Consider the following 53024-nt stretch of genomic DNA (forward strand, 5'->3'; position numbering starts at 1 on the left):
CCAATCCCGGCAAGCTCAACATGGCCTCGAGCGGCAGCGGCACCTCGATCCACCTGGCGGGCGAGCTTTTCAAGAGCATGACCGGCACCTTCATGGCCCACATCCCGTACAAGGGCTCGGGCCCGGCGCTGCTGGACATGGTGGGCGGCAATGCCGACGTGATGTTCGACAACCTGCCCTCGTCGATGGCGCAGATCAAGGGCGGCAAGCTCACGGCCCTGGCCGTGACCAGCGCCAAGCGTTCGCCGGCGCTGCCCGACATTCCGACGGTCGAGGAAGCGGGCGGTCCGTCGCTCAAGGGCTTCGAGGCGAGCTCGTGGTTCGGCCTGCTGGCGCCGGCCGGCACCTCGCCCGAGATCGTGAACCGGATCCAGCAGGAGGTGGCCAAGTCGCTCGGCACCCCCGCCATCAAGGAAAAGATGCTCGCCCAGGGCGCCATCCCGAGCGGCAATTCGCCAGCCGACTTCGCCAAGCTGATTGCCAGCGAGCACGTGAAGTGGGCGAAGGTGGTGAAGGACTCCGGCGCGAAAGTGGACTAACCCCCAGGCTTCGCGCACTTCGTGTCGCTTCTCCCTCCCCCTTGCAGGGGGCAGCGCCTGCGGCCCGGCGAAGCCGGTTCCGCGGCGCTCCTCGAAACAAAAAGACAGGCGCTCAGGTCTTCCAGGTCACGTCTTTTTTCTCGGCCAGGGAGTCCCTGAGCATGTGGAGCAGCGGGGCTGCGCGCTGGTGCAGGCCCACGTGCTGCTTCTCGGCCTCGTTGGCGTGGCCTTCGACGGCGTAGTCGTCGTGGTTGTGCGGGTTGCTGGCCTCGCGCGCCAGCGCGGACTCGAGCGCCGCAATGGCGCCCGGGATCTGCTCGACCGTGACGATGCCTTGCGGCGCGGGTGCCTTGCCGATGATGTCGAACAGCTGGCGGGCATGCACCTCCAGCATCACGAAGTCAGGGGAGGCCCGGGACTGGAATCGGTACAGCATGGTTGTTCTCACTCACTTGTAGATGTAGTCACGGGCAAAAGGGTACACCGATTGCGAACCGCGCAAAACACCATGCTCGACCCGGCCGTCGGGCTTGGTCGAAAGCATCTGGTGCAGTGAGATCCAGCCCTGCTCGAAGCTCATGGCCGAGCCCGCCAGGTAGAGGCGGTAGGCGCGCAGGATGCGCTCGGCATTCTCGCCCTGCCGCCCGCCCGCGCGCGCGAGCACCTCGCGCGCCGTGTCCAGCTGCGACTCCAGCGCGTCCGACCAGGCCCACAGCGTGCGCGCATAGTGCGGGCGCAGGCTTTCGGTATCGACCATCTCCAGGCCCGCGGCCGCCGTCTCGCGCAGCACATGCGTCACGTGCAGCAGCTCGCCGCCCGGAAAGATGTACTTCTCGATGAAGTCGCCCATGCCCGCGCCCAGCTGGCGGTAGTCGAGCTGGCCCGAGGTGATGCCGTGGTTCAGCACCAGCCCACCGGGCTTGAGCAGCGAATGGATCTTGCGGAAATAGGTGGGCATGTTGGCCGCGCCCACATGCTCGAACATGCCCACCGATGCGATCTTGTCGAAGGGCGCGTCAGCGGAAAGTTCGCGGTAGTCGCGCAGCTCCACCCGCACGCGGCCCTGCAGTCCCTTTTCCTGGATCAGGCGCTGCACGTGCGCATGCTGGTTCTTCGACAGCGTGATGCCGGTGGCGTCGACGCCGTAGTGCTCCGCCGCCCACAGCAGCAGCCCGCCCCAGCCGGAGCCGATGTCGAGAAAACGCTCGCCGGGCTGCAGCATGAGCTTGCGGCAGATGTGGTCCAGCTTGGCCTCCTGGGCCTCTGCCAGCGTCAGCCCGGGGGTGCGAAAGTACGCACACGAATACACCCGGCGCGGATCGAGCCACAGCGCGTAGAAGTCGTCGGAAACGTCGTAGTGGAACTGGATCTGCTCGGCATCCTTGTGCAGCGAATGCGAGCTGTGGGACTTGGCCAGCCGCATCAGGCGGGTCCACCAGGTGGTGTTGGTCTCCGCCGGGTTACCCGGCAGCATGCCGACGGTGGCGTCGATCAGGTCGCGCATCGCGCCTTCGATCTGCACCCGGCCTTCGACGTAGGCCTCGCCGATGGCCCCCACCTGGTGCGCCGCCAGCTTGGCCAGCGCCGACCACTCGCTGAACGCCAGGGTGACACGCGACCCCGGCTTGGCAACTCTTCGGCCATCAGGCAATTCCAGCGCGATGGGCACGGGCAGCGACGCAAGCTGCGACTCGATCTTGGGTATCAAGCTTTGCATGGTGAGGTGATGGTATTGATTTTTTCGATTTTTTGCATGACACCCGCCGCGCCCCGGGTACCCCGCTGGGGATGGCCCCGTTGACACCAGATTGTTTATGCTTAAACTATTCAACCATGAACAGCCTAACCACCGGCTCCCCTGCCGCACCCGCCATGGACCTTCAACGCATCCTGTGCATCGGCGGCGGCCCCGCGGGCCTGTACTTCGCGCTGCTGATGAAGGCGCGCAATCCCGCGCTCGAGATCACCGTGGTGGAGCGCAACCGCCCCTTCGACACCTTCGGCTGGGGCGTGGTGCTCAGCGACCAGACGCTCGCCAACCTGCGCGCGGCCGACGCCGAGACCGCGGCGCTGATCGGCAGCGAGTTCCACCACTGGGACGACATCCAGGTGTTCTTCAAGGGCCGGCAGGTGCGCTCGGGCGGCCATGGCTTCTGCGGCATCGGCCGCAAGCGCCTCCTGAACATCCTGCAGGAGCGCTGTCTCGCGCTCGGCGTGAAGCTGGTCTTCGAGACCGACGCCACCGACGACCAGGCGATCGCCGCCCAGTACAACGCCGACCTGGTGATTGCGAGCGACGGCCTGAACAGCCGCATCCGCCAGCGCTATGCCGACGTGTTCAAGCCCGACGTCGACCTTCGCAACTGCCGCTTCGTGTGGCTGGGCACGCACCAGACCTTCGACGCCTTCACCTTCGCCTTCGAACAGACCGAGCACGGCTGGTTCCAGGCCCACGCCTACCAGTTCGACGACAAGACCTCGACCTTCATCGTCGAGACGCCCGAGGCCGTGTGGAAAGCCCACGGCCTCGACCAGATGGAGCAGCCCGAGGCCATCGCCTTCTGCGAGAAGCTGTTCGCCAAGTACCTGGGCGGCCATTCGCTCATCAGCAATGCCACGCACCTGCGCGGCTCGGCCAACTGGATCCGATTTCCGCGCGTGGTGTGCGAGCGCTGGACCCACCGCATCGATGTCGAGGGCCGCTCGGTGCCCGTGGTGCTGATGGGCGACGCGGCGCACACGGCGCACTTCTCGATCGGCTCGGGCACCAAGCTCGCGCTGGAAGACGCGATCGACCTGGCCAACGAATTCGCGCAGGGCGGCACCGTCGACCACGTGCTCGAGGGCTACGAGGCGCGCCGCAGCGTCGAGGTGCTCAAGATCCAGAACGCCGCGCGCAACTCCACCGAATGGTTCGAGAACGTACCGCGCTACACCGGCATGCAGATCGAGCAGTTCGCTTATTCGCTGCTCACGCGCTCCCAGCGCATCAGCCACGAGAACCTGCGTGTGCGCGACACGCAATGGCTCGGCGGCTACGAGCAGTGGCTCGCCGGCGGCAAGCCCGTTGCGCCCATGCTGATGCCGCTGCAGGTGCGCGGCCTCACGCTGAAGAACCGCATCCTGGTGTCGCCGATGGCCACCTACAGCGCGGTCGACGGCGTGCCGCAGGACTTTTTGCTGGTGCACCTGGGCGCCCGCGCGCTCGGCGGCGCCGCCATGGTGTTCGTCGAGATGACGAGCCCGACGGCCGAAGGCCGCATCACCCCCGGCTGCACGGGCCTGTACAACGACGCGCAGCAGGCCGCGTTCAAGCGCATCGTCGACTTCGTGCACACGCAGTCGAGCGCCAAGATCGCCATGCAGCTCGGCCACAGCGGCCCCAAGGGCTCGACCCGCGTGGGCTGGGAAGGCACCGACGAGCCGCTCGAAAGCGGCAACTGGCCGCTGCTGGCCGCCAGCGCGGTGGCCTACGGCGAACAGAACCAGCTGCCGGCCGCGATGACGCGCGAGCAGATGGACGCCATGCGCGACCAGTTCGTGGCGTCCACGCGCCGCGCCGCCGAATGCGGCTTCGACTGGCTCGAGCTGCACTGCGCGCACGGCTACCTGCTGTCGGCCTTCATCAGCCCGCTCACCAACCTGCGCACCGACGAATACGGCGGCGACATCGAAGCGCGCTGCCGCTATCCGCTCGAGGTGTTCCGCGCGATGCGCGCCGCCTGGCCGCAAGACAAGCCGATGAGCGTGCGCATCTCGGCGCACGACTGGGCCCCTGGCGGCAACACCGATGCCGATGCCGTGGTGGTGGCGCGCCTCTTCAAGGAAGCCGGCGCCGATTTCATCGACGTGTCCTCCGGCCAGACCACGCGCACCGCCAAGCCGGTGTACGGCCGCATGTACCAGACGCCGTTCTCGGACCGCATCCGCAACGAGGTCGGCATCTCGACCATTGCGGTCGGCGCCATCACCGACGCCGACCAGGCCAACAGCATCATCGCGGCCGGCCGCGCCGACCTCTGCGCCATCGCCCGCCCGCACCTTGCCGATCCCGCATGGACCCTGCACGAGGCCGCCAAGCTGCAAAGCCGCGACGTCGACTGGCCGAAGCAGTACCTGAGCGGGCGCGACCAGATGTACCGCGAGATCGCCAAGCAGCAGCAGATCGCTGCCGCTGCGAACGCCGCATTGGCTGCCTCCAACAACGAGGAGACGCACTGACATGGACCTCGAAGCACGCGCCCACAGCGAGCACCCCGAGGCCCTGCGCCTCTGGCTGCGGCTGCTCACCTGCACCCAGCTGATCGAGAAGCAGGTGCGCAACGAACTGCGCTCGCAGTTCGCCACCACGCTGCCGCGCTTCGACCTGATGTCGCAGCTCGAGCGCTCGCCCGACGGCCTGAAGATGAACGAGCTGTCGCGCCGCATGATGGTGACGGGCGGCAACGTCACCGGCATCACCGACCAGCTCGTGACCGAAGGGCTGGTCGAGCGCATCAACGTCGAGGGCGACCGCCGCGCCTGGCGCGTGCGGCTCACGGCGCGCGGCCGCAAGCTCTTCAACGAGATGGCGCAGCAGCACGAAGACTGGATCGTCGATGCCTTCGCGGCGCTCAGCGCCAAGGAGATCGCGCAGCTGCACAAGCTGCTCGGCAAGGTCAAGCAACACTCACACAGCCAGATGGCGGAGGCCGAATGAAGCACTACATCGGCGCGGGCAATCCCATGCACGCGCAATTCGAGGCCAAGGCGCCTTACGCGGCGAAGCACTTCGCATGGCACTACGAAGCGGGCGTCGGCACCATCACGCTGAACCGCCCCGAGCGCAAGAACCCGCTGACCTTCGATTCGTACGCCGAGCTGCGCGACCTGTTCCGCGCCTTGACCTATGCAACCGACGTGAAGGCCATCGTGGTCACCGGCGCCGGCGGCAACTTCTGCTCGGGCGGCGACGTGCACGAGATCATCGGCCCGCTCACCGGCATGCGCATGCCCGAGCTGCTCGAGTTCACACGCATGACCGGCGACCTGGTCAAGGCCATCCGCCATTGCCCGCAGCCGATCGTCGGCGCGATCGACGGCGTGTGCGCCGGCGCCGGCGCGATGATCGCGCTGGCCTGCGACCTGCGCTACGGCTCGCCCGCCACGCGCACCGCTTTCCTGTTCACGCGCGTCGGCCTGGCCGGTGCCGACATGGGTGCCTGCGCCTTGCTGCCGCGCGTGATCGGCCAGGGCCGCGCCTCGGAACTGCTCTTCACCGGCCGCGCGATGACGGCACAGGAAGGCCAGGCCTGGGGCTTCTTCAATGCGCTGCACGAAAGCGATGCACTGCTCGAAGCGGCCACCAAGGTAGCGCGCGAGCTGGCCGAAGGCCCGAGCTTCGCGCACGGCATGACCAAGACCATGCTGTCGCAGGAGTGGTCGATGACCATCGACCAGGCCATCGAGGCCGAGGCACAGGCACAGGCCATCTGCATGCAGACCGAGGATTTCAAGCGCGCCTACGAAGCGTTTGCGGCCAAGCGCAAGCCCGTGTTCGGCGGAGACTGAAGTCATGATGGCCAAGATCCCCGCACCGCCCTCGACAACGCACCTCGCGCTGCCGTTCTTCGATGACGCGCATCGCGCGCTCGCAAGCGAGCTGCTGCCCTGGTGCGCCGCGCAGGAAGTCGACGAGCGCGACGACCGCGCGGCCTGCCGCGAATGGGTGCGCCGCCTCGGCGACGGCGGCTGGCTGCGCTATGCCGTGCCCGGCAGCGCAGGCGGCGCGCTGGAGCGCCTCGACTCACGCGCGCTCGTGCTGCTGCGCGAGACGCTCGGCTACCACTCGCCGCTGGCGGACTTCGCGTTTGCGATGCAGGGGCTGGGCAGCGGCGCGATCACGCTCGCGGGCACGCCCGAGCAGCAGTCGCACTACCTCACAGCTGTGGGCAAGGGCGAGAAGATCGCGGCCTTTGCTCTCAGCGAACCCGATGCGGGCTCCGACGTGGCGGCCATGGCCATGCGCGCCGAAGCCATGCCCGACGGCTGGCGCCTCAACGGCGAGAAGACCTGGATCAGCAATGGCGGCATCGCCGACTTCTACTGCCTGTTCGCCAAGACCGATTCCGCGGGCGGCACGCGCGGCATCACGGCGTTCATCGTCGATGCAACCGCCGCCGGCCTCGACACCTCCGGGCACATCGACGTGATGGCGCCGCACCCGCTCGCCACGCTGCGCTTCCAGGACTGCATCGTGCCGCGCGCGGCGCAGCTCGGCGAACTCAACGGTGGTTTCAAGCTCGCGATGCGCACGCTCGACATCTTCCGTGCCTCCGTTGCAGCGGCGGCATTGGGCATGGGACGCCGCGCACTCGCCGAAGCCATCGCGCATGCGAAAGGCCGGCGCATGTTCGGCCAGACGCTCGCCGATTTCCAGCTCACGCAGGCCAAGCTCGGCGAGATGGCCGCGCTGATCGACAGCGCCGCATTGCTCACCTACCGCGCCGCATGGATGCGCGACGACGCCGAACAGCGCGGCGCCCCCGCGGTGGGCGACGTGTCGGCCGCCGCGGCCATGGCCAAGATGTGCGCCACCGAGAACGCGAGCCGCGTGATCGACATGGCGCTGCAGATGCACGGCGGCCTTGGCGTGAAGGTTGGCACGAAGATTGAAAGTCTCTACCGCGACATCCGCTCGCTGCGCATCTACGAAGGCGCGACGGAGGTTCAGCAACTGATCATCGGCAAATCCGTTTTGCGGGGATAAACATCGTGTCAGCCCAAGTCGACCGCTTCGTTCACGACCGCCTGCCGCCCGCCGAGCAGCTGCCGGTCTTCCGCTACGACCTTCCGGAGCTGCAGCTGCCCGATCAGCTGAATCTGGTCGAGGAGCTCCTGGACAAGGCGCCCGCCAAGGGCTTCGGCGACAAGCCGATGCTGCGTTCGCCCGCCGGCACGCTGACCTATTCGCAGGCCGCTGTCGAGGTCAACCGCATCGCGCAGGTGCTGGTCGAAGACCTCGGCCTCGTGCCCGGCAACCGCGTGCTGCTGCGCGGCGGCAACTCGGTAGCCATGGCGCTGTCGTGGCTCGCGGTGGTCAAGGCCGGCCTGATCGCGGTGGCCACCATGCCGCTGCTGCGCGCCAAGGAACTGGGCGAGATCATCGAGAAGGCGCGCCCCGTGGCGGCGCTGTGCGACGGGCGCCTGCTCGACGAGCTCGTGCTGGCACAGCGGGAGCATCCCGTGCTCGCATCGGTGATCGCGTTCAACAAACCCGCTGCGCCCGATTCGCTGTCGGCACGCGCGGCCGGCAAGAGCGGCGTGTTCACCGCCTGCCCCACGGCGTCGGACGACATCGCCCTGCTTGCGTTCACCTCCGGCACCACGGGCAAGCCGAAGGCACCAGTCACCACGCACCGCGACGTGCTCGCGATGTGCCAAACCTGGCCGCGCCATGTGCTGCAGGCACGCAGCGACGACATCGTGATCGGCTCGCCGCCGCTGGCCTTCACCTTCGGGCTCGGCGGGCTGCTGGTGTTCCCGATGTGGGCCGGCGCCTCGGTGTACTTCGCCGATGCGCCGTTCACGCCCGAAGGCCTCGTGAAGCTCATCAACGAGGTCGGCGCGACCATCTGCTACACGGCCCCCACCTTCTATCGCCAGATGGCGCCGTTCGTGCGGCAGCACGGCGCGCCGAGCCTGCGCATCTGCGTGAGCGCGGGCGAGGCACTGCCCGACGCCACGCGCCAGCTGTGGAAGGAAGCCACCGGCATCGAGATGCTCGACGGCATCGGCGGCACCGAGGTGTTCCACATCTACATCTCGGCCGCCGGCGATCAGGTGCGCCGCGGCGCGGTCGGCAAGGTGGTGCCCGGTTTCACCGCCAGGGTGGTGGATGACCAGGGCAACGAAGTGCCGCGCGGCACGGTCGGCAAGCTGGCGCTGCAGGGTCCCGTGGGCTGCCGCTACCTGGACGACCCGCGCCAGGCCGACTACGTGAAGAACGGCTGGAACTACCCCGGCGATTCCTTCGTGCAGGACGACGACGGCTACTTCTTCTACCAGGCGCGCGCCGACGACATGATCATCACGGCCGGCTACAACGTCGGCGGACCCGAGGTCGAGGATGCGCTCCTCAAGCACCCGGCCGTGGCCGAGTGCGGCGTGATCGGCAAGCCCGACGCCGACCGCGGCATGATCGTGAAGGCCTTCTGCGTGCTCAAGCCCGGCCATGAAGGCAATGCCGCGCTCGTCAAGGCGCTGCAGGACCATGTGAAGGCCACCATCGCGCCCTTCAAATACCCGCGGGAGATCGAGTTCGTGCCGGTGCTGCCGCGCACCGAGACCGGCAAGCTCCAGCGGTTCAAACTGAGACAACTCAACGAGACCACCCCATCATGATGAACAAACTCTTGCAGCCCCCGGGCTGGTTGCCCCCCAAGGGCTATGCGAATGGCGTGGCCGCACGCGGCACCATGGTGTTCGTCGGCGGCCAGATCGGTTGGAATGCGCAGCAGCAGTTCGAGTCGGACGACTTCATCGAGCAATGCGGCCTGGCGCTGCGCAACATCGCCGAAGTGCTGCGCGAAGCCGGCGCCGGCCCCGAGCACATGGTGCGCATGACCTGGTACGTGACCGACCGCGACGAATACAGCCGCCGCCTCGGCGAGCTCGGCCCGGTCTACCGCGACGCAATGGGCCGCAACTTCCCGGCCATGACCTGCGTGCAGGTGGCGGCGCTGGTCGAGCACCGCGCCAAGGTCGAGATCGAGGTCACGGCGGTCATTCCGGTCTGACGGAACACCCGCGGGGAGCCGCCCCGTGCGACGCAAACAAGAATGCCCTCTTCGCGAGGGCATTTTTCATGGGTGCATGGACCTGCCGACCCGAAGATCGGCGGCCAAAGAAAAAGGCCCTTTGAAATTCAAAGGGCCTTTTAAATTGGTTGCGCGAGCAAGATTTGAACTTGCGACCTTTGGGTTATGAGCCCAACGAGCTACCAGGCTGCTCCATCGCGCGGCAAGATGGAATTATACCTTATTCAGCAGCGCCTTGCTCGGCGGCTTCTTCTTTAATTTCAGGACGGTCGACCAGTTCGACCAGTGCCATGGGTGCATTGTCGCCAACGCGGAAACCCATCTTCAGGATGCGGGTGTAGCCGCCCGGACGCGCTGCGAAGCGCGGGCCGAGTTCGCCGAAGAGCTTGACGACGCTGTCGCGGTCGCGCAGGCGGTCGAAGGCCAGGCGCTTGTTGGCAACCGTGGGCTTCTTGGCGAGCGTGATCATCGGTTCGATGACGCGGCGCAGTTCCTTGGCCTTGGGGACCGTGGTCTTGATGACTTCGTGCTCGATGAGCGAATTCATCATGTTCTGCAGCATCGCAAGGCGGTGCGAGCTGGTGCGGTTGAGTTTGCGGAGTCCGTGTCCGTGACGCATGGTGCTTTCCTTTACTTTATTAAACAGGCAGCCGTATCAGGTACTGCCCGGGCACGAGCCCTCATGGGCTCAATTTTCAAAAATCAACGCTTGTCGAGGCCGGCCGGCGGCCAGCTTTCAAGCTTCATACCCAAGGTCAGGCCGCGCGAGGCAAGCACTTCCTTGATTTCGTTGAGCGACTTGCGACCCAGGTTCGGGGTCTTGAGCAACTCGTTCTCGGTGCGCTGGATCAGGTCGCCGATGTAGTAGATGTTTTCGGCCTTCAGGCAGTTGGCCGAACGCACGGTGAGCTCGAGCTCGTCGACAGGGCGCAGCAGGATCGGATCGAATTGCTGTGCGCTGCGCGGTGCCGGCGCATCGAATGCAGCCAGTTCGCCGCCTTCGAGCTGCGCGAACACGGCCAGCTGCTCGACCAGGATTTTAGCCGAGGCGCGCACGGCGTCTTCGGCCGTGATCGCACCGTTGGTTTCGATCTCGACCAGCAGCTTGTCCAGGTCGGTGCGCTGTTCGACACGGGCGCTTTCGACCGTGTAGCTCACGCGCTTGACGGGCGAGAACGAGGCGTCCAGGACGATGCGGCCGATCGACTTGGTCGGCTCGTCGGCATAGCGGCGCATCGTGCCGGGCACGTAGCCGCGGCCCTTTTCGACCTTGATCTGCATGTCGAGCTTGCCGCCTTGCGACAGGTGCGCGATCACGTGGTCGGGGTTGATGATCTCGACGTCGTGCGGGGTCTGGATGTCCGACGCCAGCACCGGGCCTTCGCCGTCCTTGCGCAGGCTCAGCGTGACTTCGTCGCGGTTGTGGAGCTTGAACACCACGCCCTTGAGATTCAGCAGGATGTTGACGACATCTTCCTGCACGCCGTCGATCGACGAGTACTCGTGCAGCACGCCGGCGATCGTGACTTCAGTGGCCGAATAACCGACCATCGACGACAGCAGGACGCGGCGCAGCGCGTTGCCGAGCGTGTGGCCGTAGCCGCGCTCGAAAGGCTCGAGCGTCACCTTGGCCTTGTTGGCGGCAAGTTGCTCGACCTGGATGGTCTTGGGTTTCAGCAGGGTGGTTTGCATGCAGACTTCCTCTCAATACCCCCGGCTCGTTACACCGGTAAGGCTGGTGAAGCACCCGTCGGGAGTGCCTCCCGATGGGAACAAAAAAATCAAAAGCGGACCGCAAAGCGCGGCCCGTTGTCGCCCGCTTAGCGCGAGTACAGTTCGACGATCAGCGATTCGTTGATGTCGGCTGCGAATTCGTCGCGATCGGGCACCTTCTTGAAGGTACCTTCGGCCTTGTCGGCGTTCACTTCGACCCAGGCCGGGATACCGACCTGCTGGGCGAGCTGGAGCGCTTCGGCAATGCGGGTCTGCTTCTTCGACTTGTCGCGAACGGCGATCACGTCGCCGGTCTTCACCAGGTACGACGGGATGTTGACCGACTGGCCATTCACCGTGATCGCCTTGTGCGACACGAGCTGGCGCGCTTCGGCGCGCGTCGAGCCGAAGCCCATGCGGTAGACGACGTTGTCCAGGCGCGATTCGAGGATGAACAGCAGGTTGGCGCCGGTGTTGCCACGGCGGCGGTCGGCTTCTTCGAAGTAGCGGCGGAACTGCTTCTCGAGCACGCCGTACATGCGCTTGACCTTCTGCTTTTCGCGCAGCTGCAGGCCGTAGTCGGAGGTACGCTGACCCGAAGTGCGGCCATGCTGGCCGGGCTTGGAATCGAACTTGGCCTTGTCCTGGATGGAGCGGCGGGCGCTCTTGAGGAACAAGTCGGTGCCTTCACGGCGGGAGAGTTTGGCCTTGGGGCCGAGGTAGCGTGCCACGATTTTTCCTTTGTGTCATCTGCCGCAGTTGCCTGCGGGAGCCATCGGCGAAGACGCGGATGGCGGTGGGCTTAGTAAAAAAACAAATGCGCAGCCGCTCAAAAGCCGGCTGCGCCTTGCGGACTGACGATCAGATGCGGCGACGCTTCTGGGGACGGCAGCCGTTGTGCGGAACGGGCGTCACGTCGGCAATGGAATTGATCCGGATGCCGAGCGCAGCCAGTGCGCGCACCGACGATTCGCGACCGGGGCCGGGGCCCTTGATCTCGACGTCGAGGTTCTTGATGCCTTGTTCGACAGCAGCACGGCCGGCCACTTCGGAAGCCACCTGCGCAGCGAACGGGGTCGACTTGCGCGAGCCCTTGAAGCCCTGGCCACCCGACGAAGCCCACGACAGGGCGTTGCCCTGGCGATCGGTGATCGTGATGATGGTGTTGTTGAACGAGGCATGCACGTGGGCGATGCCGTCCGCAACGTTCTTGCGAACCTTCTTGCGAACGCGCTGTGCGGCGTTGTTTGCAGGTGCTTTAGCCATGCTGGTCTATCCTTATTTCTTCAGGGACTGCGCAGCCTTGCGCGGACCCTTGCGGGTGCGGGCATTGGTGCGCGTGCGCTGGCCGCGCATCGGCAGGCCGCGACGGTGACGGAAGCCGCGATAGCAGCCGATGTCCATCAAACGCTTGATGTTCATCGTCGTCTCGCGACGCAGATCGCCTTCGATGGTGAACAAGGCGATCTGGTCGCGGATCTTTTCGAGATCGGCGTCAGTCAGGTCCTTGATCTTCTTCGAATATTCGATGCCGCTCGCTTCGCAGATCTGACGGGCGCGGGTGCGACCGATGCCGAAGATGGCGGTCAGGCCGATTTCAGCGTGCTTGTGCGGCGGAATGTTGATGCCAGCAATACGTGCCATGTGCGTCCTCTAATACTCTTCAATCAACCCTGGCGCTGCTTGTGGCGCGGGTCGGTGCAAATCACACGCACCACACCTTTACGGCGGATGACCTTGCAATTACGGCAGATGGTTTTGACCGAAGCCGAAACTCTCATTTCATTCTCCTAAAACTGTTTAACGTGGCGGTACACCGCCCACACCCAAATTCTCAATACTGAAACTCACAGCCCTACGATGTCTTGAAGTTGGCCTTCTTCAGCAGCGATTCGTACTGCTGGGACATCATGTAGTTTTGCACCTGGGCCATGAAGTCCATCGTGACGACCACGATGATCAGCAGGGAGGTACCACCGAAGTAGAACGGGACGTTGTACTTCAGGATCAGGAACTCGGGCAGCAGGCAGACGAAGGTGATGTACACCGCGCCAGCCAACGTCAGGCGAACCAGAATCTTGTCGATATAGCGAGCGGTCTGGTCACCCGGACGGATGCCCGGAATGAATGCACCGCTCTTCTTCAGGTTGTCGGCCGTTTCCTTGCTGTTGAACACGAGTGCCGTGTAGAAGAAGCAGAAGAAAACGATCGCGGCAGCGTACAGCAGCACGTAGATCGGCTCGCCCGGACGCAGTGCGCCGGCCACGTCCTTGATCCAGCCGAAACCACCTTCGCCGGTGCTGAACCAGCCGACCACCGTTGCGGGCAGCAGGATGATCGAGGAGGCGAAGATTGGCGGAATCACACCGGCCATGTTCAGCTTCAAGGGCAGGTGCGACGACTGGCCGCCATAGACCTTGTTGCCGACCTGGCGCCGCGCATAGTTCACGAGGATCTTGCGCTGGCCGCGTTCGACGAACACCACGAAGTAGGTGACCAGCACCACGATCGCGATGATGAACAGCGCAATGATCGGGTTCATCGCACCGGTGGTCACCAGCGAAGCCAGGCCGCCGATGGCGTTGGGCAGACCGGCCGCGATACCTGCAAAGATCAGGATCGAGATGCCGTTGCCCAGGCCCCGTTCGGTGATCTGCTCGCCGAGCCACATCAGGAACATCGAACCTGCCGTGAGGCTCACCATGGCGGTCAGGCGGAAGCCGAAACCGGGCGAGATGACCAGGCCGGCCGAAGACTCGAGCGCCACTGCAATGCTGAACGACTGGAACAGGGCCAGGCCGAGCGCGCCATAGCGCGTGTACTGCGTGATCTTGCGGCGGCCGGCCTCGCCTTCCTTCTTCAATTGCTCGAAGGTCGGAAGCACGTAGGTCATCAGCTGCATGATGATCGACGCCGAGATGTACGGCATGATCCCCAACGCGAACACGGTGAAGCGCGACAGCGCCCCGCCCGAGAACATGTTGAACAGGCTCAGGATGCCGCCCTGCTGGCCCTGGAACAACGCCGCCAGCTGGTCCGGGTTGATGCCCGGCACAGGAATGTGCGCGCCGATCCGATAGACCACGAGCGCGAGCAGCAAGAAGACGAGCCGGCGACGCAGGTCGCCGAACTTGCCTGTCTTTGCGATCGTTGCCGCGTTAGTTGCCACGAAGAACTTCTTTCAGTCCAGTGTGATCAGGCGACGCTGCCGCCGGCTGCTTCGATCGCAGCCTTGGCACCAGCGGTTGCACCCACGCCCGTCAGCTTGACGGCCTTGGTGAGTTCACCGGTCTTGACGATCTTGACGACCTTGGCGAGCTGGCCCACGAGGCCGGCTTGCTTGAGCGCCAGGATGTCCACTTCGGCCAGGCCGAGCTGCTCGAGGGCAGTCAGCGTGACTTCGGCGTTGAACTTCAGCAGGTGCGACTTGAAGCCGCGCTTGGGCAGGCGGCGCTGCAGCGGCATTTGACCGCCTTCGAAGCCGACCTTGTGGAAGCCGCCTGCGCGCGACTTCTGACCCTTGTGACCACGGCCTGCGGTCTTGCCGATACCGGAGCCGATACCGCGGCCGACGCGGCGCTTGGCGTGCTTGGCGCCAGCTGCCGGCTTGATGCCATTGAGTTCCATATCAGTCTCTCTTACAGAACTTTGACCAGATAACTGATCTTGTTGATCATGCCGCGCACCGCCGGGGTGTCCTGCAGCTCGCTCACGCTGTTGAGCTTGCGCAGGCCGAGGCCACGCACGGTCGCGCGATGCGATTCCTTGGTGCCAATCGGGCTCTTGACCAATTGCACCTTGAGGGTTTGTTGTTGCGTCGTCATTTGAATGCTTCCTTCAGCCTTGCGAGAGCTTGCGCTCAGGCGAAGATTTCTTCGACGGTCAGGCCGCGCTTGGCAGCCACTTCGGACGCGGTCGTCGAGTTCTTCAACCCGTCGAGCGTGGCGCGAACCATGTTGTAGGGGTTCGACGAACCATGGCTCTTGGCCACGATGTCGGTGATGCCCATGACTTCGAACACGGCGCGCATCGGGCCGCCGGCGATGATGCCGGTACCCTTCGGGGCCGGGATCATGACCACCGAGGCAGCGCCCCAATGGCCCGTCACGCGGTGATGCAGCGTGCCGTTCTTGATCGAGATCTTGGCCAGGTTGCGACGGGCTTCTTCCATCGCCTTCTGCACGGCAGCAGGCACTTCCTTGGACTTGCCCTTGCCCATGCCGACGCGGCCGTCGCCGTCGCCCACGACGGTGAGTGCTGCGAAACCGAGGATACGACCACCCTTCACCACCTTGGTGACGCGGTTGATCGCGATCATCTTCTCGCGCAAACCGTCTTCAGGGCCTTCGTTCTGCGTTCTTGCTTGAATCTTTGCCATTTTGAATCTCGTGTCCGTTTAGAACTGCAGGCCGGCTTCGCGGGCAGCGTCGGCCAGCGCCTTGACGCGGCCGTGGTACGCGAAACCAGCGCGGTCGAAGGCGACCTTCTCGACGCCGGCAGCCTTCGCCTTTTCAGCGATGCGCTTGCCGATGGCCGTTGCAGCGGCGGCATTGCCGCCCTTGCCCGAACCGCCGAGTGCAGCGCGCACTTCGGCTTCGGCCGTCGATGCGGTGGCGATCACCTTGGTGCCGTCGTCGGAGATGACGGTGGCATAGATGTGCAGGTTGGTGCGGTTCACCGTCAGACGGGCCACGCCCTGCGTCGCGATGCGGATGCGGGTCTGGCGCGAGCGGCGAAGACGCTGTGCTTTTTTGGTCAACATCATTTTGCTGCCCCTTACTTCTTCTTGGTCTCTTTGATCACGATCTTCTCGTCCGAATAACGGATGCCCTTGCCCTTGTAGGGCTCAGGCGGACGAACAGCGCGGATCTCAGCGGCGATTTGACCAACGCGCTGACGGTCAGCACCCTTGATCACGATTTCGGTCGGCGTTGCAGTGGCCACCGTGATGCCTTGGGGCATGTCGATGTTGACCGGGTGCGAATAGCCGACTTGCAGGTTCAACTTGTTGTTGGACGCTGCAGCCTTGTAGCCGACGCCGACCAGGTTGAGCTTCTTCTCGAAGCCCTTGGTCACGCCAACCACCATGTTGTTCACCAGCTGGCGGATCGTGCCGCTCATCGCGTTCGCTTCACGCGACTCGTTGGCGGGCTCGAAATTCAGCTTGCCGTCGTTGCTGACGACCTTGACCAGGGGATTGCGTGCAAGGTTGAGCGTGCCGCCCGTGCCCTTGACGCTGATCTGGTCTTCCTTGATCGACACATCCACGCCTGCGGGGATGGTGATCGGCATTTTTCCTACTCGGGACATTTCAGTTACTCCTCGATGTCTCGGTTAGGCGACGTAGCACAGCACTTCGCCACCGACACCGGTAGCGCGCGCCTTGCGGTCGGTCATCACGCCCTTGGGGGTCGTGACGATCGCGACGCCCAGGCCGTTCTGGACTTGCGGAATGGAAGCACTGGCCTTGTAGACGCGCAGGCCGGGACGGCTCACGCGCTCGATGCGCTCGATGACCGGACGGCCAGCGTAGTACTTCAGGGTAATGACGAGTTCGGTCTTGCCGTCTTCGGTCTTGACCTGGAAACCGTCGATATAGCCTTCGTCCTTCAGGACCTGCGAGATCGCGATCTTCACCTTGGAAGACGGGACCGACACAGTGGGCTTCGCCACCATCTGCGCGTTACGGATACGCGTCAGCAGGTCGGCAATGGGATCACTCATGCTCATGTTGTTTGCTCCTGCCTGGCTTACCAGCTGGCCTTGGTGACACCGGGGATGTCGCCATTGAAGGCCAGTTCGCGGATCTTGGCGCGGGCCAGACCGAATTGACGGAAGGTGCCACGGGGGCGACCGGTGATTTCGCAACGGTTGCGCTGGCGCGTGGGGTTCGCGTTGCGCGGAAGCTTCTGCAGGCCCAGGCGGGCAGCAGCGCGCTCTTCGTCGCTCTTCTTCAGGTCGTTGGAGATTGCCTTCAGTTCCGCGTGCTTCGCAGCGTACTTGGCGACCAGCTTGTCGCGCTTGAGTTCGCGTTGGATCAGGGATTGTTTAGCCACGGTGCGCCTCAGTTCTTGAACGGGAAACGGAAACCAGCGAGAAGCGCCTTGGCTTCTTCGTCGGTCTTGGCCGTCGTCGTGATGCTGATGTTGAGACCGCGCAGGGCATCGACCTTGTCGTATTCGATCTCGGGGAAAATGATCTGTTCCTTGACGCCGATGTTGTAGTTGCCACGGCCGTCGAACGCACGGCCGGAAATGCCGCGGAAGTCGCGAACACGCGGCAGCGCGATGGTCACGAAACGGTCCAGGAACTCATACATCTGCACGCCACGCAGCGTGACCATGCAGCCGATCGGCTGGTTTTCGCGGATCTTGAAACCGGCGATGGCCTTCTTCGACTTGGTGACCACGGGCTTCTGGCCGGCGATCTTGGTCAGGTCGGCAACTGCGTTGTCCAGGACCTTCTTGTCGGCGACAGCTTCACCCACGCCCATGTTGAGCGTGATCTTGGTGAGACGGGGGACCTGCATCGGCGACTTGTAGCCGAACTTTTCCGTCAGGTCTTTCGCGATCTTTTCGCGATAGTGTTGTTGGAGACGTGCCATGTGAGTACCTCTTAGGCGAACTTGATTTCGTCGCCGCTGGACTTGAAGACGCGAACAGCCACGCGCTTGCCGTCAGCACCCTGGGTGATCTTGATGCCCACGCGATCGGCCTTGCCGGTCGCGGCATTGAAGATCGCCACGTTGGATTGGTGGATGGGCATGGTCTTCTCGACGATGCCGCCGGTCGTACCCTTGAGGGGGTTCGGCTTGGCGTGCTTCTTGACGATGTTCACGCCCTCGACGACGAGGTGCGAATCATCCTTGCGCAGCGAGACGGTGCCGCGCTTGCCTTTGTCGCGCCCGGCCAACACGATGACCTGGTCGCCTTTGCGAATCTTGTTCATGGCGTTGTTGTCCTTAGAGAACTTCGGGGGCCAGCGACACGATCTTCATGAACTTTTCGGTGCGCAGCTCGCGCGTCACCGGTCCGAAGATGCGGGTGCCGATCGGCTCCAGCTTGGCGTTGAGCAACACGGCTGCGTTGCCATCGAATTTGACGAGCGAACCGTCGGCGCGACGGATGCCCTTGGCGGTGCGGACCACCACTGCGCTGTAGATCTCGCCCTTTTTGACGCGACCACGCGGAGCGGCTTCCTTGATGCTCACCTTGATGACGTCGCCCACGCTGGCATAACGCCGCTTGGAGCCACCGAGCACCTTGATACACAGGACGGACTTCGCGCCTGTGTTGTCGGCCACTTCGAGCCGGGATTCAGTTTGGATCATTGCTAGTAGTTCCCAACTTGTACCGATGCGCCTCCGGGAGGGAAACGCTGCGGTCAGTCTTGGGCCCGTCGTCCGCACCTCGAACCACTCGAGGCACTTCCGCTTTGGGCTGAAAGCTTCGCCTTTTGAAGCGAAGCCTGCGATTGTTGCACGCAGGCCAAGGCATGTCAACTGCCTTCTGAGATCGAATCGAACTGGAACTAGACTCGGCGGCGTGCGCACCTTCGATCCAGGCCCCATATCGCCCATGCGCCGCCGGCTGCTGGCGGGCGCGGGCGCCATGGCGGCGGGGCTCGCAGGGCTGGGATTGGCCGGCTGCCGCAGTCCGGCCATTCCGCCGGCGGGGTCACAACGGCTGCGCCGCCTTGCCGAGGCGCACTGGCCGTACCGGCTGAATATACAGGGCACGACCGCCGGCGGCCTCTCGGGCATCGACTACGACGCAGAAAGAAGTGAGTACCTGCTGCTCAGCGACGATCGGTCAGACCTCGATCCTGCGCGTTTCTATGTGGCGCAATGGGCGCCTCCCTGGGCGCTGCCACCCGAACCGAAAGGTGTCGTGCAGCTGCAACGCCCGGGCGGCGGTCCCTGGCCTGCGCGGCGCCGCGCCGAGCCCGGCACCCCGGTTCCGGACCCCGAATCGCTGCGCCTGCGCCCAGGCGCCGGAACCCTGCTCTGGACGAGCGAAGGCGATGTGGGCCGGGGATTCGGCCCGGCCTTGTACGAGTCGGCGCGCGACGGCCGCCTGCTGCGCGAGTTCGCGCTGCCGGCCATGTTCAACCCCGATCCGGCCCGGCGCCGGGGCCCGCGCGACAACCTGCGCCTCGAGGGCCTGGCGCTGGCGCCCGACGGCCGCCACGCCTGGCTTGGCATGGAAAACGCGCTGATCCAGGACGGCCCGGTTCCCACCACGAAGGCGCCGGGCGGTCCCTGCCGGCTGACCCGGATCGACCTGGAGACCGGCCAGGCCACGCGCCAGATCGCCTATGTGCCCGATGCGATCCCGCTGCGGCCGCTCATTCCCGGCAGCCATGCGGACAACGGCATCAGCGAGATCCTGATGCTCGACGCCGACCGCATGCTGGTGCTGGAACGCGCCTATGCCACCGGCGCCGGAAACTCGCTGCGCCTGTACGAGATCGATACCCGCAACGCCACCGACGTGCTGGCCATCGACGCGCTCGCCGCGGACAACCACCGCGCCGCGCCGAAGACCCTGGTCGCTGACTTCGCCTGGCTCGGCCTTTCGCGCCTCGACAACACCGAGGGCATGTGCTGGGGACCGCCGCTTTCGGACGGCAAGCGCATGCTGGTGGTCGTGAGCGACGACAATTTCAACCCGCTGCAGACAACCCAGTTTGCGGCATTCGAATACACCGACCGACCATGACCATCGCCGTCACCTTCCTGCCCCGCACCGCACCGCCGCCGCTGCCTCCGATCGCCTTCATCGGCGGCGGCAACATGGCCAGTGCCATCATCGGCGGCCTCATCAAGCAGGGTACGCCCGCCGGCAGCTTCGAGGTGGTCGAGCCCTTCGAGGAGGCCCGCACCAAGCTCGCGCAATCCTTCGGCATTGCCGCTCACGCCGAGGCCGGCGACGCCCTTTCGCGCTGCTCGGTGGTGGTGTGGGCGGTCAAGCCGCAGACTTTCGCGGACGCGGCGGTCCCGGTGCGCGCATTCGCGGCCAACGCACTGCACCTGAGCGTGGCGGCCGGCATTCCGTCGGGCAGCATCGCGCGCTGGCTCGGCAGCGAACGCGTGGTGCGCGCCATGCCCAACACGCCGGCGCTGGTGGGCCAGGGCATGACCGGCCTTTTTGCGCGGGCCGCGGTGGAGGCCGCCGACCGCTCCCTGGTCGGGCAGCTGCTGGCGCCGACCGGCGAGCTGCTCTGGGTCGACGACGAAGCCGCGCTCGATGCGGTGACGGCCATGTCGGGCTCCGGCCCGGCCTACGTCTTCTATTTCATCGAAGCGATGACCGAAGCCGGCGTCGAGATGGGCCTGCCGCTCGAGCAGGCCCAGCGGCTGGCCATCGGCACCTTCACCGGCGCTTCGGCACTTGCGCACAGCGCCACCGAGCCGCCGTCGGTGCTGCGCGAACGCGTGACCTCCAAGGGCGGCACCACCCACGCGGCAATCAGCGCGCTCGAGGGCGCCGACGTCAAGGCGAAGTTCAAGGCCGCCATCCGTGCGGCGCAGAAGCGCGCCGCCGAGCTGGGCGACGAATTCGGCCGCGCCTGAGCCTCGTCAGGCCGCCAGTGCGCGCGGCCCGAGGAAGACCAGCCACTCGGCCGCCAGCGTGACGGTGCCGTCCTCGAGCTCCAGCAGCACCGCCTCCTTCAGCAGGAAGCTCTCTCCGGGCTTGGGCGTCGCCTCGAGAATGCGCACACGCGCCCGGAAGCGCGCGCCGACGGGCATCGGCCTGACGAAGCGCAAGCGGTCGAATCCATAGTTCAGCGCGTGGTTCGCATCGAAGGGCAGCAGCGTCCGCATGGCCTCGCCGGTCAGCCGGATCAGGTGCGACACCTGGAAGAAGCCCGGCACGATCGTTCCGCCGTAGTTCGCCTCGCGGACGGCGCGCTCCGGATCGAGGTGGATCCATTCGCCCTCGCCGTCGCCCGAGAGCGCCGCGTACCGGTCGACCATCTCCTGCGTGATGAGGTGCCATCCGGACAGGCCTTCCTGGCCGATCTTCTGCGTCAGGCGATCGAGCATGTGCGTCCTGTCTTTCTAGCTAGCGAAGGGCGTAGCCGGCCGCGATGCCGGCAAACACGGTGAAGCCGAGCCAGTGGTTCAGCCGGAAGGCCTTGAAGCAGCCGTCGCGCGTGCGCTCGCGGATCAGCCGCCAGTGCCAGGCGGCCTGTCCCGCGGCCACGGCGATCCCCGCGAAGAACGGGGCCCCCAGCGACCGGCTCGCGCCGGCCCAGGTCCAGACCGCCAGGAAGACCGCGTAGCTCAGCATCACCGCCGCCACGTCGAAGCGGCCGAAGGTGATGGCCGAGGTCTTCATGCCGATCTTGAGGTCGTCGTCGCGGTCGACCATCGCGTACTCGGTGTCGTAGGCCAGCACCCAGAACAGGTTGCCGGCCAGCAGCCAGGCGGCGAACACGGGCACGCTGGCTTGCACCGCCGCAAAAGCCATCGGGATGCCGAAGCTGAAGGCGATGCCGAGCACCGCCTGCGGGACCGACACGAAGCGCTTGGCGAAGGGATAGGCCAGCGTGATGGCCAGCGCCGCGAACGACCACAGGATGGTGAGCCGGTTGGTCGTGAGCACCAGCCCGAAAGCCAGGAGTGCCAGCACCGCGCCCAGCGCGAGCGCCTCCCTGACCGAGACCGCGCCGCTGGTCACCGGCCGCTGGGCGGTCCGCTTCACGTGGCGGTCGAAGTCGCGGTCGGCCACGTCGTTGACGCAGCAGCCTGCGCTGCGCATCAGGATGGTGCCCAGCACGAACACGGCCAGCAGGTGCCAGCCCGGCCAGCCTTCGGCCGCGAACCAGAGCGCGCCCAGCGTGGGCCACAGCAGCAGCAGCCAGCCGGCGGGGCGGTTCCAGCGGATCAGGTCGAGATAGAGCGCAAAACGGCGGGCAAGCATGCGGCGGGCAAAAAAAGAGCGGCCATTGTGCCGCTCCTGGGTTCGCGGGCTCGGAGGGTCAGTCCTCGAGCAGCGAACGCAGCATCCATGCGGTCTGGTCGTGCACGGTGCAGCGCGCGGTCAGCATGTCGGCCGTCGGGTCGTCGCCGGCTTCCTCGGCCACGGGGATGAATTCGCGTGCGATGCGCGACACGGTTTCGTGGCCCTTGACCAGGATGCGCACCATCTCCATCGCCTTGGGCGGGGTCTGGGGCACGTCGGGCACGGTGGCGATCTTGCTGAACTCGGCGTAGGAGCCCGGTGCGTAGTGGCCCAGCGCGCGGATGCGCTCGGCAATGATGTCGGTGGCGCCCCAGAGCTCTGTGTACTGGCCCATGAACATCGCATGCAGCGAGTTGAAGTGCGGCCCCGTCACGTTCCAGTGGAAGTTGTGGGTCGTGAGGTAGAGCGTGTAGGTGTCGGCCAGCACGCGGCTCAGGCCCTCGGCAATCGCGGCGCGGTCCTGGCGCTCGATGCCGATGTTGATGAGGGGCGCATTGCGGCTGCCCGATTCCTGCGCCACCACGGCGGCGCCCTTCTTGGGCACCTTGCCGGACGACGATGCTTTCTTCGATGCTTTGGCCATGGCTGGAAATTCTTTCTTCAGGTTTTGCGGAACACGCCGTTATTCTGAAAGCCGACCCGCGGCTTCGCAACAGCGCCACTCTATCCCGGCGATCAACGAATTCGAACGGCCGCCGCGTAGGCCAAATTCTCGTCTTTGCCTCTACGACAGCCGCTTGACGCCCGGCAGCTCGCAGGCATAGATCGCGTTGCGCAAGGCCGCGATTGCCTCGTAGCGCGTGAAGGTGCGGCGCCAGGCCAGCACCACGCGCCGCGTCGGCGGATCGCGGTCCTGCGCGTCGCGCACCGGCAGGTAGCGCACCATCTGCTCGGGCTCCTTGCGTCCCTTGACCTTGGGCTTGAGGGCTTCGGCCGGCACCGACAGGCGCGGCACCAGCGTCACGCCCATGCCCGATGCCACCATGTGCTTGATGGTCTCGAGCGACGAGCCCTCGAAGCTCTTGCGGATGCCCTCGGCGTTGCTCGAGAAGCGCGCGAACTCGGGGCAGACCTCGAGCACGTGGTCGCGAAAGCAGTGGCCGGTGCCCAGCAGCAGCATGGTCTCGTTCTGCAGCTCTTCCGAAGTGACCGATTCGCGGTCGGCGAACTTGTGCTTCGTGGGCAGCGCCGCCATGAAGGGCTCGTCGTACAGCGGCGCCATGGCCAGGCCGGTGTCGGGGAAGGGCTCGGCCATGATCGCGCAGTCGATCTCGCCGGCACGCAGCATCTCGAGCAGCTTGGCGGTGAAGTTCTCCTGCAGCACCAGCGGCATCTGCGGCGTGCGCGCAATCACCTGGCGCACCAGGTCGGGCAGCAGGTAGGGCCCGATGGTGTAGATCACGCCGAGGTTCAGCGGGCCGGCCAGCGGGTCTTTTCCGCGCTTGGCGATTTCCTTGATGCTGGCGGCCTGGTCGAGCACGCTCTGCGCCTGCTGCACGATCTGCTCGCCGAGCGGCGTGACGGTGACTTCGCCGGCACTGCGCTCGAAGAGCTTGACCTCGAGTTCGTCCTCGAGCTTCTTGATGGCCACCGAGAGGGTGGGTTGGGAGACGTAGCAGGCCTCGGCCGCCTTGCCGAAGTGCCGTTCGCGGGCCACTGCGACGATGTATTTGAGTTCGGTGAGAGTCATAGCTTGCTTCAATTATGCGCAAGCGTCCGTGACCGAGCGTTCTCTGGGGTCGGCCTGCGGATAATGGTGGCCCCATCGACACCGGTGCAGCCATGACCTTGTCCACCTATCTGCTGTTCCTGCCGGCCTGCTTCGCCATCAACATGGCTTTCGGCCCCAACAACCTGCTGTCGGTCACCAACGGCGCGCGCCACGGCGTTTCGCCGGCGGTCATCGCGGCCGGCGGGCGCCTCGCGGCCTTCGCCATCATGATCGCCATCGCGGGCCTGGGCATGGGCGCGGTGCTGGTCGCGTCGGAGCTGGCCTTCGACGTCATCAAGTACATCGGCGCCGCCTACCTTGTGTGGATCGGCGTCCGCCTGCTGCGCGCCCCGGCGCCGGCGGCCGAAGCGCAGGCAGCGGACGCGGCCGCGCCGCCCTCGATGCGCGCGCTGGTGCGCCAGGAGTTCACCGTGGCGGCGGGCAATCCCAAGGCGATCCTGGTGTTCACGGCCTTCTTTCCGCAGTTCGTGGTGCCGGGGGCCTATGCCACCAGCTACCTGCTGCTGGGCACCACCTTCCTGCTGCTCGAAGTGGTTGCGATCGCGCTCTACGCGATGCTCGGCGCCCGCATGCGCCGGCTCGCCAACGGCAGCCGCGCGATGCGCTGGTTCAACAAGGTGAGCGGCAGCATGATGGTCGGCTTCGGGCTGCTGCTGGCCTTCACGCGCCGCCCCGCCGCCTGAGCGAGGCCTTCAGGCCTTCAGGTACTCGGCCTTGGTGCCGAGCCAGCGGTCGATGTGGCGCTGGGCCAGGTCGGGGTGCTTGTCGAGCATCAGCGGCGCGAGTTCGCGCGCCCAGTCGAGCAGCATCGTGTCGGTGCTGAGGTCGGCAAAGCGCAGCAGCGGCGCGCCCGACTGGCGCGCACCCAGGAATTCGCCGGGGCCGCGGATCTCGAGGTCGCGCCGCGCGATCTCGAAACCATCGCTGGTTTCGGCCATGGCCTTGAGCCGGGCGCGGGCCGCTTCGCCGACACGGCCGCTGTCGCCCGGCGCGTAGAGCAGCACGCAGGCCGAGGCCGCGGCGCCGCGGCCCACGCGGCCGCGCAGCTGGTGCAGCTGCGAGAGCCCGAAGCGCTCGGCATGCTCGATCACCATCAGCGAGGCGTTCGGCACGTCCACGCCCACCTCGATCACCGTGGTGCTCACCAGCACCTGGATCTCGTTGGCCGTGAAGGCGGCCATCACCGCCTGCTTCTCGGCCGTGGGCATGCGCGAATGCAGCAGCCCGACGTTGACGGCCGCGCCGAGCGCATCGGCGAGCTCGTCGCGCGTCTCGGTGGCGTTGCGCAGGTCGACCGCTTCGCTCTCCTCGATCAGCGGGCAGACCCAGTAGACCTGCCGGCCCTGCGCGATCTGCGCCTGGATGCGGTCGATCACCTCCTCGCGCCGGTGGTCGGCCACCAGCTTGGTGACGATGGGCGTGCGGCCCGGCGGCAGCTCGTCGAGCGTGGAAACGTCCAGGTCGGCGTAGTAGCTCATCGCCAGCGTGCGCGGGATCGGGGTGGCGCTCATCATCAGCAGGTGCGGCTCGAGATGGCCCACGGCCTTGCCGCGCAGCGCGAGCCGCTGCGCCACGCCGAAGCGGTGCTGCTCGTCGATGATCGCCAATGCGAGGTTCTTGAAGCGCACCTTCTCCGAAATGACGGCATGGGTGCCGATGACCAGCGCCGCCTCGCCGCTCTCGACCGCGGCCGACATTGCGTCGCGCTCCTTCTTCTTCTGGCTGCCGGTGAGCCAGGCCACGCGCAGGCCGCGCTCGGCCAGCAGTGGATCGAGCCAGCCGACCAGCTTGCCGAAGTGCTGGGCCGCGAGGATCTCGGTCGGCGCCATCAGCGCGCACTGGAAGCCCGCATCGATGCAGCGCGCCGCCGCGAGCGCCGCCACCACGGTCTTGCCCGAGCCCACGTCACCCTGCAGCAGCCGGTGCATCGGGATCTCGCGGCCGAGGTCGCGCGTGATTTCCTCGCCCACGCGCTGCTGCGCGCCGGTCAGGCCGAAGGGCAGCACCGCGAGCAGTTGCGCATGCAGCGAGCTCGCCTGCGGCTCGGCCGAGGAAGGCAGCATCGGCGCCCGCTGCGCCGCGCGCTCCAGCCGCGCCTGCAATTGCGAGAGCTGCTGCGCGAGCAGCTCTTCCGCCTTGATGCGCTGCCATGCCGGATGGCTGTGGTCTTCCAGCGTGGCCATGGCCACATCGGGTGTCGGGTAGTGCAGGAAGGTCAGCGAACTGCGCAGGTCCCAGGCGCCGCGCCATCCGATCTGCACGGGGATCGTCTCGTCGAGCACCGCGCGAGCCAGGCCCGAGCGCACCTCGCGCCGGAGCACCGGCTGCGGCAGCCCGGCAATGGTCGAGTAGACCGGCGTCAGTGCCTGCGGCAATGCCGTGCCGGCCGCCTTGACGGTGGGATGCATCATCTGCCGCCCGACGAAGCCGCCGCGCATCTCGCCCCGCACGCGCACGCGCGCGCCGACGGCCAGCTGCTTCTGCTGCGAGGGGTAGAAATTGAAGAAGCGCAGCTGGCAGGTGTCGCTGCCGTCGTCGATGGTGGCGATCAGCTGCCGGCGCGGGCGGAACACCACCTCGCATTCGGTCACCACGCCCTCGACCTGCGCCATGTCGCCGTCGCGCGTGTCGGCCAGGCGCACGATGCGCGTCTCGTCTTCGTAGCGCATCGGCAGGTAGAGCGCGAAGTCGATGTCGCGCACCAGGCCGAGCTTGCGCAGCGCGCGCTGCACGGCGCTCAGCCCGGCCCCGGGCGCGGCCGGAGCGGCAGCGGGCGGGCTTGTGGTCTTTTCGGGCGGCACGGACTTCGCGGAAGCGGGCATGGGACAATTCTGCCCGGCTCCGGCCACGTCTCGCTCATCTTCCACGCCTCCTTGGCACGGGCCCGTCCGGCCCTCAAGCACCATGCGCGCCTTCACGCTTTCCGATTTCGATTTCGACTTGCCGCCCGAGCTGGTGGCACAACACCCGGCCTCCGAACGCACCGCCTCCCGTCTGCTCGACGGCACCGGCAGCACCCCGGCCGACCGCATCTTCAAGAGCCTGCCCTCGCTGCTGCGCGCGGGCGACCTGCTGGTCTTCAACGACACGCGCGTGGTCAAGGCGCGCCTGTTCGGCGAGAAGCCGACCGGCGGCAAGCTCGAACTGCTGGTCGAGCGCGTGCTGCAGGGGCAAGAAGTGGTGGCGCACATGAAGGTCAGCAAGAAGCCGCCCGTGGGCACGATGCTGCAGATGGTCGGCGGCTTTCGCGCCACGCTGCTGGGCCGCTGGCCGGAGGAAGACGGCGCGCTGTTCCGCTTCGCTTTCGAGAGCGATGCCGGCGAGGACCCGTACGCATTGATGGCCCGCTGCGGCCACGTGCCGCTGCCGCCCTACATCACGCACAGCGATTCGGCCGACGACGAGCGTCGCTACCAGACCGTGTTCGCGCGCGTGCCCGGCGCCGTGGCTGCGCCGACCGCCGCACTGCATTTCGACGAGGCGCTGCTGGCCGAACTCGAAGCGCGGGGCGTGCAGCGCGCCAGCGTCACGCTGCACGTGGGCGCCGGCACCTTCCAGCCGGTCAAGACCGAGAACATTGCAGAGCACACGATGCACGCCGAGCGCTACGAAGTGCCCGAGGCCACACAGCGCGCGATTGCCGAGTGCAAGGCGCGCGGCGGCCGCGTGGTCGCGGTCGGCACCACCACCGTGCGCACGCTCGAATCGTGGGCCAAGAGCGGCGAGGCCGCGGGCGACACGCGCATCTTCATCACGCCGGGCTTCGTGTTCGAGCATGTCGACCTGCTGGTCACCAACTTCCACTTGCCCAAGAGCACGCTGATGATGCTGGTCTCGGCCTTTGCGGGCTATGAACGCGTGATGGCGCTCTATGCCCACGCCATCGCGCAGCACTACCGCTTCTTCAGCTACGGCGACGCCATGCTGCTGGCGCGCGCTGCTCCCGCATGAAACCCCTCAACACCATCCGCTCCTCGCTGGCCGCGATCGCATTCGGATGCGCGCTGCTGCTGCCCGTGGCCGTCCAAGCACGCGGCTACACGCCGCAGGGTCTGTGCGGCGGCTATGCGCGGCTGGACATCGGCAGCCCCGCGGGCACCTGCGTCGCGCTGCTGGCCGACGAGGCCCAGGGCCTGCGTGCGCCCCGGCGCATCCTCGAGGTGGCGCCGGGCCGCTACTGGGTCGTCGACATGGGCTCGTGGGAGCCGCGCCGCGGCCGCCTGCTCGAGATGGTGCTGCCCACCGAGGGCCCGGCGCCGCGGCGCGCGCGCTTCAGCGTGCTGGCCGAGCAGCTCGACCGGCCGCTCGGCCTTGCCGCCGGACCCGACGGCAGGATCTACATCGGCGAGTCGGGCATGATCTGGCGCACACCCATCCCTTCTTCGCCCGGCGGCGCGCTGCAGCGCGAAACGGTGATCGACGGCTTGCCGGGCGACGGCACGCATCCGCTCAAGGAACTGGCCTTCGGCCCGGACGGACGGCTCTACGTCAACGTCGGCTCCGACTCCGATGCCTGCCGCGATGCCTCGTCGAAGCAATACCCGCTGCCCTGCCCCGACCTGGCCGGACCGAAGCCGCGCGCCGCGGTGTACGAGGCCGTGCTCGCCGGGCCGGACCACAAGCTGCAGAGCTTCAAGCCCTTTGCCACCGGCCTGCGCAACTCGGTCGCCTTGACCGTGCTGCCGGACGGCCCCGCCAAGGGCACCGTGCTGCAGGGCGAGAACTCCATCGACTACGAAGACGTGGGCCAGCCGCCCGAAGAGCTGAACCGGCTGCAGGCCGGGCGCGACTACGGCTGGCCCTATTGCGTGGGCAACCGCCAGCCCGCGCGCGGCTACGAGAACCGGCAGGGCTGCAAGGCCACCGAGGCGCCGCTGATGCTCTGGCCCGCGCACGCCGCGCCGCTGCAGATGATCACCGGGCCCGCGGGCAGCCGCTTCGCGGGCCAGCTGCTGGTTGCCTGGCGCGGCCACCAGCCGCCCGGCCACCGCGTGGTGGGCTACAAGCTCGATGCGCGCGGCCTGCCGTCGGGCAAGCCGATCGAATGGCTCGCCGGCTGGAGCCCCAAGGCGGGCGTGCGGCCCATGGGCCGGCCCACCGGCATCACCGTCGACCGGCAGGGCCGCCTGCTCGCCGTCGAAGACTTCAACCGTACCATCCTGATGCTGCTGCCGGACACCGGCGCCGCCCCCCAGAAATGACCGACACCACGTCCTCCCTGCCGCGCCTGAAGTTCGAACTTCTCAAGACCGATCCCGCGAGCCACGCGCGCCGCGGCACGCTCACGCTCAACCATGGCGTGGTGCAGACGCCGATCTTCATGCCCGTGGGCACCTACGGCACCGTCAAGGGCGTGATGCCGCGCAGCCTCGAGGAAATGGGCGCGCAGATCATCCTGGGCAACACCTTCCACCTGTGGATGCGCCCCGGCCTCGACGTGATGGCCAGCTTCGGCGGGCTGCATTCGTTCGAGAAATGGAACAAGCCCATCCTCACCGACTCGGGCGGCTTCCAGGTCTGGTCGCTGGGCGCGATGCGCAAGATCAGCGAGGAAGGCGTGAAGTTCGCCTCGCCCGTCAACGGCGACAAGCTGTTCCTCACGCCCGAGGTCTCGATGCAGATCCAGACTATCCTCAACAGCGACATCGTGATGCAGTTCGACGAGTGCACGCCCTACGACACCAAGGGCCACATCACGACCGAGGCCGAGGCGCGCATCTCGATGGAGCTGAGCCTGCGCTGGGCCAAGCGCTGCCAGCACGAGTTCGCGCGGCTCCAGAATCCGAACGCGCTGTTCGGCATCGTGCAGGGCGGCATGTTCGAGAACCTGCGCGAGGAATCGCTCGCGGCGCTGGTGGAGATGGACTTTCCGGGCTACGCCATCGGCGGCGTGAGCGTGGGCGAGCCCAAGGAAGAGATGCTGCACATCATGGGCCACACGCCGCACCGGCTGCCCGCGAACAAGCCGCGCTACCTGATGGGCGTGGGCACGCCCGAAGACCTGGTGCAGGGCGTGGCCGACGGCGTCGACATGTTCGACTGCGTGATGCCGACCCGCAATGCGCGCAACGGCACGCTGTTCACGCGCTTCGGCGACTTGAAGATGCGCAATGCGCGCCACAAGAGCGATCCGCAGCCCATCGACCCGAGCTGCACCTGCCATGCCTGCGCGGGCACCTCGGGCGTGAGCTGGAACGACGGCGGGCGCGAGGGCTTCAGCCGTGCCTACCTGCACCACCTCGACCGCTGCGCCGAGATGCTCGGGCCGATGCTCGCCACCATCCACAACCTGCACTACTACCTGAACCTGATGCGCGAGATCCGCGAATCGCTCGAGGCGGGCACCTTCGCGGAATTCCGCGCGCGCTTCAAGTCGGAGCGCGCGCGCGGCATCTGAGGCGCAGGGCTACTTCGGCGGCTGTATGGCGAGCGGCGTGGCGTAGGGCTCGATGCGCAGCAGCTCGTTCCTGAACACCACGATCTGCCTGAGCGGCGCCTGCACCAGCGTGCCGCCCGCGTCCTTGTGCGAGGCGTACTGCCACAGCGTGAGCTGGCCCTTGGCCGCGAGCTGAGCGGCCAGCCGCTCCACGGCCGGGCTGGAGCCCGGGCCCAGCTGCGCCGCATCGGCGCCCACGATCACCTCGTCGCGCGGCGAGACCACCTTGAAGAGCTGCATGGAGGCCGCCGCCTGGGCGCGCACCGGGCGCACCGCCAGCGCGGCGGGAAGAAGCGCGAACCCAAGAAGGGTGCGGCGGGGAAGCGTGTTCGTCGTCATGGAGAAGAAGCGTAGCCACGCACGGCCGCGCCGGCCATTCGCCGTAAGCCATACGCCGGCCGGCGGCCCCTCGCGCGGCAGGGGCACGCCCATCCGGTACGCTTGCCGCCCGTGTCCATCGCCGTTGCTGCACTCACATGACCACCGACGCCTCACCACTTTCGTCCTACACCGCCCGCTATCCCTCGCTGGCCGGCCGCACCGTCTTCATCTCCGGCGGTGCGAGCGGCATCGGCGAGGCGCTGGTGCGGGCCTTCCATGCGCAGGGCGCGAAGGTCGGCTTCTGCGATCTCGACACGGCCGCCGGTACCGCGCTCGCGGCGCAGCTGCAGGGCGACACGCCCGCGCTGTTCCGCGAATGCGACGTGACCGACACGGCGGCGCTCGCGGCCACCATTGCCGCGGTGCGCGCGCAATTCGGCCCGATCGGCGTGCTGCTCAACAATGCCGCCAACGACCGGCGCCACGAGATGGCCGAGGTCACCAGCGAAGACTTCGACCGCCTCGTGGCCGTCAACTTCAAGCACCAGTTCTTTGCCGCGCAGGCCGTCGCCGACGACATGCGCGCGCTGGGCGGCGGCTCGATCATCAACTTCGGCTCGATCAGCTGGATGATCAAGGGCCGCGGCTACCCGGTCTACCAGGCCTGCAAGGCGGCCGCGCGCGGCCTCACGCGCTCGCTGGCGCGCGACCTGGGCAAAGAGAACATCCGCGTCAATTCGATCGTGCCGGGCTGGGTGATGACCGAGCGGCAGATCAAGCTGTGGGTCAAGCCCGAATCGGCCGCGGAGATCGATGCGGCGCAATGCCTGCCGGGGCGCGTGATGGCGGAAGACATCGCCGCGATGGCGCTGTTCCTGGCGGCCGACGATTCGAAGATGTGCACCGCGCAGGACTACGTGGTGGATGCCGGCTGGACATAAATAGGCTCGCCCCCAGTCTTCGCGCACTTCGTGTCGCTACGCCTTCCCCCTACCGGGGGCAACACCAGCGGCCCGGCAAAGCCGGTTCCGCGGTGTTCCTGGAAATTCCTTTTTCGGCAGAAGCCGCCTTTATTTAGTCGCGCAGTTCGGCTGGCAGCGTGCCGCCATTGGCGGCGATGCGAGTCATCACCTGCTTGTGCAGGCCGATGTTCCATTCGGCCGAACCCGGTTCGCCGTTGCTGTAGAGAATTTCGCTGGCCAGTTCCTTGCGCGCGGCGAGGCTGCTGTCCAGGCCCAGCAACTTGAGCAGGTCGACGATCGAGGTGCGCCAGTTCAGGCCGGCGGCACCAGGCATCGCGTCCAGGACGGCGGGCACGTCGCCCAGTGGGATCGCAGGCGGCGGTGCAACAGCGGCCGGCGCGCCGGGTGCAGCCGCCGGCGGTGCGGCGACGACTTCAGCGGCGTTGGCCGACGGAAAAATCTTGGAAAAAATCTTGCCGAAAATGCTCATGGGTGTGCTCCGTCAATGTGAATGGGAAAACCCGCGGCACGGCGTTGCGTGACGCAGCCCGGGGTTGTAGCACGACCGTGCGGCGCTTTCGCTACGTGGCCGGCTGAACCGGTGCGCCCGGCGTGACCGATTGCGCAGTGCCGGTCACAGGTGTGTGCGGCGCCTGCGTTGCGGCCGCGGAGGTGCCGCAGGCATGGCAGAACTTCGAGAACGCGCTCTTGCGCGTTTCGCACTGGCCGCAGTGGTCGAACAGGCCGATGCCGCAGTGCGGGCAGAAGTCGATCTCGCCGTTCTTCAGGTCCACCGGGCGCTCGCAGCCGGGGCACACGCCCTTGCCGAGCCGCGCAAGCGCGACGTCGTAGCTGAGCTCCTCGCGCCGCACCTGGTCGGGCTGCTGCTCGGCGAGCTTCTGGCGCGCGAGGTAGGCGTTGAGCGCCACGATCGCATAGCGCCCCACGAGCACCGTGACCAGAATGCCCACCACGTAGCGCACATAGCCGCCGTAGCTCGGCAGGTACGGCACCAGCTCGACGAAGAAGGCGAACAGCGCAAAGAAGATGAAGCCCCAGACAAAGGGCCAGTAGGTGCTCTTGCGCTTCTTTGCGAACAGCCAGCCCGCCACGACCAGCAGCGGCAGCGTGAGCGCCAAGCGGTAGGCGAACACGCGCAGTTCGACACGGCGGTACTCGGCGCCGAGCTTTTCCCGCGCATCGCGCTCCAGCAGCGACAGCGCCTCCCGGGCGCGCTGCTCGGCCTGGCGCGCGTCGAGCACGACCTGCTGCTGCGCATTCACCAGGCGCTGGACCTCGTCTTCCTTCTGCTTGAAGGCATCGAGCTGCTTGGTGCGTGCGATCAGCTCCGTGTCCTGGTCGGGCTGCGCGGTGGCGCGCCGAGTGGCGATCCAGTTGCCGAAGGTCTCGCGCGCGTTGGCGCTGGCCTGCCGCGCGGCGCTCTGCTGCAGGCGGACCTGCTCCAGCTGCCGCGTCGCCTGCAGCTCGGCGGCCTCCGATGCCTTGATCGTGCTGCGCAGCGGCTCGGCCGCGGGGCGGTCGATGAAGTCGTCGAGCTCGAGCGCCCGCTCGACCCGCGGCAGGTCGTCCACGACGGCGCCGCCGAGCCCGATCAGGAAGCTCGCGAACGCCAGCGCCACGAGCCAGAGCCCGCGGCGAAACCATTTTTCGGACAGACGCAGTGACTTGCTCATTTCATTCTTTCGGTAGGAGAGAGAGATTTCTTATGGCAGCTTGAACGCCACCGGCGCCGCGCCGAGCCCCGCGCGCGGCATCCATGCGAACACCGAGTCGACCGTCACTGTCTCGATGCGGTCCGAGAACCGCTTCTCGTTCGGATGGTCGTCGAAGGCCACGTTGGCCGAGCCCACGCGGCCGCCCAGCCGCGTGAGCGGGCCGAGCCTGAGCATGGTCGGCTCGTAGCCCTTGAACTGCATCCATGCCTGCGCCTGCGCGCGGCTGTTGATGGTGGCGGGCTCCATCGCCGCGGCCAGCGTCTCGATGGCCCACTGGTTCGACTGCTGGTACTTCTGCCCCCAGGCGTAGCTCACGATGCTGTAGGGCGCGATGTTCAGCCGCACGATGCGCGCAGGCGGCTCGCGGAGCGCGGCCAGCAGCTGCGCCTGCACGGCGGGCGTGGGCACGACCCAGGCGGCTTCGTAGCGCCACAGGTCGTCGAGGAAGAACTCGCCAAGCCCCTGCCGGTAGACCGCGGCCACGGCGCTGCCGCACTGGTTGAGCTTGTGCACCACGCGCCATGGACCCTCGTCGGTCTTGTAGGCGATGCCCAGGTGCGAATAGCGCAGGCCGTACTTGCCCAGGTCCTGCCCGGCGCGCGCCAGCAGCACCGCGCGCGCGCCGCTGGCATCGAGCTGCTGCGAGCTGCGCTCGGCCATCTGCATGCCCTTGACGATCAGTTCGGCGGTCGGCCTGGCCTGCTCGCAGGAGCGGCCGGCCTGCGCCTGCAGCGGCAGCGCCACAGCGAGCGCGAGCAGGAGCGCAGGAAAGACCGCGCGCTTCACGACAGCCTCTCGTTGTGCAGCAGCGCGCGGCCGATGGCATTGGGCACGAAGGCCAGCACCTCGCCCGCGGCCGACAGCACGACGCCGCTGCCGATCACGCTGACCAGGACGCCCGTGCCCACCGCCGCCGACACGCCGTTGGCCGCGCGTCCCATTACCTTGACGCTGGCACGCGCGCCGTCCGAGGCACGCTCCAGCAGGTAGACGGTGCCATCGGCCGAGGCCTCGACCGCCACCACCGTGAGCATCGAGCCGCCCACCGAGAGTGCGGCGGGCAGCGCGACCACGGCCGTGGCGGAGGCACCCACCGCGGAGGCAGCGCCCACGACCGAGGCCACCGGCAGCAGCGAGAGCGCGGCCGAAGCCTCGCTCTGCGCCTGGGCATGGAAGGGCAGCGCGGCGCCCGCGAAAGCGGTGCAGGCGGCAACCAGAAGCGCAGCAACGGATTTTTTCATGGCGGTCTTTCGTGGATGGATGATGAAGAAGAAGGCGGCGCTCATTCGGCCGAGCCGGCGGCAGCGGCTTCCTGGCGGGCGGCGCGGCGGCCCTGCAGGCGCGCCTCGATCAGGTCGGCTTCGTGGCGGTCGCGCAGCGTCTTGGCCAGCGTGAAGGCCGAGCTGATGAGGAACAGCCAGCTCACACCGAGGAAGGCCTTGTAGGCGTCGTTGATCTCCATGCGGACCAGGCCCCAGCCGGTCAGGCTCATCGCGGTGAAGAAGCTGCCCCAGACCACCAGGCGCCACATCGGCACGTCGCGGCTCGCTGCCGTGCCGCCGGCGCCTGCCTGCTGGCTGTCGCGCACGAACTTGGCCAGCATGAAGGCGGTGCTCAGGCAGAACACATAGCCCATCACCATGAACGCGCGGTCCAGCGCCCCGCCCGGCAGCCAGCTCAGGCCGGTGGCGCACAGGAACACGGCGGCCGCGAACGAAGCCCAGACCTGGAACTGCCAGGCCCGCGTGTCGCGCTGGATCGAAACGGTGGTGGAAGGGAAGGTTTGCATGCGTGCCTCGCGGCGTAGTGAAGGTGAGCGAATGATGGTTCGCTCCCGCACCGCGGGGCTCGAATGCTTCGACCAGTTCCGGTTTGAGCCGCTACTGGTATCTCGAAAAGATACTTCTCGGCGCCTCAGGCGGCCAGCAAACCGCTCACGCGCTGCTGCAGCGCCTCGGGCCGCACCTCGACCGGCGGCACGGCATGGCCGACGTTGAGCCCCACGCGGCTGAAGAAGCCGCGGCGGAAGGGCTTGGCCATGGCCACGTTCTCGCCGCCGCGCAGCTCGATGCGGCTGAAGTACGAGCCCCAGAGGTTGGTCAGCGCCATCGGGATCACCGGCGGCTCGATGCCTTCGGCGCGCGCGCTTTCGATGATCTTCATCACGCCGCCCTTGAAGGGCTGCAGCTGGCCGTCGCGCGTGATCGCGCCCTCGGGAAAGATGGCCAGCAGGTCGCCTTCGCGCAGCACGCCCAGCGCCCTGGCAAAGGCCGCTTCGTAGGCCGCCGGGTCTTCCTTCTGCGGCGCGATCGGAATCGCCTTGGCCAGCTTGAACAGCCAGCCGAGCACCGGCACCTTGAAGATCCGGTGGTCCATGATGAAGCGGATCGGGCGCGGGCTCGCGGCCATCAGCAAGATGGCGTCGATGAAGCTCACGTGGTTGCACACCAGCACCGCGGCGCCTTCGGTGAGAATGTGCTCGTCGCCCTTGATCTCGAAGCGGTAGACGAAGTGCGACAGCATCCACGCGATGAAGCGCAGCAAATACTCGGGCACCAGCATGAAGATGTAGAACGCCACCAGCGCGTTGGCAATGCCCGTGAACAGGAAGATCTGCGGAATCGTGAAGCCGGCGCCGAGCAAGGCACCCGCGATGACCGAGCTGCCGATCATGAACAGCGCATTGAGGATGTTGTTGGCCGCGATGATGCGTGCGCGGTGCGTGGGCTGGCTGCGCAGCTGGATCAGCGCGTACATCGGCACGCTGTAGAGCCCCGCGAAGAGCGACAGCAGCGCCAGGTCGGCCATCACGCGCCAGTGCGCGGCCTGGCCCATGAAGGCGCCCAGCCCCATGCCGGCGGACGGCGGCAGCGCGCGCGACGCAAAGTACAGGTCGATGGCGAACACGCTCATGCCGATCGCGCCCAGCGGCACCAGGCCGATCTCCACCTGCCGCCGGCTCAGCGTCTCGCACAGCAGCGAGCCCGCGCCGATGCCCACCGAGAACACCACCAGCAGCAGCGAGGCCACCTGCTCGTCGCCGTGCAGCACTTCCTTCGCGAAGCTGGGGAACTGGCTCAGGAACACCGCGCCGAAGAACCACATCCACGAGATGCCCAGGAGCGAGCGGAACACCACGATGTTGCCGTGCGCGAGCTTGAGGTTGCGCCAGGTCTCGCTGAACGGGTTCCAGTTGATCACCAGGCCCGGGTCGGTGGCGGGCGCCCGCGGAATGGCCTGCGCCACACCGCGCCCCACCAGCGCCAGCAGCACGCAGGCCACTGCCACCGTGGTGTGGCCGACCTGCGGCAGCGCCACCAGCAGCCCGCCCGCCACCTGCCCGAGCAGGATGGCGACGAAGGTGCCCATCTCGACCATGCCGTTGCCGCCCGTGAGCTCGCGCGCGTCGAGCACCTGCGGCAGGTAGGCGAACTTGACCGGCCCGAACAGCGTGGAATGCAGGCCCATGAGGAACACGCAGCCCAGCAGCACCACCGCATCGGCGCGCACGAAGCCCCAGGCCGCGAGCAGCATGATCGCGATCTCGAGGTTCTTGACGAAGCGGATCATCTTCGTCTTGTCGAACTTGTCGGTGAGCTGCCCCGCCGTGGCCGAGAACAGCAGGAACGGCAGTATGAACAGCGCGCCGATGGCCAGGCCCGCCATGGCCGGCGGCATCCAGCTCAGCTGGAGCTGGTAGGTCACCATCACGGTGAAGGCGAACTTGAAGAGGTTGTCGTTCGCCGCGCCCGCGAACTGGGTCCAGAAGAATGGCGCGAAGCGCCGCTGCCTGAGAAGCGCGAACTGGTTGGCGTGGGCGTTCGCCTCGGGGGGCGCGGTGGCGGCAGTGGCAGCAGCAGCGGCGGGGGTTGTCATTCGGAACATCTCCTCTTGTTATCTACACACTGTCCCCGCTTCTTCGTGGAACACCGCGGAACCGGCTCTGCCGGGCCGCAGGTGTTGCCCCCGGTAGGGGGTTGGCGCAGCGACACGAAGTGCGCGAAGACTGGGGGCGAGCCTAGGTCATCCTCATGCCGTCATTGCGGCTGCGTCGGGATTGTGCCGCAGCAGGGTCGCGCGCCAGTTCATGTCGAGCTTGCGCAGCGCCGCCAGCACCGGCAGGCCCGCCAGCGATGCGGTCAGGTGCTTGAGGGTGTGGCCCGAAACCACCTGCTGCGTCGCCTCGTAGATCGCGTGGTCCGCCAGTTCGAAGACCTTGGCCAGCGCATAGAAGCAGATCACCCAGCCCAGCTTGAGCCCGACCGCGCCGCGCATCGGCGTGGCCAGCGCGAGCGTGAGCACCAGCGCCATGCCGCCGAACTGCACGATCGCCCAGGGCAGCACGTTGCCGCTTTCCTGGAACACCTCGGCCGACAGCAGCCCGGCCATCAGCACCAACCAGGCGGCCGGCCAGCCAGCGCGCTGGCTCACGCGCTCGCAGACCGCGATGCCGATCAGCCCCGCAAAAGCCACCGCCATGCCGGCGCGGTCGGCCGCGAGCCGGGCGCCGTCGGGCATCAGGTGGAAGAAGGCCGATCCCGCGGCCGTGGCAACCAGCCCCGCGAAGAAAAGCCAGGCGCAGTCGAGCGTGTTGTCCGGCGGGTCGTTGGCCGGCGGTGCCAGCGGGAACTGCGCCAGCGCCTCCTGGTGGGCCCGGTCGATCCGGTTGAGCCGGTACAGGCCCCAGAAGCCGATCAGCAGGAAGGGCAGGTTGCTCAGCACGTCCATCGCGTTGGGCAGGCCATGCCAGCTGCGGTCGTCGGCAAACACCGAGGCGATGGCCACCTCGGCCGCCGGCAGCGCGGGTCCGAACAGGGCCACCAGCGCGAGCAGCGCGAAGGTGAAGAGCAGTCCGCGTTCGCGGCGGCTGAGGGTGGGCAAAGGCATGGCGGTCCTCGGTGGTGGATGGCAGGAGCCGCGGAATTTAGTTGCCAGTCGCTCCACAGGCATCGAGAATCGATACGAGGCACTAATTCACACCTTTCGGTATCTTTTTCTAATACCTTCTTCCGCAACGCCACCCTCATGAGCACCACCGTCGACCTCGTCCAAGCCCTCAAGAACGAACTCAAGAGCGCCCGCATGACCTACGCCGACCTGGCGCGCTCGCTCGACATGGCCGAATCCAGCGTGAAGCGCATGCTGGCCAAGAGCGACATGCCGCTGTCGCGGGTCGACGCGATCTGCCGCGCGCTCAAGATCGACTTCGCCGAACTGGCGCGCCGCGTGGCCGACGCCCAGCCGCTCCTGAAGGAGCTCACGCACGAGCAGGAAAAGGCGGTGGTCAAGGACAAGAAGCTGCTGCTGGTGGCCATCAGCGTGCTGAGCCAGTGGACGCTGGAGCAGATCGTGGCGGCCTACCGGATCAGCGAGGCCGAGTGCATCGGCTGCCTGGCGCAACTGGACCGCATCGGCATCATCGAGCTGCGCCCGCTGAACCGCTACCGGCTGAAGCTGGCCAAGACCTTCCGCTGGCGGCCGCACGGCCCGGTGATGGAGTTCTTCCGCGAGAACGTGGTGCTCGACTACTACGCGGGCGGCTTCGACGGCCCGGCCGAGGGGCTGCTGCTGGTGCACGGGCAGATCAGCCGCTCGCTCGCGCCCGCGTTCCTCGAACGCCTGCAGCGCGTGGCGCAGGACTTTGCGCAGCAGCACCAGACCGACCAGAAGCTGGCCGCGAAGGACCGCGAGGGCTACACCTTGCTGCTGGGCATGCGCAACTGGGAGTTCGAGGCGTTTACCAGGCTGCGCCGCGCCTGATTGGCTCTCCCCCAGGCTTCGCGCACTTCGTGTCGCTTCTCCACCCCCCTCGCAGGGGGCAACACCAGCGGCCCGGCAAAGCCGGTTCCGCGGTGTTCCACGAAAAAGCCCATCAGGCCTTGGCCGCTTCCAGCGCGTCGCGCGTGCTGCGTGCGGCGTTCTTTGCCGCCTCGGCAAAGTCGTCGCCCGAGGAGGCGTAGATGATGGCGCGCGACGAGTTCACGATGATCGGCGCATCGGGGCGCCAGCCCGCGCGCACCGTGGCCACCGCATCGCCGCCCTGGGCGCCGACGCCGGGGATCAGCAGCGGTACCGTCGGTGCGAGTTCGCGCACGCGCTCGATCTCGGCCGGATAGGTCGCGCCCACCACGAGGCCGAGCTGGCCGTTGAGGTTCCACGGGCCCTGCGCCAGCCGGGCGACGTGCTCGTAGAGGAAGGGCTGACCCTCGATGCCCGCCAGGCGCTGGCCCTGCAGGTCGGAGCCGCCGGGGTTGCTGGTGCGGCAGAGCAGGAAGGCGCCCTTGCCCTGGTGCTTGAGGTAGGGCGCCACCGAGTCGAAGCCCATGAAGGGCGACAGGGTCACGGCGTCGGCGCCGTAGCGCTCGAAGGCCTCGATGGCGTACTGCTCGGCCGTGGAACCGATGTCGCCGCGCTTGGCGTCCAGGATCACGGGCACGCCGGGCGCGTTGCGGCGCATGTGCTCCATCAGTTGTTCGAGCTGGGCTTCGGCGCGATGGGCCGCGAAATAGGCGATCTGCGGCTTGAAGGCGATGACCAGGCCGGCCGTCGCGTCGACGATGCGCGCGCAGAAGTCATAGATGCGGCTGGCGTCGCCCTTGAGCTGCCCCGGGAACTTGGCTGGCTCCGGATCGAGCCCCACGCAGAGCAACGAACCGTTTGTTTGCTGTGCGGTGGCCAGCTTGTCGAGGAAAGTCATGGGGTCCGATTTTAAGGACCCGTCCGCCGGCCCCTAGTTCGACGGTGTTTGCTGCTCGGCCGCCAGGCAGAGATCGGCCCAGGCGCGGGCCTTGTCGGCCGGGTTCCGCAGCAGGTAGGCCGGGTGGTAGGTGGCCACCACCGGCACGCCGCTGGCCGAGGGCAGCGGCACCGCGCGGCCGCGCAGCTTGCCGAGCGGATCGGCGCTTTGCATCAGGCTCTGGGCGGCCAGCGGGCCCATGGCAAGCACCAGGCTCGGCGCCAGCGCGGCCGCATGTTCCGCGAACGCCTCGTCCATCGGACGCGGGCTGCCGGGCTGGCCGGCGCCCACGCCGCGGTGCGTGCGCATCAGGTGCACCGGCGTTTTGCCGTCGTGCAGCTTGAGGGCGCGCAGCATGTTGTCGAGCAGCTTGCCGGCATCGCCCGCAAAGGGCTCGCCGTGGCGGCCGTCGGCTTCGGGCGGCATGTCGGCCACCACCAGCCAGCCGCCTTGCGCCGCTTCGGCGGCGGCCTCGGCGTAGAGGCGGCGGGGCGCGTCGACCAGCACGGCGGCGCCCTGTGCGAGCAGCGCGGGCGCGGTGGGGCGCGCCGCCGGGGCCGGTGCTGCAGCGGGCCTTGCGGCCGGCGCCTCGGCCACGGAGGGCGCGCGCTCGCGGACGGCGGGCGTCGGCGCGGCCACCGCAGCCGCTTCCAGGGCCGCGGGCGCCGCTTCGGCAGCTTCAGGCATCGGCCACCAGACCTTCACGCCCATCTCGTCGAGCATCGCGCGCCGGCGGGCGTCGAGCTTCAGTGTCTGTACCGCGTTCATCGCAAGGCTCCCCAGGCAGAGCCTGATTCGTTCAATCGCAGGCTCATGACCACCGCGTCCTCGCGCTTGCCTTCATGCGCCGGGTAGTAGCCCTTGCGCACGCCCACGCTGCGGAATCCCTGGCGCATGTAGATGTCGAGCGCGCGCCGGTTGCTCTGGCGCACCTCGAGCCAGAGCCACTGGGCGCCCTGCGCGCGCGACCAGCCGGTCAGCGCCTCGAGCATCAGCGGCGCCCAGCCCTGGCGCTGGAAGGCCGGCGCCACGGTGATGTTGAGCAGGTGCACTTCGTCCACGCCCTTCATGGCGACGAAGTAGCCGATCAGCGTCTCGCCGAGGCTGGTGAGCGGCGTGCCCAGGTCGGGCCGCGAAACCGGGGCCAGCAGGCATTGGCAGTGGTAGCCGACCGCCATCGAATCGATGAAGTTGGCCCGCGTCCACGGATGGCTGTAGGCCGTCTGCTCGACCGCGCAGACGGCATCGAGCCGCTCGACGGTGAGCGGCTCGAGGCGGGCTTCGACGGGCTGGAGGACGGCGCTCATGACTGGTTGGCAACAGGTGGAACCGCCAGTGCGGCCGCTTTGATGGCGGCGCGCTCATCGGTGGTTTGCGCCACTTTATCGCGAACATAGAGCGGCCAGGCATGTGCCGCATCCACCGTGCGCCCCGCGGCCAGCAGCGCGGGCGCCAGCCGCAGCATGGCGGTGGCCGTGGGCAGCACTTCGTGGCGCGCCGCGGCCGGGGCCAGTCGCGGGCCGTAGGCGGCAAAGGCGTTGCCGGCAAGGGACCAGCCGGCGGGCACTTCGAGCGCCTCGGGCGCGAGCAGCAGCGGCTCGCTGTCCGCGCCGCCCAGCGCCCCGCCGCCATCGAAGTCGTAGCGCGCGGCATAGAGCTGGTCCATGCGCGCGTCGAGCACCGCCACCACCTGGCGTGCGCCGAAGGCATGGCGCGCCTCCTCGGCCACGGCCAGCAGCGTGTCGACCGGCAGCAGCGGCACGCCGGCGCCGAAGGCCAGGCCCTGCGCCACCGAGCAGGCGGTGCGCAGGCCCGTGAAGGAGCCCGGCCCGCGGCCGAAGGCGATGGCGTCGAGCGCGGCCAGTTCGAGCCCAGCCTCGGCCAGCAGTTGCAGGATGAGCGGGATCAGCGTGCTCGACGCCTGCGCGCCGCCGGCCCCGCTGTGCGTGAACAGGCGCTCGCCGTGGCGCACCGCCACCGACAGGTGCTCGGTGCTGGTGTCGAAAGCCAGGAGCCTAGGCATCGCGGCACCCCGTGGCGGTGGCCGGCATGGCGGGCCGCGCAGCCGCGCGCCCGCCGGCCGATGTTTTCTGCACGCCGAACAAGATGCCGGCCGTCACCAGCAGCAGGCCGGCGATCAGGTTCCAGTAAAGCGGCTCGTCGAGCCAGATCACCGCGCCGAAGGCCGAGAGGCCGGGCACCAGGGCCGTGATCATGGTGCTGCGCACCGGCCCGAAATATTGAATCATCTTCGTGAAGGTGATGCCCGAGACGACGACCGAGCCGACGCCCTGGAACAGCATCTGGAACGCCACCTCGCCCCAGGGCGCGGTGCCGATGCGGCTCACGACCGCGCCGCCCGCCACCAGCAGGCCGTAGACCGGAACATAGGCCAGCAGCGCGAACACGGTGATGGCGATGGTCGCGCGCACGGCGTCCAGCCCGTGGCGGCGCGCCACCACGCTGTAGCAGGCCCAGCAGAAGGCCGCGGCCATGAAGAGCAGGTCGCCCTTCCAGACCTCGCCGCCCTCGAAGGCATGCAGCAGGCTGCGCCCGCCGACGACCAGGTCGCCGGCCACGATCAGCGCGAGCCCGAAGGCGCGGCCCGGCGTGATGCGGTCGCGCAGCACCAGCGCGGCCAGCAGCGTGGTCCACAGCGGCAGGCTGCCGGGCATCAGCACCGAGGCATGGCCCGCGGGCGCGAAGAAGAAGCCGCTGTAGGCCAGCAGGGCATAGGCCACGCCGCCGAAGATGCCGGCGCCGGCCGTGAGGCGCAGCGACAGCGGCGAAAGCCCGAACAGCGACGACGCGCTGCCGTCCTTTTGCCGCTGGCCCTTCATGACCATCCAGGCGCCCCAGGGCACCAGCACCAGGCTCGCGCCGCAGATGCGCGCCAGCGCCAGATCGAGCGGGGTGAGCGAGCGTGCGGCCGAGGCCCGCGCGATCACGATGAAGGCGGTCCAGACCAGCACGGTGACCACGGCCGCGCCGATGCCGATCGTGCGGGGCGAGAAACGGGGCAGGGCGGGCATCCCCCGATTATCCAGGGCAGGCCGCGGCCGCGCCGGCCAGGGGCGAATGGATCGAATCGGCGGCGGACCGGCGCGCTCAGCCGCCGTCGCTGCGCAGGATGGCGAGCCCGGCCTTGCGCAGCGGTGCCAGCGCGGCGGCCGGCGCTTCCGGCGACACCAGCAGGCTGGTCGCGGCCGAAACGGGGTGGATGACCCAGGCCGAGGCCGCGCCGATCTTTTCCGACGAGGCCAGCACCACCGTCTCGGCCGCGGCGGCCATGAGTGCGCGCTTGATCGCGGCCTCCTCGACGTCGCCGGTGGTCAGGCCCGCCTCGGCATGTACCCCCGTCACGCCCAGGAAGCAGGTGTCGGCGTGGACGCGCGAGATGGCGTCCATGGCCGCGGCGCCCACCGCCACCATCGAATGCCTGAACAGGCGCCCGCCGATCAGCACCACCTCGATGCCGGCATGGCCCGCCAACTCGACCGCCACCGACGGGCTGTGCGTGACCACGGTGGCGCGCAGGCTGGCCGGCAGGTGCCGCGCCATCTGCACGGCCGTGGTGCCGCCGTCGATGAAGACCACCTGCCCCGGCCGCACCAGCCGTGCCGCGGCGCGGCCGATCGCCACCTTCTCCGCGGTTGCGAGCTGCAGCCGGCCCGCGAAGTCGGCTTCGGCCCTGGCGACCGGCAGCGCGCCGCCGTGCACACGCTGCAGCAGCCCCTCGGCGGCCAGCTCGCGCAGGTCGCGGCGGATGGTGTCTTCCGACAGCGCCAGCTCCTCGCTGAGCGACTTGGCCACGACGTTGCCGTCGCGCTGCAGGACCGAGAGGATGTGTTGCTTGCGCTGGCGGGTGAGCATCGGGCGATGGTAGCGGGCAGGACCGTGGATTGCACGAATTTTCTTGTTTCTGCACGAATTTACGCATAAGCTGCGCGCCATGACGACCCTCCACGACCGCGTCCGGGTGCACGAAGTCACCCTGCTTTCCGACAACTGGTACACGCTCAAGACCACTGCCTTCGACTGGCGGCGCAACGACGGCCAGTGGCAGCGCATGCACCGCGAGACCTACGACCGCGGCAACGGCGCCACGCTGCTGCCCTGCAACCTCGCGCAGCGCACGGTGCTGCTGACGCGGCAGTTCCGCTATCCGGCCTTCGTCAACGGGCACGGCGACCTGCTGATCGAGGCGGCCGCCGGCCTGCTCGACAACGCGGCGCCTGAGGAACGCATCCGTGCCGAGGTGGAAGAAGAACTGGGCTATCGCCTGGGCGCGGTGCAGAAGGTGCTCGAAGCCTTCATGAGCCCGGGTTCGGTGACCGAGAAGCTGCACTTCTTCATCGCCGAATACGAGCCGTCGATGCGCATCGGCAACGGCGGCGGCCTGGCCGAGGAGGGCGAGGACATCGAGGTGCTCGAGCTCGGCATCGACGAAGCGCTGGCCATGGTGGCCGACGGGCGCATTGCCGACGCCAAGACCGTGATGCTGCTGTATCACGCGCAACTGCATGTTTTTCCGCCGAGATAATCGGCACGATGCGTCTTCGTCGTCTCCCCTTCTTCCTGCGCACCGCCTGCGCGCTTTCCTTCGCCGCCCTGTCCATTCCGGGCGCGCTTGCACAGCAGGTCTTTCCAGGCGAAGTGGAGGCCGCCCTCGCGCGCGCCAAGGTGCCTCGCGATTCGGTGACGATGCTGGTGGCCGATGCCGAAGGCCTGCGCCCGCCGCGCCTGGCCTGGCGCACGCAGGTGCCGGTGAACCCGGCATCGATCATGAAGCTGGTCACCACCTACGCCGCGCTCGACCTGCTCGGGCCGGCCTACAGCTGGAGCACGCCGGTCTACATCGACGGCACGGTGAGCAACGGCGTGCTCAACGGCAACCTCTACATCAAGGGCCAGGGCGATCCCAAGCTGGTGCTGGAGCGCGCCTGGCTGCTGCTGCGGCGCGTGCAGGGCCTGGGCATCACCAGCGTGAGCGGCGACATCGTGCTGGACCGCAGCGCCTTCGACGCCGCGATCGAGAACGACCCGGCCGCCTTCGACGGCGAGCCGCTGCGGCCCTACAACGCCTCGCCCGAGGCGCTGCTGGTCAACTTCAAGTCGGTCAACATGGTCTTCACGCCCGAACGCGGCGGCCAGCAGGCGCGCGTGAGCTACGAGCCGCCGCTCGCCAGCGTGTCGATGCAGCCCACGGTGGCGCTCGCGCCCGGCGAATGCGGTGACTGGCGCGCGGCGATCAAGCCCGACTTCAGCGACCCGAACCGCATCCGCTTCCTGGGCGCCCTGCCGGCCTCCTGCGGCGAGAAAAGCTGGGCCGTGGCCTATGCCGATCCGCGCACCTACGGCCTGCGCGCCATCGGCGGCATGTGGGCCGAGATGGGCGGCCGGGTCGGCGGCCAGATGCGCGACGGCCGCGTGCCGGCCGGGCTCAGGCCGGTGTTCGAGTTCGGCTCGCCGCCGCTGGCGGAAGTGGTGCGCGACATCAACAAGTACAGCAACAACGTGATGGCGCAGCAGCTGTTCCTCACGCTCGGGCTCACGCAGAAGAACCGCGGCAGCTTCGAGGCTTCGCGCAGTGCGCTGGGCCAGTGGTGGCGCGAGCGCATCGGCACCGGCGAGGCGCCGCCGGTGTTCGACAACGGCTCGGGCCTGTCGCGCGACGAGCGCATCAGCGCCGCGGCGCTCGGCCGCATGCTGCAGGTGGCCTGGCGCTCGCCGCTGATGCCGGAGCTGGTGTCCTCGCTGCCCGCCATGGGGGTGGACGGCACGCTCAGGAAGCGCACGCTGCGCTCGGGCGGCGCGGCCCACCTGAAGACCGGCTCGCTGCGCGATGCGGCCGGCGTGGCCGGCTATGTGCACGGCGCAAGCGGCCGCCGCTACGTGCTGGTGGCGATTGCCAATGGCGAGAACGCCGGCGCCGCGCGCGCCGCGTTCGACGCGCTGGTCGACTGGGCGTCGCAGGACAACTGAGGGCCTTCGGCCGCTTGGCAGCGGCCGTGTACTGAAAACTTCTCTAGGTAGACGCGCCGCTTGCGCGCGGCCGTGGCGCTGCACAGAATCGGACGCCCGTTCGATTCGACAACATCAGGAGCCACGCCTTGAAAAAGCCGCAACGACAATTCCCCACTCCGCTGCACAAGGTTGCGGCTCTGGCCGGCGCCACGCTGCTGCTGGCGGCCTGCGGCGGTGGTGGAGGGGGCGGCGGCATCGGCATCGGCTTTCCACCGCCAACCAGCGACACCGGCCGCGGCTCGGTCGTCACGGACCCGCCCGAGCAGACCGCCAAGCTCTCGGCCGACCAGCTTCGCACCAACCTCCAGGCGACCGACCAGGGCAAGGCCCTGCTGCAGGTGGCGGGCACGCCCAGGTGCGGGGTCGCGGTGCGCTACCTCGAATACCGCACCATCGGCGGCAAGAACGAGGCCACCAACGCCACCGCCGCGATCATGCTGCCCTCCGGTACCGACGTGGCCTGCAACGGGCCGCATCCCGTGGTGCTCTATGCGCACGGCACCACGGCCGCGCGCAACTACAACCTCGCCAAATGGACCGACTCCACCCAGCCGGCCGCCGGCGAGGGCCTGACGATCGCCGCCATGTTCGCGGCGCAGGGCTACATCGTGGTGGCGCCCAACTATGCGGGCTACGACAAGTCGACGCTGGCCTACCACCCGTACCTCGACGGCGACCAGCAGGGCAAGGACATGGTGGACGCGCTCACCGCGGCGCGCAAGACCTTCACGGGCATCGACGCCGCGGACGCGGGCTCGCTTCTGATCACCGGCTACTCGCAGGGCGGCTACGTGGCGCTGGCGGCGCACCGCGAGATGCAGGCCACGGGCCGGGCGGTGACGGCGTCGGCGCCGCTCTCCGCGCCATCGGCCATCGGCCTGCTGGCGGACTACACCTTCATGGGCTGGCCGGCGCTCGGCAGCACGCTGTTCGTGCCGCTGCTCTCGGCCAGCTGGCAGCAGCAGTTCGGCGATGTCTACGGCAGCACCGGCGACATCTACGAGTCGCAGTACGCCACCGGCATCGACACCCTGCTGCCGAGCCTCACGCCCATCACCACGCTGTATGCCAACGGCAAGCTGCCGCAGCTCGCGCTGTTTCCCGCGGGTGCGACGCCGGGCCCGGTGAGCCCGGAGCTGTCGATCTTCTACGGCGCCAACAACCTCATCCGCCAGAGCTACCTGACGCAGGCGGCCGGCGACATCCAGGCGAACCCCTGCCCCGGCAATGCGCTGCCCGCCACGGCGGCCTCGCTGAGCACCACCTCGCCGCTCGACTGCAGGCCGGCCGTGGGCTTTCGCAAGGCGGCGCGCGCCAACGACCTGCGCACCTGGCTGCCGACGCGGCCGGTGCTCATGTGCGGCGGCGCCAACGATCCGACCGTGAACTTCCTGAGCACCCGCGCCACCGCCGGCTACTTCCGCGCCCGCGGCATGCCTGCCGCCGCGCTGACGGTGGTCGACCTGGAGGATTCCGGCACCACCGACTCGTACTCCGCCGCGCGCGCCGGCTTCGCGCAGGCCAAGAGCACCCTCGCGCAGAACACCCCCGGCAGCGACGCCGACAAGCGGCAGGCCGTCACCCTGGCCTACCACGGCAGCCTGGTGCCGCCGTTCTGCCTGGCTTCGGCGCGCGGCTTCTTCCAGGGCGTACTGGCCGCCGGCGGCTAGCAGCGAAGACCGGGGTCAGCCCATGGACGCGCGATGCAGGCGGTCGCGCACGCCTTCCCATTCGGGCGTGTCGGGCGGCGTCTCGACCCAGATCAGCTTGACACCCTCGGCATCGAACTCGCGCAGCACCGCGAACAGCTGGTGCGCGCTGGCCGCCGCGTCGTCCGGCATGCGCCGCTGCAGCACGCGCTGGGAGTGGCTGCGCACCTCGGCGCGCGTCCACACGGCGATGTGGGCCGCGCCCGGGCCGAGCACGTCGAGGCCGGCCTGGATGGCCTTGGCGTCCATCAGCCGCAGCTTGGCGTTCGGCGCATAGTGCGCTTCCAGCGTGCCGGAGGCGCGCGGATCGGGCGTCTCGAGCACCTCGCGGTTGCTCAGGCGCTCGCCCGCGGCGGCCTCGATCTGCGCGCGCGTGATCAGGCCCGGGCGCAGCAGCACGGGCGCGCCGCGGCTGCAGTCGACGATGGTCGACTCGATGCCGACCTCGCAGGCGCCGCCGTCGATCACCGTCAGCGCATCGCCGAACTCGTCATGCACATGCTGCGCGGTGGTGGGGCTCACGCGGCCGAAGCGGTTGGCGCTCGGGCCCGCGAGGCCCGGCACGCCCTGCTCGGCGCAGGCCTCGAGCAGGGCCTGCGCGACCGGATGCGAGGGGCAGCGCAGGCCGATGGTGTCCTGCCCGCCGGCGGCCGCGGCCGCCACGCCGGGCTGGCGCGTGACGATCAGCGTCAGCGGGCCGGGCCAGAAGGCCTGCACCAGCTTCTGGGCGAACGGCGGCAGCGGCTGCGCAAAGCGCGACAGCGCCTCGGTGCCCTTGATGCCGGCCGCCACGTGGACGATCAGCGGATGGTCGGCCGGCCGGCCCTTGGCCTTGAAGATGCCGGCCACCGCCATGTCGCTGGTGGCATCGGCGCCCAGGCCGTAGACGGTTTCGGTCGGGAACGCGACCAGCCCGCCCGCGCGCAGCACACGCACGGCCTCGGCAATGGCTTCGGGGGATTGGCCGTCGAGGATCATGCGAAGTCGGCCGCCGACAGCGCCGGCAGGCCGAGCACGGTGGCGGCCTGGGAGGCCGTGGCGCGCACATTTTCGAGGGTGGCGCCGGTGAGCGTCAGGTGGCCCATCTTGCGGCCGCGGCGCGGTTCGATCTTGCCGTAGAGGTGCAGGTGCACGCCGGGCAGCGCGAGCACGTCGCTCCAGCGCGGGGCCACCGGCTTGTCGCCGCCCGCGGTGAACCACAGGTCGCCCAGCAGGTTCAGCATGACCGCCGGGCTGTGCTGGCGCGGCGCGGCCAGCGGCAGGCCCGCGAGGGTGCGCACCTGCAGCTCGAACTGCGAGACGTCGCAGGCTTCCATGGTGTAGTGGCCGCTGTTGTGCGGCCGGGGCGCCATTTCGTTCACCACCAGCGAGCCGTCGGCCAGCGCGAAGAACTCCACGCACAGCACGCCCACGTAGTCCAGCCCGGTCGCAATGCTCCTGGCCGAGTTGATGGCCGCCTGGGCCACGGTCTTGGGCATGTTCTGCGCGTGCACCTCGGTCACGGCCAGAATGCCATCGCGGTGCAGGTTGCGCTGGGGCGGAAAGTGCACCAGCTGCCCGTCGCGGCCGCGCGCGACGATCACCGAGCATTCGAATTCGAGCGGCAGCAGCTTTTCGAGCACGCAGGGCACGCAGCCCGCGGCCTGCCAGGCGTCGACCAGTTCGGCGCGCGTGGACACGCGCTGCTGGCCCTTGCCGTCGTAGCCCAGGCGCGCGGTCTTGAGGATGCCCGGCAGCAGCGCATCCTCCACCGCGGCGAGCTGGGCCGCGGTCTCGATGACTGCATAGGGTGCGCAGGCCACGCCGCAGCGCGTGAAATGGGCCTTTTCGGCGATGCGGTCCTGCGCGATGGCGATGGCGCCCGCGTCGGGGGCCACGGGCCGGGCCACCGACAGCTTCTCCAGCGAGGGCGCCGGCACGTTCTCGAACTCGGTGGTGACCGCATCGGCCAGGCCCGCGAGCCGCGCGAGGCCGTCGACGTCGGCATAGTCGGTGTGGATGTGGTGGTGGCTCACGCGGCCGGCGGGGCTGTCGGCGTCAGGGTCGAGCACGGCCGTGAAATAGCCCATGCGCTGGGCGGCGTGGGCGAACATGCGGCCCAGCTGGCCGCCGCCGAGCACGCCGAGCGTGGCGCCCGGAAGAATGGGAAGGCCGTTGCCGTTGTGGTTCACAGCGCACCCCCGCCCTGCGGCGAGAACGGCGACACGGCGGCGGCATCGGCGGCCGGCGGCGGCAGCGCCATGGCCTCGGCCGCGGCGGTCTGCGCGGCGCGGAAGGCATCGAGCCGGGTGCGCAGCGCCGGGTCGTTCACCGCCAGCATCGCCACCGCGAACAGCGCCGCATTGGCCGCCCCCGCATTGCCGATGGCAAAGGTGGCCACCGGCACGCCCTTGGGCATCTGCACGATGCTGTAGAGCGAATCGACGCCCTGCAGGTGGCGGCTGGCCACCGGCACGCCGAGCACCGGCACCGTGGTCTTGGCGGCCAGCATGCCCGGCAGGTGGGCGGCGCCGCCCGCACCCGCGATGATCGCGGCCAGCCCGCGCCCGGCGGCGCTTTCGGCATAGGCGAAGAGTGCATCGGGCATCCGGTGGGCCGAGACCACCTTCGCTTCGTGCTGGATCCCGAATTGCTGGAGAATCTCGACCGCGTTGCGCATCGTCTCCCAATCGGAGTTCGAGCCCATCACTACACCGACCTGAATGGTTTCGTTCATGGTTCCAATTTTACGTTTCACCCCCAGTTGTTCCCGATGATCGACATCACTCTCGAAAATTTTCAGGCTGAACTGATCGAAGGCTCGGTCGCCACGCCGGTGCTGCTCGACATCTGGGCCGAATGGTGCGGACCGTGCAAGCAGCTCGGCCCGGTGCTCGAAAAGCTCGAAACCGAGTACGCCGGGCGCTTCACGCTGGCCAAGCTGGACGCCGACAAGGTGCCCCAGATCTCCTCGCAGCTGTCCGAAATGTTCGGCGTGCGCAGCATCCCGTTCTGCGTGATGTTCAAGGACGGCCAGCCGGTGGACGGCTTCGTCGGCGCCATTCCCGCCGACAAGATCCGCGAATTCCTCGACAAGCACGTGCCCGCCGCCGAGCAGGTCGAAGCCGCCTCCCAGGAGGCCGCGGCCCAGGAAGCGCTGGCCGAAGGCGACACCGAGGGCGCCCTCGAGCGGCTGCAGCACGCCGTGGCCACCGACCCGGCCAATGACGATGCGCGCTTCGACTACGTCAAGCTGCTGCTGCAGATGGGCCGCATCGACGATGCCAAGGTGGCGTTCGCGCCGGTGATCGCCAGGACCACGCTGGTGCGCCGCTTCGATTCGCTGCAGCGCTGGATGGACGCGATCGATTTTGCGGCGCCGGCCTCGGGTGCCGCGCCCGCCATCGCCGAGTTCGACGCGAAGATCGCCGCCGGCAAGCGCGACTTCGACGCCCGCTTCGGCCGCGCCCGCCTGCTGATGGCCGGGCAGCGCTGGACCGACGCCATGGACGAGCTGCTCGAGATCCTGATGCGCGACAAGGCCTGGAACGAGGAGCTCGCGCGCAAGACCTACATCGCGATCCTCGACCTGATCGAGCCGCCCAAGGTGAAGGTGGCGGACGGGCAGATTCCGCCGGACGATCCGGTGGTGGCCACCTACCGCCGCCGGCTCAGCAGCGTCGTGCTGAGCTGAGCCGGGCAAGCGCGGCCGATTGCGGCAGGCGCACGCATCTTGGCGAGCCGGGGCGGCCTCGCATACGATGGCGGCGATTCAACTTGTTGCAATTGAGAAGAAGGACACCCCGGCCATGCGCTTTCCCGCCCGCCACCGCGCCCGCATCGCGCTTTCCGTTTTCGCGACCGCACTGATGGCCGCCGCCCTGGCCGGCTGCGGCAGCGGCATCAGCCTCGACGAGCCGATCGAGGGGCCGGTCTGGCGCCTGGTGCAACTGGGCGACGAGCCCGTGGCGTCCGGCGGCGAAGCGCAGATCCAGTTCGACCGCAGCAGCGGGCGCGTCAGCGGAACGGGCGGCTGCAACCGCGTGTCGGGGTCGTTCACGCGCAGCGGCATCACGCTGCGCATCGGCCAGCTGGCCTCGACCCGCATGGCCTGCGCGGATCCGGTGCGCGGCGCCAACGAGGCGCAATTCATCTCGGCGCTGCAGACCACCGCAACTTATCGCCTCGCCGGCCCGGGACGGCTCGCGCTGCTCGACGCGAGCGGGCGCACGGTGGCCACGCTGAATTCGGCGAGCCGCTGAAGCGGCGCGCCCTTTTTCCTCAGCCCGTGAGCCGCTCGAGCGCTTCGCGGTATTTGGCCGCGGTCTTTTCGATGACCTCGGCCGGCAGGCGCGGCGCCGGCGGGGTCTTGTCCCAGGGCTTGCCGTTGATCTTGGTGGCTTCGAGCCAGTCGCGCACGAACTGCTTGTCGTAGCTCGGCGGATTGGCGCCCGCGGCCAGCGCGGCCTGGTAGCCCTCGACCGGCCAGTAGCGCGAGCTGTCGGGCGTGAGCACCTCGTCCATCAGCACCAGCGTGCCGGCCTCGTCCAGGCCGAACTCGAACTTGGTGTCGGCAATGATCATTCCCTTGCCCAGCGCGATCTGCGCGGCGGTTTCGTAGATCTCCAGGCTGGTCTCGCGGATCTGCTGCGCCAGCTTGGGGCCGACGATCTCGACCACGCGGTCGTAGCTGATGTTTTCGTCGTGCTCGCCGGCCGCGGCCTTGGCGGCGGGCGTGAAGATCGGGCGCGGCAGCTTGCTGGCGTTGGTGAGCCCTTCGGGCAGCGGCACGCCGCAGACCGAACGGCTTTCCTGGTATTCCTTCCAGCCGCTGCCGGCCAGGTAGCCGCGCACCACGGCCTCGACCGGGATCGGCGTCAGGCGCTTGACCAGCATCGAGCGGCCGGTGACCTGCGGCACTTCTTCGGGCGTGACCACGCTCTCGGGCGCTTCGCCCGTCAGGTGGTTGGGGCACAGCTGGCCGAGGCGGTCGAACCACCACAGCGCCATCTGCGTGAGGATCTCGCCCTTGCCCGGGATCGGCTCGCCCATGATCACGTCGAAGGCGCTGAGCCGGTCGCTCGCGACCATCAGGATGCGGTCTTCGCCGACGGCGTAGTTGTCTCGCACCTTGCCGCGCGCAAGCAGGGGCAGGCTCTGGATGGAAGAGGTGTGGACGGTGGTCATGGAACGGTGCTGCTGTGCGGAAACGGGTGACGGGGGAAAACGGATTGTGCGCGCAGAAAAAAGCCACCGCGAACGGTGGCCTGCGATTCGCGGAAAAAGTTTGTCTTCAGACCACTTCTTGCGCGAGTTCGCCCTTGGCGTACTTGGCGGCGACCACCTGCAGCGTGTCGCCCTTGATC

The 53024-nt window shown here is 68.0% G+C and carries 63 protein-coding genes and 1 tRNA gene (2 of these 64 cut by a window edge); 20 read left to right on the forward strand and 44 right to left on the reverse strand.

The window, feature by feature from the left end; genetic code table 11:
* Positions 1–539, forward strand: the 3' portion of a protein-coding gene (locus tag ACAM58_RS25070; protein WP_018905171.1) for a tripartite tricarboxylate transporter substrate binding protein. The gene continues 481 nt to the left of window position 1, outside the view; 539 of the gene's 1020 nt are visible here — the last part of the coding sequence; its start codon lies beyond the left edge, outside the window; it ends in the stop codon at positions 537–539.
* 112 nt (positions 540–651) lie between these two features.
* Here the strand turns inward: ACAM58_RS25070 and ACAM58_RS25075 are convergent, their stop codons facing one another.
* Together ACAM58_RS25075 and ACAM58_RS25080 are read right to left on the reverse strand one after the other, a co-directional pair.
* Complete coding sequence (locus ACAM58_RS25075; RefSeq protein ID WP_015867784.1) at positions 652–975, reverse strand: DUF1840 domain-containing protein; 324 nt, start codon at positions 973–975, stop codon at positions 652–654.
* 12 nt (positions 976–987) lie between these two features.
* Positions 988–2256, reverse strand: a complete 1269-nt coding sequence (locus tag ACAM58_RS25080) for a cyclopropane-fatty-acyl-phospholipid synthase family protein (protein ID WP_062364129.1) — start codon at positions 2254–2256, stop codon at positions 988–990.
* A 155-nt stretch (positions 2257–2411) separates the two neighbouring features.
* Between ACAM58_RS25080 and ACAM58_RS25085 the strand changes: the two genes are divergently transcribed.
* The 6 genes from ACAM58_RS25085 to ACAM58_RS25110 are packed head-to-tail and all read left to right on the forward strand — an operon-like array spanning position 2412 to position 9316.
* On the forward strand, positions 2412–4760 hold the full coding sequence (locus tag ACAM58_RS25085; RefSeq protein WP_369663744.1) for a bifunctional salicylyl-CoA 5-hydroxylase/oxidoreductase: 2349 nt from the start codon (positions 2412–2414) through the stop codon (positions 4758–4760).
* 1 nt (position 4761) lies between these two features.
* Positions 4762–5238: a MarR family winged helix-turn-helix transcriptional regulator gene (locus ACAM58_RS25090; protein WP_015867787.1), complete on the forward strand. Its 477-nt coding sequence runs from the start codon at positions 4762–4764 to the stop codon at positions 5236–5238.
* Positions 5235–6089: an enoyl-CoA hydratase family protein gene (locus ACAM58_RS25095; protein ID WP_018905174.1), complete on the forward strand. Its 855-nt coding sequence runs from the start codon at positions 5235–5237 to the stop codon at positions 6087–6089. Before ACAM58_RS25090 ends, ACAM58_RS25095 begins: the two co-directional genes overlap by 4 nt.
* Positions 6090–6093: 4 nt before the next feature.
* Positions 6094–7287, forward strand: coding sequence for an acyl-CoA dehydrogenase family protein (locus ACAM58_RS25100; RefSeq protein WP_369663745.1), 1194 nt, complete (start codon positions 6094–6096; stop codon positions 7285–7287).
* 5 nt (positions 7288–7292) lie between these two features.
* Complete coding sequence (locus ACAM58_RS25105) at positions 7293–8921, forward strand: AMP-binding protein (RefSeq protein ID WP_369663746.1); 1629 nt, start codon at positions 7293–7295, stop codon at positions 8919–8921.
* Complete coding sequence (locus tag ACAM58_RS25110; RefSeq protein WP_369663747.1) at positions 8918–9316, forward strand: RidA family protein; 399 nt, start codon at positions 8918–8920, stop codon at positions 9314–9316. The genes ACAM58_RS25105 and ACAM58_RS25110 overlap by 4 nt, the downstream gene beginning before the upstream one ends.
* Before the next feature lie 146 nt (positions 9317–9462).
* Here ACAM58_RS25110 and ACAM58_RS25115 read toward each other — a convergent pair.
* The 18 genes from ACAM58_RS25115 to rplN form a co-directional block, all read right to left on the reverse strand.
* Positions 9463–9539 (reverse strand) — tRNA-Met (locus ACAM58_RS25115).
* Between the two features lie 18 nt (positions 9540–9557).
* Positions 9558–9956 carry a 50S ribosomal protein L17 gene (gene rplQ, locus ACAM58_RS25120; RefSeq protein WP_015867792.1) on the reverse strand — a complete coding sequence of 133 codons (399 nt, stop codon included), beginning with the start codon at positions 9954–9956 and terminating at the stop codon, positions 9558–9560.
* An 83-nt stretch (positions 9957–10039) separates the two neighbouring features.
* Entirely contained in the window at positions 10040–11029 is a 990-nt protein-coding gene (gene rpoA, locus ACAM58_RS25125) for a DNA-directed RNA polymerase subunit alpha (RefSeq protein ID WP_009124827.1), read from the reverse strand.
* A 128-nt stretch (positions 11030–11157) separates the two neighbouring features.
* The gene (gene rpsD / locus ACAM58_RS25130) at positions 11158–11781 is read right to left on the reverse strand and encodes a 30S ribosomal protein S4 (RefSeq protein ID WP_013544104.1); all 624 of its coding nucleotides are present in this window, start codon (positions 11779–11781) and stop codon (positions 11158–11160) included.
* Between the two features lie 130 nt (positions 11782–11911).
* Positions 11912–12316 carry a 30S ribosomal protein S11 gene (gene rpsK / locus ACAM58_RS25135; RefSeq protein ID WP_009124825.1) on the reverse strand — a complete coding sequence of 135 codons (405 nt, stop codon included), beginning with the start codon at positions 12314–12316 and terminating at the stop codon, positions 11912–11914.
* 12 nt (positions 12317–12328) lie between these two features.
* Positions 12329–12694, reverse strand: a complete 366-nt coding sequence (gene rpsM / locus ACAM58_RS25140; RefSeq protein WP_013544105.1) for a 30S ribosomal protein S13 — start codon at positions 12692–12694, stop codon at positions 12329–12331.
* Positions 12695–12717: 23 nt separating this feature from the next.
* The gene (gene rpmJ / locus ACAM58_RS25145) at positions 12718–12831 is read right to left on the reverse strand and encodes a 50S ribosomal protein L36 (RefSeq protein ID WP_013544106.1); all 114 of its coding nucleotides are present in this window, start codon (positions 12829–12831) and stop codon (positions 12718–12720) included.
* Between the two features lie 74 nt (positions 12832–12905).
* Entirely contained in the window at positions 12906–14219 is a 1314-nt protein-coding gene (gene secY / locus ACAM58_RS25150; protein ID WP_015867793.1) for a preprotein translocase subunit SecY, read from the reverse strand.
* Positions 14220–14245: 26 nt separating this feature from the next.
* Positions 14246–14677 (reverse strand): 50S ribosomal protein L15, encoded by a 432-nt coding sequence (gene rplO / locus ACAM58_RS25155; RefSeq protein WP_015867794.1) that lies wholly within the window; start codon positions 14675–14677, stop codon positions 14246–14248.
* Positions 14678–14688: 11 nt separating this feature from the next.
* On the reverse strand, positions 14689–14874 hold the full coding sequence (gene rpmD, locus ACAM58_RS25160) for a 50S ribosomal protein L30 (RefSeq protein ID WP_009124818.1): 186 nt from the start codon (positions 14872–14874) through the stop codon (positions 14689–14691).
* A gap of 35 nt (positions 14875–14909) precedes the next feature.
* Entirely contained in the window at positions 14910–15428 is a 519-nt protein-coding gene (rpsE, locus tag ACAM58_RS25165) for a 30S ribosomal protein S5 (RefSeq protein ID WP_015867795.1), read from the reverse strand.
* A gap of 18 nt (positions 15429–15446) precedes the next feature.
* The gene (gene rplR / locus ACAM58_RS25170) at positions 15447–15812 is read right to left on the reverse strand and encodes a 50S ribosomal protein L18 (RefSeq protein ID WP_021012927.1); all 366 of its coding nucleotides are present in this window, start codon (positions 15810–15812) and stop codon (positions 15447–15449) included.
* Positions 15813–15826: 14 nt separating this feature from the next.
* Positions 15827–16360, reverse strand: coding sequence for a 50S ribosomal protein L6 (rplF, locus tag ACAM58_RS25175; RefSeq protein ID WP_013544111.1), 534 nt, complete (start codon positions 16358–16360; stop codon positions 15827–15829).
* 24 nt (positions 16361–16384) lie between these two features.
* Entirely contained in the window at positions 16385–16780 is a 396-nt protein-coding gene (gene rpsH, locus ACAM58_RS25180; RefSeq protein ID WP_015867797.1) for a 30S ribosomal protein S8, read from the reverse strand.
* Between the two features lie 20 nt (positions 16781–16800).
* On the reverse strand, positions 16801–17106 hold the full coding sequence (rpsN, locus tag ACAM58_RS25185) for a 30S ribosomal protein S14 (protein WP_015867798.1): 306 nt from the start codon (positions 17104–17106) through the stop codon (positions 16801–16803).
* Positions 17107–17114: 8 nt separating this feature from the next.
* Entirely contained in the window at positions 17115–17654 is a 540-nt protein-coding gene (gene rplE / locus ACAM58_RS25190; RefSeq protein WP_013544114.1) for a 50S ribosomal protein L5, read from the reverse strand.
* An 11-nt stretch (positions 17655–17665) separates the two neighbouring features.
* A complete protein-coding gene (gene rplX, locus ACAM58_RS25195) occupies positions 17666–17998 on the reverse strand; it encodes a 50S ribosomal protein L24 (RefSeq protein ID WP_015867799.1) in 333 nt (110 codons plus the stop codon).
* A gap of 13 nt (positions 17999–18011) precedes the next feature.
* On the reverse strand, positions 18012–18380 hold the full coding sequence (rplN, locus tag ACAM58_RS25200) for a 50S ribosomal protein L14 (protein ID WP_009124801.1): 369 nt from the start codon (positions 18378–18380) through the stop codon (positions 18012–18014).
* A 247-nt stretch (positions 18381–18627) separates the two neighbouring features.
* On the opposite strand from rplN, the gene ACAM58_RS25205 reads away from it, so the two are divergent.
* Both ACAM58_RS25205 and proC read left to right on the forward strand, forming a co-directional pair.
* Positions 18628–19770: an esterase-like activity of phytase family protein gene (locus ACAM58_RS25205; RefSeq protein ID WP_369663748.1), complete on the forward strand. Its 1143-nt coding sequence runs from the start codon at positions 18628–18630 to the stop codon at positions 19768–19770.
* A complete protein-coding gene (proC, locus tag ACAM58_RS25210; protein WP_369663749.1) occupies positions 19767–20624 on the forward strand; it encodes a pyrroline-5-carboxylate reductase in 858 nt (285 codons plus the stop codon). The genes ACAM58_RS25205 and proC overlap by 4 nt, the downstream gene beginning before the upstream one ends.
* Positions 20625–20630: 6 nt before the next feature.
* On the opposite strand, the gene ACAM58_RS25215 is transcribed toward proC, so the two are convergent.
* From ACAM58_RS25215 to ACAM58_RS25230, 4 genes are all read right to left on the reverse strand, one after another.
* Positions 20631–21098 carry a MaoC/PaaZ C-terminal domain-containing protein gene (locus tag ACAM58_RS25215; protein ID WP_369663750.1) on the reverse strand — a complete coding sequence of 156 codons (468 nt, stop codon included), beginning with the start codon at positions 21096–21098 and terminating at the stop codon, positions 20631–20633.
* Between the two features lie 19 nt (positions 21099–21117).
* Positions 21118–21978, reverse strand: coding sequence for a 4-hydroxybenzoate octaprenyltransferase (gene ubiA, locus ACAM58_RS25220; RefSeq protein ID WP_369663751.1), 861 nt, complete (start codon positions 21976–21978; stop codon positions 21118–21120).
* Between the two features lie 58 nt (positions 21979–22036).
* A complete protein-coding gene (locus tag ACAM58_RS25225) occupies positions 22037–22603 on the reverse strand; it encodes a Dps family protein (protein ID WP_015867804.1) in 567 nt (188 codons plus the stop codon).
* A 141-nt stretch (positions 22604–22744) separates the two neighbouring features.
* Positions 22745–23710, reverse strand: coding sequence for a LysR substrate-binding domain-containing protein (locus ACAM58_RS25230; RefSeq protein ID WP_015867805.1), 966 nt, complete (start codon positions 23708–23710; stop codon positions 22745–22747).
* A 92-nt stretch (positions 23711–23802) separates the two neighbouring features.
* On the opposite strand from ACAM58_RS25230, the gene ACAM58_RS25235 reads away from it, so the two are divergent.
* Positions 23803–24435 (forward strand): LysE family translocator, encoded by a 633-nt coding sequence (locus ACAM58_RS25235; RefSeq protein ID WP_018905182.1) that lies wholly within the window; start codon positions 23803–23805, stop codon positions 24433–24435.
* Positions 24436–24444: 9 nt separating this feature from the next.
* Here the strand turns inward: ACAM58_RS25235 and recG are convergent, their stop codons facing one another.
* Positions 24445–26574 (reverse strand): ATP-dependent DNA helicase RecG, encoded by a 2130-nt coding sequence (gene recG / locus ACAM58_RS25240; RefSeq protein WP_027730904.1) that lies wholly within the window; start codon positions 26572–26574, stop codon positions 24445–24447.
* Between the two features lie 82 nt (positions 26575–26656).
* On the opposite strand from recG, the gene queA reads away from it, so the two are divergent.
* The 3 genes from queA to tgt are packed head-to-tail and all read left to right on the forward strand — an operon-like array spanning position 26657 to position 30149.
* Complete coding sequence (queA, locus tag ACAM58_RS25245; RefSeq protein WP_062364106.1) at positions 26657–27703, forward strand: tRNA preQ1(34) S-adenosylmethionine ribosyltransferase-isomerase QueA; 1047 nt, start codon at positions 26657–26659, stop codon at positions 27701–27703.
* On the forward strand, positions 27700–28953 hold the full coding sequence (locus ACAM58_RS25250) for a sorbosone dehydrogenase family protein (RefSeq protein WP_369663752.1): 1254 nt from the start codon (positions 27700–27702) through the stop codon (positions 28951–28953). The genes queA and ACAM58_RS25250 overlap by 4 nt, the downstream gene beginning before the upstream one ends.
* Positions 28950–30149: a tRNA guanosine(34) transglycosylase Tgt gene (gene tgt, locus ACAM58_RS25255; protein WP_369663753.1), complete on the forward strand. Its 1200-nt coding sequence runs from the start codon at positions 28950–28952 to the stop codon at positions 30147–30149. The genes ACAM58_RS25250 and tgt overlap by 4 nt, the downstream gene beginning before the upstream one ends.
* Positions 30150–30158: 9 nt before the next feature.
* Here tgt and ACAM58_RS25260 read toward each other — a convergent pair whose 3' ends face one another.
* Positions 30159–30527 (reverse strand): hypothetical protein, encoded by a 369-nt coding sequence (locus tag ACAM58_RS25260; protein ID WP_369663754.1) that lies wholly within the window; start codon positions 30525–30527, stop codon positions 30159–30161.
* A 137-nt stretch (positions 30528–30664) separates the two neighbouring features.
* Between ACAM58_RS25260 and ACAM58_RS25265 the strand changes: the two genes are divergently transcribed.
* On the forward strand, positions 30665–31450 hold the full coding sequence (locus tag ACAM58_RS25265) for an SDR family NAD(P)-dependent oxidoreductase (RefSeq protein ID WP_278877104.1): 786 nt from the start codon (positions 30665–30667) through the stop codon (positions 31448–31450).
* A gap of 133 nt (positions 31451–31583) precedes the next feature.
* On the opposite strand, the gene ACAM58_RS25270 is transcribed toward ACAM58_RS25265, so the two are convergent.
* From ACAM58_RS25270 to ACAM58_RS25300, 7 genes are all read right to left on the reverse strand, one after another.
* Positions 31584–31961, reverse strand: a complete 378-nt coding sequence (locus ACAM58_RS25270; protein WP_015867813.1) for a DUF3597 domain-containing protein — start codon at positions 31959–31961, stop codon at positions 31584–31586.
* 91 nt (positions 31962–32052) lie between these two features.
* The gene (locus ACAM58_RS25275; RefSeq protein WP_369663755.1) at positions 32053–33165 is read right to left on the reverse strand and encodes a serine endopeptidase; all 1113 of its coding nucleotides are present in this window, start codon (positions 33163–33165) and stop codon (positions 32053–32055) included.
* A 30-nt stretch (positions 33166–33195) separates the two neighbouring features.
* Positions 33196–33993, reverse strand: coding sequence for a DUF2145 domain-containing protein (locus tag ACAM58_RS25280; RefSeq protein ID WP_369663756.1), 798 nt, complete (start codon positions 33991–33993; stop codon positions 33196–33198).
* On the reverse strand, positions 33990–34448 hold the full coding sequence (locus ACAM58_RS25285; RefSeq protein ID WP_155736567.1) for a hypothetical protein: 459 nt from the start codon (positions 34446–34448) through the stop codon (positions 33990–33992). The genes ACAM58_RS25280 and ACAM58_RS25285 overlap by 4 nt, the downstream gene beginning before the upstream one ends.
* 41 nt (positions 34449–34489) lie before the next feature.
* Positions 34490–34996: a YiaA/YiaB family inner membrane protein gene (locus tag ACAM58_RS25290; RefSeq protein WP_369663757.1), complete on the reverse strand. Its 507-nt coding sequence runs from the start codon at positions 34994–34996 to the stop codon at positions 34490–34492.
* Between the two features lie 125 nt (positions 34997–35121).
* The gene (locus ACAM58_RS25295; RefSeq protein ID WP_369663758.1) at positions 35122–37083 is read right to left on the reverse strand and encodes an MFS transporter; all 1962 of its coding nucleotides are present in this window, start codon (positions 37081–37083) and stop codon (positions 35122–35124) included.
* Positions 37084–37236: 153 nt separating this feature from the next.
* Positions 37237–38094 carry a hypothetical protein gene (locus ACAM58_RS25300; RefSeq protein WP_369663759.1) on the reverse strand — a complete coding sequence of 286 codons (858 nt, stop codon included), beginning with the start codon at positions 38092–38094 and terminating at the stop codon, positions 37237–37239.
* A 138-nt stretch (positions 38095–38232) separates the two neighbouring features.
* On the opposite strand from ACAM58_RS25300, the gene ACAM58_RS25305 reads away from it, so the two are divergent.
* The gene (locus ACAM58_RS25305) at positions 38233–38967 is read left to right on the forward strand and encodes a helix-turn-helix transcriptional regulator (protein WP_015867820.1); all 735 of its coding nucleotides are present in this window, start codon (positions 38233–38235) and stop codon (positions 38965–38967) included.
* 112 nt (positions 38968–39079) lie between these two features.
* On the opposite strand, the gene pyrF is transcribed toward ACAM58_RS25305, so the two are convergent.
* From pyrF to ACAM58_RS25335, 6 genes are all read right to left on the reverse strand, one after another.
* The gene (pyrF, locus tag ACAM58_RS25310; protein ID WP_369663760.1) at positions 39080–39904 is read right to left on the reverse strand and encodes an orotidine-5'-phosphate decarboxylase; all 825 of its coding nucleotides are present in this window, start codon (positions 39902–39904) and stop codon (positions 39080–39082) included.
* 33 nt (positions 39905–39937) lie between these two features.
* Positions 39938–40711: a uracil-DNA glycosylase family protein gene (locus tag ACAM58_RS25315; RefSeq protein WP_369663761.1), complete on the reverse strand. Its 774-nt coding sequence runs from the start codon at positions 40709–40711 to the stop codon at positions 39938–39940.
* Complete coding sequence (gene rimI, locus ACAM58_RS25320) at positions 40708–41250, reverse strand: ribosomal protein S18-alanine N-acetyltransferase (RefSeq protein WP_015867823.1); 543 nt, start codon at positions 41248–41250, stop codon at positions 40708–40710. The genes ACAM58_RS25315 and rimI overlap by 4 nt, the downstream gene beginning before the upstream one ends.
* The gene (gene tsaB, locus ACAM58_RS25325; RefSeq protein WP_369663762.1) at positions 41247–41966 is read right to left on the reverse strand and encodes a tRNA (adenosine(37)-N6)-threonylcarbamoyltransferase complex dimerization subunit type 1 TsaB; all 720 of its coding nucleotides are present in this window, start codon (positions 41964–41966) and stop codon (positions 41247–41249) included. The genes rimI and tsaB overlap by 4 nt, the downstream gene beginning before the upstream one ends.
* On the reverse strand, positions 41959–42975 hold the full coding sequence (locus tag ACAM58_RS25330) for a DMT family transporter (protein ID WP_018905198.1): 1017 nt from the start codon (positions 42973–42975) through the stop codon (positions 41959–41961). Before ACAM58_RS25330 ends, tsaB begins: the two co-directional genes overlap by 8 nt.
* A gap of 76 nt (positions 42976–43051) precedes the next feature.
* A complete protein-coding gene (locus ACAM58_RS25335; protein WP_018905199.1) occupies positions 43052–43816 on the reverse strand; it encodes a DeoR/GlpR family DNA-binding transcription regulator in 765 nt (254 codons plus the stop codon).
* Between the two features lie 79 nt (positions 43817–43895).
* Between ACAM58_RS25335 and ACAM58_RS25340 the strand changes: the two genes are divergently transcribed.
* From ACAM58_RS25340 to ACAM58_RS25350, 3 genes are all read left to right on the forward strand, one after another.
* On the forward strand, positions 43896–44486 hold the full coding sequence (locus ACAM58_RS25340) for a GDP-mannose pyrophosphatase (protein WP_369663763.1): 591 nt from the start codon (positions 43896–43898) through the stop codon (positions 44484–44486).
* An 8-nt stretch (positions 44487–44494) separates the two neighbouring features.
* Positions 44495–45928 carry a D-alanyl-D-alanine carboxypeptidase/D-alanyl-D-alanine-endopeptidase gene (gene dacB, locus ACAM58_RS25345; RefSeq protein ID WP_369663764.1) on the forward strand — a complete coding sequence of 478 codons (1434 nt, stop codon included), beginning with the start codon at positions 44495–44497 and terminating at the stop codon, positions 45926–45928.
* A 128-nt stretch (positions 45929–46056) separates the two neighbouring features.
* Positions 46057–47640, forward strand: a complete 1584-nt coding sequence (locus ACAM58_RS25350) for an alpha/beta hydrolase family protein (RefSeq protein WP_369663765.1) — start codon at positions 46057–46059, stop codon at positions 47638–47640.
* 15 nt (positions 47641–47655) lie between these two features.
* Here ACAM58_RS25350 and ACAM58_RS25355 read toward each other — a convergent pair whose 3' ends face one another.
* The 3 genes from ACAM58_RS25355 to purE are packed head-to-tail and all read right to left on the reverse strand — an operon-like array spanning position 47656 to position 50395.
* Positions 47656–48657: an L-threonylcarbamoyladenylate synthase gene (locus tag ACAM58_RS25355; protein ID WP_124959047.1), complete on the reverse strand. Its 1002-nt coding sequence runs from the start codon at positions 48655–48657 to the stop codon at positions 47656–47658.
* Positions 48654–49850: a 5-(carboxyamino)imidazole ribonucleotide synthase gene (locus tag ACAM58_RS25360; RefSeq protein WP_369663766.1), complete on the reverse strand. Its 1197-nt coding sequence runs from the start codon at positions 49848–49850 to the stop codon at positions 48654–48656. The genes ACAM58_RS25355 and ACAM58_RS25360 overlap by 4 nt, the downstream gene beginning before the upstream one ends.
* The gene (gene purE, locus ACAM58_RS25365; protein ID WP_369663767.1) at positions 49847–50395 is read right to left on the reverse strand and encodes a 5-(carboxyamino)imidazole ribonucleotide mutase; all 549 of its coding nucleotides are present in this window, start codon (positions 50393–50395) and stop codon (positions 49847–49849) included. Before purE ends, ACAM58_RS25360 begins: the two co-directional genes overlap by 4 nt.
* A 36-nt stretch (positions 50396–50431) precedes the next feature.
* Between purE and ACAM58_RS25370 the strand changes: the two genes are divergently transcribed.
* Both ACAM58_RS25370 and ACAM58_RS25375 read left to right on the forward strand, forming a co-directional pair.
* Positions 50432–51352: a tetratricopeptide repeat protein gene (locus ACAM58_RS25370; RefSeq protein WP_369663768.1), complete on the forward strand. Its 921-nt coding sequence runs from the start codon at positions 50432–50434 to the stop codon at positions 51350–51352.
* 115 nt (positions 51353–51467) lie between these two features.
* Positions 51468–51920, forward strand: coding sequence for an META domain-containing protein (locus ACAM58_RS25375; RefSeq protein ID WP_307593448.1), 453 nt, complete (start codon positions 51468–51470; stop codon positions 51918–51920).
* A gap of 19 nt (positions 51921–51939) precedes the next feature.
* Here ACAM58_RS25375 and ACAM58_RS25380 read toward each other — a convergent pair whose 3' ends face one another.
* Both ACAM58_RS25380 and fba read right to left on the reverse strand, forming a co-directional pair.
* Entirely contained in the window at positions 51940–52845 is a 906-nt protein-coding gene (locus ACAM58_RS25380) for a phosphoribosylaminoimidazolesuccinocarboxamide synthase (RefSeq protein WP_015867835.1), read from the reverse strand.
* A gap of 106 nt (positions 52846–52951) precedes the next feature.
* Positions 52952–53024 carry the final stretch of a class II fructose-bisphosphate aldolase gene (fba, locus tag ACAM58_RS25385; RefSeq protein WP_018905207.1) on the reverse strand. It continues 992 nt past the right edge of the window, so only the last 73 of its 1065 coding nucleotides appear in the window; its start codon lies beyond the right edge, outside the window; the stop codon is at positions 52952–52954.

The organism is Variovorax sp. V116, from assembly GCF_041154435.1.
In the GTDB taxonomy this organism is placed as follows: domain Bacteria; phylum Pseudomonadota; class Gammaproteobacteria; order Burkholderiales; family Burkholderiaceae_C; genus Variovorax; species Variovorax paradoxus.

Excerpts from the sequence above, each read along its gene's own strand:
- rplR (WP_021012927.1), bottom strand. The coding sequence starts at position 15,812 with ATGTTGACCAAAAAAGCACAGCGTCTTCGCCGCTCGCGCCAGACCCGC.
- ACAM58_RS25340 (WP_369663763.1), top strand. The coding sequence starts at position 43,896 with ATGACGACCCTCCACGACCGCGTCCGGGTGCACGAAGTCACCCTGCTT.
- rpsK (WP_009124825.1), bottom strand. The coding sequence starts at position 12,316 with ATGGCTAAAGCACCTGCAAACAACGCCGCACAGCGCGTTCGCAAGAAG.
- ACAM58_RS25230 (WP_015867805.1), bottom strand. The coding sequence starts at position 23,710 with ATGACTCTCACCGAACTCAAATACATCGTCGCAGTGGCCCGCGAACGG.
- rpmD (WP_009124818.1), bottom strand. The coding sequence starts at position 14,874 with ATGACGACGCAACAACAAACCCTCAAGGTGCAATTGGTCAAGAGCCCG.
- proC (WP_369663749.1), top strand. The coding sequence starts at position 19,767 with ATGACCATCGCCGTCACCTTCCTGCCCCGCACCGCACCGCCGCCGCTG.
- rpsH (WP_015867797.1), bottom strand. The coding sequence starts at position 16,780 with ATGAGCATGAGTGATCCCATTGCCGACCTGCTGACGCGTATCCGTAAC.
- rpsM (WP_013544105.1), bottom strand. The coding sequence starts at position 12,694 with ATGGCACGTATTGCTGGCATCAACATTCCGCCGCACAAGCACGCTGAA.
- ACAM58_RS25205 (WP_369663748.1), top strand. The coding sequence starts at position 18,628 with ATGCGCCGCCGGCTGCTGGCGGGCGCGGGCGCCATGGCGGCGGGGCTC.
- ACAM58_RS25370 (WP_369663768.1), top strand. The coding sequence starts at position 50,432 with ATGATCGACATCACTCTCGAAAATTTTCAGGCTGAACTGATCGAAGGC.
- ACAM58_RS25355 (WP_124959047.1), bottom strand. The coding sequence starts at position 48,657 with ATGATCCTCGACGGCCAATCCCCCGAAGCCATTGCCGAGGCCGTGCGT.
- dacB (WP_369663764.1), top strand. The coding sequence starts at position 44,495 with ATGCGTCTTCGTCGTCTCCCCTTCTTCCTGCGCACCGCCTGCGCGCTT.
- pyrF (WP_369663760.1), bottom strand. The coding sequence starts at position 39,904 with ATGACTTTCCTCGACAAGCTGGCCACCGCACAGCAAACAAACGGTTCG.
- rplO (WP_015867794.1), bottom strand. The coding sequence starts at position 14,677 with ATGGAACTCAATGGCATCAAGCCGGCAGCTGGCGCCAAGCACGCCAAG.
- rimI (WP_015867823.1), bottom strand. The coding sequence starts at position 41,250 with ATGAGCGCCGTCCTCCAGCCCGTCGAAGCCCGCCTCGAGCCGCTCACC.
- tsaB (WP_369663762.1), bottom strand. The coding sequence starts at position 41,966 with ATGCCTAGGCTCCTGGCTTTCGACACCAGCACCGAGCACCTGTCGGTG.
- ACAM58_RS25330 (WP_018905198.1), bottom strand. The coding sequence starts at position 42,975 with ATGCCCGCCCTGCCCCGTTTCTCGCCCCGCACGATCGGCATCGGCGCG.
- ACAM58_RS25080 (WP_062364129.1), bottom strand. The coding sequence starts at position 2,256 with ATGCAAAGCTTGATACCCAAGATCGAGTCGCAGCTTGCGTCGCTGCCC.
- ACAM58_RS25095 (WP_018905174.1), top strand. The coding sequence starts at position 5,235 with ATGAAGCACTACATCGGCGCGGGCAATCCCATGCACGCGCAATTCGAG.
- rplF (WP_013544111.1), bottom strand. The coding sequence starts at position 16,360 with ATGTCCCGAGTAGGAAAAATGCCGATCACCATCCCCGCAGGCGTGGAT.
- ACAM58_RS25315 (WP_369663761.1), bottom strand. The coding sequence starts at position 40,711 with ATGAACGCGGTACAGACACTGAAGCTCGACGCCCGCCGGCGCGCGATG.
- ACAM58_RS25305 (WP_015867820.1), top strand. The coding sequence starts at position 38,233 with ATGAGCACCACCGTCGACCTCGTCCAAGCCCTCAAGAACGAACTCAAG.
- ACAM58_RS25085 (WP_369663744.1), top strand. The coding sequence starts at position 2,412 with ATGGACCTTCAACGCATCCTGTGCATCGGCGGCGGCCCCGCGGGCCTG.
- queA (WP_062364106.1), top strand. The coding sequence starts at position 26,657 with ATGCGCGCCTTCACGCTTTCCGATTTCGATTTCGACTTGCCGCCCGAG.
- rpmJ (WP_013544106.1), bottom strand. The coding sequence starts at position 12,831 with ATGAGAGTTTCGGCTTCGGTCAAAACCATCTGCCGTAATTGCAAGGTC.
- ACAM58_RS25295 (WP_369663758.1), bottom strand. The coding sequence starts at position 37,083 with ATGACAACCCCCGCCGCTGCTGCTGCCACTGCCGCCACCGCGCCCCCC.
- ACAM58_RS25270 (WP_015867813.1), bottom strand. The coding sequence starts at position 31,961 with ATGAGCATTTTCGGCAAGATTTTTTCCAAGATTTTTCCGTCGGCCAAC.
- ACAM58_RS25100 (WP_369663745.1), top strand. The coding sequence starts at position 6,094 with ATGATGGCCAAGATCCCCGCACCGCCCTCGACAACGCACCTCGCGCTG.
- ACAM58_RS25250 (WP_369663752.1), top strand. The coding sequence starts at position 27,700 with ATGAAACCCCTCAACACCATCCGCTCCTCGCTGGCCGCGATCGCATTC.
- ACAM58_RS25260 (WP_369663754.1), bottom strand. The coding sequence starts at position 30,527 with ATGACGACGAACACGCTTCCCCGCCGCACCCTTCTTGGGTTCGCGCTT.
- rplE (WP_013544114.1), bottom strand. The coding sequence starts at position 17,654 with ATGGCACGTCTCCAACAACACTATCGCGAAAAGATCGCGAAAGACCTG.
- ACAM58_RS25075 (WP_015867784.1), bottom strand. The coding sequence starts at position 975 with ATGCTGTACCGATTCCAGTCCCGGGCCTCCCCTGACTTCGTGATGCTG.
- rplX (WP_015867799.1), bottom strand. The coding sequence starts at position 17,998 with ATGAACAAGATTCGCAAAGGCGACCAGGTCATCGTGTTGGCCGGGCGC.
- ACAM58_RS25215 (WP_369663750.1), bottom strand. The coding sequence starts at position 21,098 with ATGCTCGATCGCCTGACGCAGAAGATCGGCCAGGAAGGCCTGTCCGGA.
- ACAM58_RS25265 (WP_278877104.1), top strand. The coding sequence starts at position 30,665 with ATGACCACCGACGCCTCACCACTTTCGTCCTACACCGCCCGCTATCCC.
- ACAM58_RS25225 (WP_015867804.1), bottom strand. The coding sequence starts at position 22,603 with ATGGCCAAAGCATCGAAGAAAGCATCGTCGTCCGGCAAGGTGCCCAAG.
- ACAM58_RS25275 (WP_369663755.1), bottom strand. The coding sequence starts at position 33,165 with ATGAGCAAGTCACTGCGTCTGTCCGAAAAATGGTTTCGCCGCGGGCTC.
- rplN (WP_009124801.1), bottom strand. The coding sequence starts at position 18,380 with ATGATCCAAACTGAATCCCGGCTCGAAGTGGCCGACAACACAGGCGCG.
- purE (WP_369663767.1), bottom strand. The coding sequence starts at position 50,395 with ATGAACGAAACCATTCAGGTCGGTGTAGTGATGGGCTCGAACTCCGAT.
- ACAM58_RS25235 (WP_018905182.1), top strand. The coding sequence starts at position 23,803 with ATGACCTTGTCCACCTATCTGCTGTTCCTGCCGGCCTGCTTCGCCATC.
- ACAM58_RS25335 (WP_018905199.1), bottom strand. The coding sequence starts at position 43,816 with ATGCTCACCCGCCAGCGCAAGCAACACATCCTCTCGGTCCTGCAGCGC.
- ubiA (WP_369663751.1), bottom strand. The coding sequence starts at position 21,978 with ATGCTTGCCCGCCGTTTTGCGCTCTATCTCGACCTGATCCGCTGGAAC.
- rpsE (WP_015867795.1), bottom strand. The coding sequence starts at position 15,428 with ATGGCAAAGATTCAAGCAAGAACGCAGAACGAAGGCCCTGAAGACGGT.
- ACAM58_RS25380 (WP_015867835.1), bottom strand. The coding sequence starts at position 52,845 with ATGACCACCGTCCACACCTCTTCCATCCAGAGCCTGCCCCTGCTTGCG.
- rpoA (WP_009124827.1), bottom strand. The coding sequence starts at position 11,029 with ATGCAAACCACCCTGCTGAAACCCAAGACCATCCAGGTCGAGCAACTT.
- rplQ (WP_015867792.1), bottom strand. The coding sequence starts at position 9,956 with ATGCGTCACGGACACGGACTCCGCAAACTCAACCGCACCAGCTCGCAC.
- ACAM58_RS25375 (WP_307593448.1), top strand. The coding sequence starts at position 51,468 with ATGCGCTTTCCCGCCCGCCACCGCGCCCGCATCGCGCTTTCCGTTTTC.
- recG (WP_027730904.1), bottom strand. The coding sequence starts at position 26,574 with ATGCCCGCTTCCGCGAAGTCCGTGCCGCCCGAAAAGACCACAAGCCCG.
- ACAM58_RS25300 (WP_369663759.1), bottom strand. The coding sequence starts at position 38,094 with ATGCCTTTGCCCACCCTCAGCCGCCGCGAACGCGGACTGCTCTTCACC.
- ACAM58_RS25090 (WP_015867787.1), top strand. The coding sequence starts at position 4,762 with ATGGACCTCGAAGCACGCGCCCACAGCGAGCACCCCGAGGCCCTGCGC.
- ACAM58_RS25110 (WP_369663747.1), top strand. The coding sequence starts at position 8,918 with ATGATGAACAAACTCTTGCAGCCCCCGGGCTGGTTGCCCCCCAAGGGC.
- tgt (WP_369663753.1), top strand. The coding sequence starts at position 28,950 with ATGACCGACACCACGTCCTCCCTGCCGCGCCTGAAGTTCGAACTTCTC.
- ACAM58_RS25290 (WP_369663757.1), bottom strand. The coding sequence starts at position 34,996 with ATGCAAACCTTCCCTTCCACCACCGTTTCGATCCAGCGCGACACGCGG.
- ACAM58_RS25285 (WP_155736567.1), bottom strand. The coding sequence starts at position 34,448 with ATGAAAAAATCCGTTGCTGCGCTTCTGGTTGCCGCCTGCACCGCTTTC.